This is a genomic window from Nostoc sp., from assembly GCF_036917515.1.
Classification (GTDB): domain Bacteria; phylum Cyanobacteriota; class Cyanobacteriia; order Cyanobacteriales; family Nostocaceae; genus Nostoc.
Map to the genome: position 1 here is coordinate 1 of NZ_JBALDE010000114.1, position 57,671 is coordinate 57,671.

Annotated in this window: 49 protein-coding genes, 3 tRNA genes and 3 pseudogenes; 23 read left to right on the top strand and 32 right to left on the bottom strand. The window is 40.2% G+C overall.

Going from position 1 to position 57,671, the window contains the following annotated elements; translation table 11 throughout:
* Window positions 1-26 precede the first annotated feature (26 nt).
* The 3 genes and pseudogenes from V7K89_RS35890 to V7K89_RS14515 form a co-directional block, all read right to left on the bottom strand.
* Window positions 27-157 (bottom strand): annotated as a pseudogene (locus V7K89_RS35890) (IS982 family transposase); the annotation flags it as partial.
* A gap of 314 nt (window positions 158-471) precedes the next feature.
* Window positions 472-1,101, bottom strand: a complete 630-nt coding sequence (locus V7K89_RS14510) for a chorismate lyase (RefSeq protein WP_335188175.1) — start codon at window positions 1,099-1,101, stop codon at window positions 472-474.
* A gap of 181 nt (window positions 1,102-1,282) precedes the next feature.
* Window positions 1,283-1,363 (bottom strand) — tRNA-Leu (locus V7K89_RS14515).
* Window positions 1,364-1,794: 431 nt separating this feature from the next.
* On the opposite strand from V7K89_RS14515, the gene accC reads away from it, so the two are divergent.
* Complete coding sequence (accC, locus tag V7K89_RS14520) at window positions 1,795-3,138, top strand: acetyl-CoA carboxylase biotin carboxylase subunit (protein WP_335188177.1); 1,344 nt, start codon at window positions 1,795-1,797, stop codon at window positions 3,136-3,138.
* A gap of 173 nt (window positions 3,139-3,311) precedes the next feature.
* Here accC and V7K89_RS14525 read toward each other — a convergent pair whose 3' ends face one another.
* Window positions 3,312-3,599, bottom strand: coding sequence for a YggT family protein (locus V7K89_RS14525; protein ID WP_335188179.1), 288 nt, complete (start codon window positions 3,597-3,599; stop codon window positions 3,312-3,314).
* Between the two features lie 305 nt (window positions 3,600-3,904).
* On the opposite strand from V7K89_RS14525, the gene psbX reads away from it, so the two are divergent.
* From psbX to V7K89_RS14545, 4 genes are all read left to right on the top strand, one after another.
* Window positions 3,905-4,024: a photosystem II reaction center X protein gene (gene psbX, locus V7K89_RS14530; protein WP_012412183.1), complete on the top strand. Its 120-nt coding sequence runs from the start codon at window positions 3,905-3,907 to the stop codon at window positions 4,022-4,024.
* 248 nt (window positions 4,025-4,272) lie between these two features.
* Window positions 4,273-5,190 carry a Ycf66 family protein gene (locus tag V7K89_RS14535; protein ID WP_335188181.1) on the top strand — a complete coding sequence of 306 codons (918 nt, stop codon included), beginning with the start codon at window positions 4,273-4,275 and terminating at the stop codon, window positions 5,188-5,190.
* Between the two features lie 47 nt (window positions 5,191-5,237).
* Entirely contained in the window at window positions 5,238-5,798 is a 561-nt protein-coding gene (locus V7K89_RS14540; RefSeq protein ID WP_335188183.1) for a TolB family protein, read from the top strand.
* A 68-nt stretch (window positions 5,799-5,866) separates the two neighbouring features.
* A complete protein-coding gene (locus V7K89_RS14545; protein ID WP_335188271.1) occupies window positions 5,867-6,391 on the top strand; it encodes a TolB family protein in 525 nt (174 codons plus the stop codon).
* Window positions 6,392-6,532: 141 nt separating this feature from the next.
* On the opposite strand, the gene V7K89_RS14550 is transcribed toward V7K89_RS14545, so the two are convergent.
* Window positions 6,533-7,540 carry a succinate dehydrogenase/fumarate reductase iron-sulfur subunit gene (locus V7K89_RS14550; protein WP_335188273.1) on the bottom strand — a complete coding sequence of 336 codons (1,008 nt, stop codon included), beginning with the start codon at window positions 7,538-7,540 and terminating at the stop codon, window positions 6,533-6,535.
* A 1,472-nt stretch (window positions 7,541-9,012) separates the two neighbouring features.
* Between V7K89_RS14550 and V7K89_RS14555 the strand changes: the two genes are divergently transcribed.
* Window positions 9,013-9,450: an AbrB family transcriptional regulator gene (locus V7K89_RS14555; protein WP_094350106.1), complete on the top strand. Its 438-nt coding sequence runs from the start codon at window positions 9,013-9,015 to the stop codon at window positions 9,448-9,450.
* Between the two features lie 148 nt (window positions 9,451-9,598).
* On the top strand, window positions 9,599-10,477 hold the full coding sequence (locus V7K89_RS14560; RefSeq protein WP_335188185.1) for a CPBP family intramembrane glutamic endopeptidase: 879 nt from the start codon (window positions 9,599-9,601) through the stop codon (window positions 10,475-10,477).
* A 112-nt stretch (window positions 10,478-10,589) separates the two neighbouring features.
* Here V7K89_RS14560 and V7K89_RS14565 read toward each other — a convergent pair whose 3' ends face one another.
* Complete coding sequence (locus V7K89_RS14565) at window positions 10,590-11,552, bottom strand: M48 family metallopeptidase (protein WP_335188187.1); 963 nt, start codon at window positions 11,550-11,552, stop codon at window positions 10,590-10,592.
* A 125-nt stretch (window positions 11,553-11,677) separates the two neighbouring features.
* On the opposite strand from V7K89_RS14565, the gene V7K89_RS14570 reads away from it, so the two are divergent.
* The 3 genes from V7K89_RS14570 (at window position 11,678) to V7K89_RS14580 (ending at window position 14,992) form a co-directional block, all read left to right on the top strand.
* On the top strand, window positions 11,678-13,225 hold the full coding sequence (locus V7K89_RS14570) for an ATP-dependent DNA helicase (protein ID WP_335188189.1): 1,548 nt from the start codon (window positions 11,678-11,680) through the stop codon (window positions 13,223-13,225).
* 173 nt (window positions 13,226-13,398) lie between these two features.
* Window positions 13,399-13,614, top strand: a complete 216-nt coding sequence (locus tag V7K89_RS14575; RefSeq protein WP_194040700.1) for a DUF2839 domain-containing protein — start codon at window positions 13,399-13,401, stop codon at window positions 13,612-13,614.
* Between the two features lie 1,033 nt (window positions 13,615-14,647).
* Complete coding sequence (locus V7K89_RS14580; RefSeq protein ID WP_334862670.1) at window positions 14,648-14,992, top strand: DUF1815 family protein; 345 nt, start codon at window positions 14,648-14,650, stop codon at window positions 14,990-14,992.
* A gap of 374 nt (window positions 14,993-15,366) precedes the next feature.
* Here the strand turns inward: V7K89_RS14580 and V7K89_RS14585 are convergent, their stop codons facing one another.
* On the bottom strand, window positions 15,367-17,436 hold the full coding sequence (locus tag V7K89_RS14585; RefSeq protein WP_335188191.1) for a CHAT domain-containing protein: 2,070 nt from the start codon (window positions 17,434-17,436) through the stop codon (window positions 15,367-15,369).
* A 116-nt stretch (window positions 17,437-17,552) separates the two neighbouring features.
* On the opposite strand from V7K89_RS14585, the gene V7K89_RS14590 reads away from it, so the two are divergent.
* Window positions 17,553-18,053 carry an acyl-CoA thioesterase gene (locus V7K89_RS14590; RefSeq protein ID WP_335188192.1) on the top strand — a complete coding sequence of 167 codons (501 nt, stop codon included), beginning with the start codon at window positions 17,553-17,555 and terminating at the stop codon, window positions 18,051-18,053.
* A gap of 225 nt (window positions 18,054-18,278) precedes the next feature.
* Here the strand turns inward: V7K89_RS14590 and V7K89_RS14595 are convergent, their stop codons facing one another.
* Both V7K89_RS14595 and V7K89_RS14600 read right to left on the bottom strand, forming a co-directional pair.
* Complete coding sequence (locus tag V7K89_RS14595) at window positions 18,279-18,476, bottom strand: hypothetical protein (protein ID WP_335188194.1); 198 nt, start codon at window positions 18,474-18,476, stop codon at window positions 18,279-18,281.
* A gap of 272 nt (window positions 18,477-18,748) precedes the next feature.
* Window positions 18,749-19,262: pseudogene (locus V7K89_RS14600) on the bottom strand (transposase).
* Window positions 19,263-20,210: 948 nt separating this feature from the next.
* Here V7K89_RS14600 and V7K89_RS14605 point away from each other — a divergent pair.
* The 4 genes from V7K89_RS14605 to V7K89_RS14620 all read left to right on the top strand — a co-directional run bounded on the left by V7K89_RS14605 (window position 20,211) and on the right by V7K89_RS14620 (window position 27,702).
* Window positions 20,211-23,015: a family 10 glycosylhydrolase gene (locus V7K89_RS14605; RefSeq protein WP_442941667.1), complete on the top strand. Its 2,805-nt coding sequence runs from the start codon at window positions 20,211-20,213 to the stop codon at window positions 23,013-23,015.
* A 1,410-nt stretch (window positions 23,016-24,425) separates the two neighbouring features.
* Window positions 24,426-25,622, top strand: a complete 1,197-nt coding sequence (locus tag V7K89_RS14610; RefSeq protein ID WP_335188195.1) for an EAL domain-containing response regulator — start codon at window positions 24,426-24,428, stop codon at window positions 25,620-25,622.
* Window positions 25,623-25,796: 174 nt separating this feature from the next.
* Window positions 25,797-27,140, top strand: coding sequence for a PQQ-dependent sugar dehydrogenase (locus V7K89_RS14615; protein WP_335188277.1), 1,344 nt, complete (start codon window positions 25,797-25,799; stop codon window positions 27,138-27,140).
* A gap of 175 nt (window positions 27,141-27,315) precedes the next feature.
* A complete protein-coding gene (locus V7K89_RS14620; protein WP_335188197.1) occupies window positions 27,316-27,702 on the top strand; it encodes a phosphomannose isomerase type II C-terminal cupin domain in 387 nt (128 codons plus the stop codon).
* Window positions 27,703-27,912: 210 nt separating this feature from the next.
* Here V7K89_RS14620 and V7K89_RS14625 read toward each other — a convergent pair whose 3' ends face one another.
* The 9 genes from V7K89_RS14625 to V7K89_RS14665 form a co-directional block, all read right to left on the bottom strand.
* A complete protein-coding gene (locus V7K89_RS14625; RefSeq protein ID WP_335188199.1) occupies window positions 27,913-28,671 on the bottom strand; it encodes a HEAT repeat domain-containing protein in 759 nt (252 codons plus the stop codon).
* A gap of 180 nt (window positions 28,672-28,851) precedes the next feature.
* Complete coding sequence (locus tag V7K89_RS14630) at window positions 28,852-29,361, bottom strand: GNAT family N-acetyltransferase (RefSeq protein WP_335188201.1); 510 nt, start codon at window positions 29,359-29,361, stop codon at window positions 28,852-28,854.
* Window positions 29,362-29,383: 22 nt separating this feature from the next.
* Window positions 29,384-29,572: a hypothetical protein gene (locus tag V7K89_RS14635; protein ID WP_335188203.1), complete on the bottom strand. Its 189-nt coding sequence runs from the start codon at window positions 29,570-29,572 to the stop codon at window positions 29,384-29,386.
* A gap of 205 nt (window positions 29,573-29,777) precedes the next feature.
* On the bottom strand, window positions 29,778-30,191 hold the full coding sequence (locus tag V7K89_RS14640) for an ABC transporter permease (RefSeq protein ID WP_335188205.1): 414 nt from the start codon (window positions 30,189-30,191) through the stop codon (window positions 29,778-29,780).
* Window positions 30,176-31,477 (bottom strand): AmpG family muropeptide MFS transporter, encoded by a 1,302-nt coding sequence (locus tag V7K89_RS14645; protein ID WP_335188207.1) that lies wholly within the window; start codon window positions 31,475-31,477, stop codon window positions 30,176-30,178. The genes V7K89_RS14640 and V7K89_RS14645 overlap by 16 nt, the downstream gene beginning before the upstream one ends.
* Before the next feature lie 143 nt (window positions 31,478-31,620).
* The gene (locus tag V7K89_RS14650; protein WP_335188209.1) at window positions 31,621-33,078 is read right to left on the bottom strand and encodes a DNA phosphorothioation-associated putative methyltransferase; all 1,458 of its coding nucleotides are present in this window, start codon (window positions 33,076-33,078) and stop codon (window positions 31,621-31,623) included.
* A 51-nt stretch (window positions 33,079-33,129) separates the two neighbouring features.
* Complete coding sequence (gene dndE / locus V7K89_RS14655) at window positions 33,130-33,516, bottom strand: DNA sulfur modification protein DndE (protein WP_335188211.1); 387 nt, start codon at window positions 33,514-33,516, stop codon at window positions 33,130-33,132.
* A gap of 45 nt (window positions 33,517-33,561) precedes the next feature.
* Window positions 33,562-35,547: a DNA sulfur modification protein DndD gene (dndD, locus tag V7K89_RS14660; protein WP_335188213.1), complete on the bottom strand. Its 1,986-nt coding sequence runs from the start codon at window positions 35,545-35,547 to the stop codon at window positions 33,562-33,564.
* A gap of 112 nt (window positions 35,548-35,659) precedes the next feature.
* Entirely contained in the window at window positions 35,660-35,914 is a 255-nt protein-coding gene (locus V7K89_RS14665) for a hypothetical protein (RefSeq protein WP_335188215.1), read from the bottom strand.
* 121 nt (window positions 35,915-36,035) lie between these two features.
* Between V7K89_RS14665 and V7K89_RS14670 the strand changes: the two genes are divergently transcribed.
* Window positions 36,036-36,281, top strand: a complete 246-nt coding sequence (locus V7K89_RS14670) for a helix-turn-helix domain-containing protein (protein ID WP_335188217.1) — start codon at window positions 36,036-36,038, stop codon at window positions 36,279-36,281.
* Here the strand turns inward: V7K89_RS14670 and dndC are convergent.
* Entirely contained in the window at window positions 36,278-37,912 is a 1,635-nt protein-coding gene (gene dndC, locus V7K89_RS14675; RefSeq protein WP_335188219.1) for a DNA phosphorothioation system sulfurtransferase DndC, read from the bottom strand. The genes V7K89_RS14670 and dndC overlap by 4 nt on opposite strands.
* A 172-nt stretch (window positions 37,913-38,084) precedes the next feature.
* Between dndC and V7K89_RS14680 the strand changes: the two genes are divergently transcribed.
* Window positions 38,085-39,683 carry a DGQHR domain-containing protein gene (locus V7K89_RS14680; protein ID WP_335188221.1) on the top strand — a complete coding sequence of 533 codons (1,599 nt, stop codon included), beginning with the start codon at window positions 38,085-38,087 and terminating at the stop codon, window positions 39,681-39,683.
* Window positions 39,684-39,755: 72 nt separating this feature from the next.
* Here the strand turns inward: V7K89_RS14680 and V7K89_RS14685 are convergent, their stop codons facing one another.
* The 9 genes from V7K89_RS14685 to argF form a co-directional block, all read right to left on the bottom strand.
* A complete protein-coding gene (locus V7K89_RS14685; protein ID WP_335188223.1) occupies window positions 39,756-40,700 on the bottom strand; it encodes an HNH endonuclease in 945 nt (314 codons plus the stop codon).
* A 17-nt stretch (window positions 40,701-40,717) separates the two neighbouring features.
* Window positions 40,718-42,451, bottom strand: a complete 1,734-nt coding sequence (locus V7K89_RS14690; RefSeq protein WP_335188225.1) for a hypothetical protein — start codon at window positions 42,449-42,451, stop codon at window positions 40,718-40,720.
* A gap of 12 nt (window positions 42,452-42,463) precedes the next feature.
* Entirely contained in the window at window positions 42,464-42,943 is a 480-nt protein-coding gene (locus V7K89_RS14695) for a DNA phosphorothioation-associated protein 4 (protein WP_335188227.1), read from the bottom strand.
* Between the two features lie 93 nt (window positions 42,944-43,036).
* Complete coding sequence (locus tag V7K89_RS14700; protein ID WP_335188229.1) at window positions 43,037-43,588, bottom strand: Uma2 family endonuclease; 552 nt, start codon at window positions 43,586-43,588, stop codon at window positions 43,037-43,039.
* Between the two features lie 184 nt (window positions 43,589-43,772).
* Entirely contained in the window at window positions 43,773-45,845 is a 2,073-nt protein-coding gene (locus tag V7K89_RS14705) for an AAA family ATPase (RefSeq protein WP_335188231.1), read from the bottom strand.
* Window positions 45,842-46,015 carry a hypothetical protein gene (locus V7K89_RS14710; protein WP_335188233.1) on the bottom strand — a complete coding sequence of 58 codons (174 nt, stop codon included), beginning with the start codon at window positions 46,013-46,015 and terminating at the stop codon, window positions 45,842-45,844. The genes V7K89_RS14705 and V7K89_RS14710 overlap by 4 nt, the downstream gene beginning before the upstream one ends.
* 318 nt (window positions 46,016-46,333) lie before the next feature.
* Entirely contained in the window at window positions 46,334-47,815 is a 1,482-nt protein-coding gene (locus V7K89_RS14715; protein ID WP_335188235.1) for a DNA phosphorothioation system restriction enzyme, read from the bottom strand.
* A gap of 71 nt (window positions 47,816-47,886) precedes the next feature.
* Window positions 47,887-48,492, bottom strand: coding sequence for a transcriptional repressor LexA (gene lexA / locus V7K89_RS14720; protein ID WP_335188237.1), 606 nt, complete (start codon window positions 48,490-48,492; stop codon window positions 47,887-47,889).
* A gap of 242 nt (window positions 48,493-48,734) precedes the next feature.
* Window positions 48,735-49,655 carry an ornithine carbamoyltransferase gene (gene argF, locus V7K89_RS14725; protein ID WP_335188239.1) on the bottom strand — a complete coding sequence of 307 codons (921 nt, stop codon included), beginning with the start codon at window positions 49,653-49,655 and terminating at the stop codon, window positions 48,735-48,737.
* Window positions 49,656-50,025: 370 nt separating this feature from the next.
* On the opposite strand from argF, the gene V7K89_RS14730 reads away from it, so the two are divergent.
* Window positions 50,026-50,097 (top strand) — tRNA-Thr (locus V7K89_RS14730).
* 224 nt (window positions 50,098-50,321) lie between these two features.
* Window positions 50,322-50,520 (top strand): annotated as a pseudogene (locus V7K89_RS14735) (IS701 family transposase); the annotation flags it as partial.
* Window positions 50,521-50,838: 318 nt separating this feature from the next.
* Here the strand turns inward: V7K89_RS14735 and V7K89_RS14740 are convergent.
* On the bottom strand, window positions 50,839-51,921 hold the full coding sequence (locus tag V7K89_RS14740) for a Gfo/Idh/MocA family oxidoreductase (RefSeq protein ID WP_335188241.1): 1,083 nt from the start codon (window positions 51,919-51,921) through the stop codon (window positions 50,839-50,841).
* 338 nt (window positions 51,922-52,259) lie between these two features.
* Between V7K89_RS14740 and queC the strand changes: the two genes are divergently transcribed.
* The gene (gene queC, locus V7K89_RS14745; protein ID WP_335188243.1) at window positions 52,260-52,934 is read left to right on the top strand and encodes a 7-cyano-7-deazaguanine synthase QueC; all 675 of its coding nucleotides are present in this window, start codon (window positions 52,260-52,262) and stop codon (window positions 52,932-52,934) included.
* 52 nt (window positions 52,935-52,986) lie between these two features.
* Here queC and V7K89_RS14750 read toward each other — a convergent pair whose 3' ends face one another.
* The gene (locus V7K89_RS14750) at window positions 52,987-54,441 is read right to left on the bottom strand and encodes a hemolysin family protein (RefSeq protein ID WP_335188245.1); all 1,455 of its coding nucleotides are present in this window, start codon (window positions 54,439-54,441) and stop codon (window positions 52,987-52,989) included.
* A 94-nt stretch (window positions 54,442-54,535) separates the two neighbouring features.
* On the bottom strand, window positions 54,536-55,237 hold the full coding sequence (locus tag V7K89_RS14755) for a hypothetical protein (protein WP_335188247.1): 702 nt from the start codon (window positions 55,235-55,237) through the stop codon (window positions 54,536-54,538).
* Between the two features lie 296 nt (window positions 55,238-55,533).
* Here V7K89_RS14755 and V7K89_RS14760 point away from each other — a divergent pair.
* Window positions 55,534-55,606 (top strand) — tRNA-Ile (locus tag V7K89_RS14760).
* Window positions 55,607-55,715: 109 nt separating this feature from the next.
* Here the strand turns inward: V7K89_RS14760 and V7K89_RS14765 are convergent.
* Window positions 55,716-56,147, bottom strand: a complete 432-nt coding sequence (locus tag V7K89_RS14765) for a hypothetical protein (protein ID WP_335188249.1) — start codon at window positions 56,145-56,147, stop codon at window positions 55,716-55,718.
* A gap of 106 nt (window positions 56,148-56,253) precedes the next feature.
* Between V7K89_RS14765 and pyrE the strand changes: the two genes are divergently transcribed.
* A complete protein-coding gene (gene pyrE / locus V7K89_RS14770) occupies window positions 56,254-56,877 on the top strand; it encodes an orotate phosphoribosyltransferase (protein WP_335188251.1) in 624 nt (207 codons plus the stop codon).
* A gap of 16 nt (window positions 56,878-56,893) precedes the next feature.
* On the top strand, window positions 56,894-57,223 hold the full coding sequence (locus tag V7K89_RS14775; protein ID WP_335188253.1) for a hypothetical protein: 330 nt from the start codon (window positions 56,894-56,896) through the stop codon (window positions 57,221-57,223).
* Window positions 57,224-57,671 lie beyond the last annotated feature (448 nt).

Here is a 57,671-nt window from a genome sequence, read left to right on the forward strand (position 1 = left end):
AAATAAAAATGCTTGAAACCTCGCTAATGGTTTTGGTGAAATGCGTTCGCAATTGTGATGATTTCGCTTAAGCACAACCTGGCGTTGCACGAACTGGCTTGATTCCTCCATGTTTTAATCGGGTTGTATGCCATTGACCTTCAAACGCTTTACACAAATCATCTACCTAACAGAATAATGCTTCTAAACTAAACATAGGGCAGGTGCTGGATTTTACGCTATTTTCAGCTTACTACCTGCCCCTTTCCTTATCCCCAACTCAGGTTATTTTACATAGATTCAAAGTCATTAGTACAAAATTTCCATACTCTGAGGCGCACAGTAAAAGATGAAAAACTTTTAAATAATAAATAAGTCGCCACAATAAAACCAAACTATGTCAAGAAAGATAAACTAGACTCAAACCTTTTTCCTTCCTGTCTCCTGCCTCCTGCCTTATCCCAACGATAAATTTTGACACCGACCTACTTACTATGCCTCAGCATTAACAGCATTCAACTGCATAGCCCCCAAATATTTGGTTAAATGAGGTGAAAAAACCTCATAAATTAATGTCAGTGGCTGCCCATGATGCCAAAACAAATAGTGGCGCCCCCAAAAAGGCCCAGTTTCACCAAAACCGGACTCTAGTGCCAATGAGTTACCGTAGTAAATTCCTCGAACATCCCGATACAATTCTGTGCGAAGACGAGCTAAACTTGCCCAAATTGGTAATGAACGGTTTTGTAAATATTCATCGACATGACTAGCTTCCCACCACGAAGTAGCATAAGCTAATCGTTGACCAGAAGCGGTACGCAGCCATACTTGTCGCCGTAATCGCGGTTCTGGGACAGCTTGAATTAACTCAGGAGCAGCATCCAAGTCGATGCCAATCAATGACATATCAATAACATCTACTTCTACAGTCTCACCTGTGAGCAATTCTAAGTGACGTGTTGGAGAGCCGTCACCCAAAAGCATTAGCTGCCATGCAGGTGCCAGCTGAGTGTGAGGTAAACTTTGTTGAATTATTTCCTCCCCTCCTTGCCAAATCGGAGTGAGGCGATGCCAAGCTGGTGGCAATGTTAGATTGTTTGTCGGCGTAAAAGTAATAGTCAATGCTTTTTACAAAACTTCACCTATTTCTATAAAAGCATAAAGAACTAGTACTTTGACAAGGCAACTTTGCTTAATATGTAGTAAGCACTGAAGTGCTTCCGAAGAAAACTTATATTTAAGGGTCAATAGTATAAGGTTTTTTGACCTATAACTATTGACCCTATGCTTAAACAAGCAAAAATGCGGATGGCGAGACTCGAACTCGCAAGGCAAAGCCACACGCACCTCAAGCGTGCGCGTATACCAATTCCGCCACATCCGCATGGTTTGTCTAAACATAGACTATAACATAAGAAAATAATTATAGTAATGGTGATATCTAAATTCAGTTGCTCAAAAATATAAATTTTCTCAAGGCGGTATCAGACTGACAGAAATTTAGCAGCTGTACAAGTGATATTGAAAAGGGTATAGCTACTGTGTTCGGCGAGGTCGATGGCGTAACCCCGCTATGGCGATGTCTACGACGTACGCCTACGCAAAAGCCCAGCTTGATAGTCTAGCCAAGACTTACAGCAGCAATGAATGTTGTTAGTGTAGTAAGACCTGTAGAGACAGCAAGCCTGCAATCTTGCGTTTGCTTAGTATCAGGGTGGCGAATCTCCTGTGATAATTTGAAATAATGCGGAAACGTTGTTTCAAGTTGGATCGGAGAAAATGTCAATCTACTGGTAATGATATCGAAACTAAAAAATGAAGTTTGACAAAATATTAATTGCCAATCGGGGAGAAATCGCCCTTCGCATTCTCCGCGCCTGTGAAGAAATGGGAATTGCCACAGTTGCGGTTCACTCCACCGTTGACCGTAATGCTCTGCACGTCCAACTTGCTGATGAAGCGGTTTGCATTGGCGAACCTGCTAGCGGTAAAAGTTATTTGAATATTCCCAATATTATTGCTGCTGCACTGACACGAAATGCTACTGCCATTCATCCAGGCTATGGTTTTTTGGCAGAAAATGCCCGGTTTGCGGAAATTTGTACCGACCATCATATTGCTTTTATCGGCCCAACTCCAGAAGCTATCAGACTGATGGGGGATAAATCCACTGCTAAAGAAACCATGCAAAAAGCTGGAGTACCGACGGTACCAGGTAGTGAGGGATTGGTAGAATCCGAGCAAGAAGGATTAGGATTCGCCAAGGATATCGGCTATCCAGTGATGATTAAAGCTACGGCGGGTGGCGGTGGACGGGGTATGCGCCTAGTTTGTTCGGAAGACGAATTTGTCAAACTTTTCCTCGCAGCTCAAGGCGAAGCAGGAGCAGCTTTTGGAAATTCTGGTGTTTACATAGAAAAATTTATTGAACGTCCCCGCCACATCGAATTTCAAATTTTGGCGGATAACTACGGTAATGTCATCCATTTGGGTGAACGGGATTGCTCTATTCAGCGCCGGAATCAAAAGCTGTTAGAAGAAGCTCCTAGTCCGGCTCTCGACCAAGACCTACGTGAGAAAATGGGACAAGCTGCTGTCAAAGCTGCTCAATTCATTAACTACAGTGGGGCTGGTACTATTGAGTTTCTCTTGGATAGATCCGGTAAATTCTACTTTATGGAAATGAACACTCGGATTCAAGTAGAACATCCTGTAACAGAAATGATTACTGGTATAGACTTAGTTGCCGAACAAATCCGCATTGCTCAAGGTGAAAGACTCAAGCTTACGCAAGAGCAAGTAGTATTACGAGGTCATGCGATCGAATGCCGAATCAACGCCGAAGATCCCGATCATGACTTTCGCCCTTCTCCTGGACGGATCAGTAGCTATCTGCCCCCCGGAGGACCTGGGGTTCGGATTGATTCCCACGTTTACACAGATTACCAAATCCCACCCTACTACGATTCCTTAATCGGCAAGTTAATCGTTTGGGCACCAGATCGATCCACTGCTATTAACCGGATGAAACGCGCACTGCGGGAATGCGCCATTACTGGACTACCAACCACCATCGGGTTTCATCAAAAAATTATGGAAACTCCACAGTTTTGGCAGGGTAATGTCTATACAAATTTTGTGCAGGAAATGAACGGTTAGGGGAGTGGGGAGTCAGGGAGCAGTTGCAGTAAGTTTTTCCCCTCTGCCTCTTATACCCAATGACGCCAGTTGCTTCTCCAGGGGAGACGCTACGCGTAGCTTGCTTCCCCGAAGGAGTACAAGTCGGGCATTGCCCACCCAACGCACTGGCTCCCCAATACCCCATTTTTAATTCACCGAGATAGCATAGTCAGCAATCCTTGTTGACCTAGCAGAATTTCTCGTAGCAGACTGAAGATACCAACCCAAATAATAGGTGTAATGTCTACCCCACCAATAGGTTGCAACAGCTTTCGCAAAGGTATTAAAAATGGCTCAGTGGGCCAAGCTATTAAATTGAAGGGCAACCGATTCAAATCCACTTGCGGATACCAAGTGAGAATGATACGAAATATAAATAAGAATGTCATTACCCCTAACACAGGGCCAAGAATCCAAGCAGTCAGGTTAACACCAGTCATCGGTTTCAGGTACTATCTATCTGTAAAGAAAGAAAAAACTTAGGCGTCGGCAAGCTTCGCTTTGCGTAGGCATAGCTCGTCGTAGACATAGCCAGGAAATTTTAAGCTTTGTAAAGCACTCTTATGATCATTTTAACCAAATGCTGTCATTTCCTTCTGAAATAGAAAAGCGAACTTGCTGATGCGGTTAACTCAACAAATGGTGAAAGCAGTTACCAAGTTTAGCAGTTCATAGTTAGAGGCTTCTCAAGAAAGTAATACACTATTAAAATTAGGATGAAGTGTGTAAAAAAAGGTTGAGAAGTATGACGCCTTCTTTAGCAAATTTTCTTTGGAGTCTGCTATGGGGTACAGCAATTGTTGTGATACCCGTTACAGTTGGTCTAATTTTCATTAGCCAAAAAGATAAAATACAGCGTTCATAATGCTTATGAGAGTTAAATTAACTCTCATAATCGATAGTCTGTCAGCTATATACATTTATTTTACCAAAAGCAGCATAAACTGTGGCTGGTGGCAGTTGTAGATGATAGACATAGATGTTTTTACTTTTCGGTGAATAGCTTCAGAGCTTCTTTGCCAGAGGCTTTGAAGCTTCAATATATTGTGACTAATTAGAGTAGTGATTTTAATTGTGACTCGCTAACATAGATTTGATATTGGGAAAACAGCAATGATAAATTTTGGGCTGAACTCAGCCAGTTTTCTGGCTCAGGTAAATTTTGGGGCAAACTCAGCCAGTATTCTAGGAATTTTCCTGGCTGTGGCTGGGGCAGCACTGTATTTTCTCCGCACTGTGCGCCCAGAATTGTCACGAGATCAAGATATCTTTTTTGCAGCAGTCGGCTTGCTTTGCGGCTTCATTCTTGTCTTTCAAGGATGGCGGCTAGACCCGATTTTACAATTTGGTCAACTGCTTTTAGTTGGCACAACTGTGTTTTTTGCAGTTGAAAGTATTCGTCTGCGGAGTATAGCTACCCAGCAAGCAAAGCGTAACACTCCGATTGTGGACGAAGATCGACCGGTTAGCGATCGCTATTCGTACAATAATCGCAGCAAATATCAGGCTGAGATGGAGGCAGACTTAGATCCATTGCCTTATGAAGACGAGGAAGAACGCCCAGTGCGTGCCCGGATTCGCGGTAGCAGGGATGAAATTTCAACTCGTGATGACTACTATCAGGAACAACCTCCCCGTCGTACAGAACGCCGCAACAATAGCAGTAGTGAAAGACAGGCTCCATCTGATAGAACGCGTCGGCGAACTTCTGGGCGTCCTGTAAATCGCCCTTCTGAAAGCTTTGAAGAAGAGAACTGGAGTTCTTCATCTAGGCAAGTTGATGATTGGGAAAATTCGGGTGGGGAAGTTAGAAAACCTTCTCGCCGTAGTAATAACGGGTCACAGCGTCCCGAAAGTCGTGAAGATGATGTTTCTCCCAGACCGAGAAGGCGTCGTCCACCCACTGACTCAACTTCTCGAAGACCGCGCGAAGATGATGATGCGATCCCAACTGATTATGTGCCATACAACCCAATTGAAAAACCAAATGAGGGGTCAGATAATTTGAGCGATTTTGATGACGATGTTTAAAACAGTTGGCGTGCAATTAGGTTTAAAGGCGACGGAAAACAGTTGAGGTGGAAAAATTTACGCCTACATTTTGGCTCCAAAGACCAATTCATTGGAGCCTGGTTTTTGGTTTAACAAGTTTGCTTGTATCTTGTGGTTCTAATGATATTTTCATAGGACCTACTTCTCTTAACAGTCGCTACACTGAAGAGCAACCTGCTTTGAGTGGAAATGGGCGCTTTTTAGCGTTTGTATCAAATCGGAATGGTAATCAGCAGCTACTAGTGTACGATTTGGAGAGGCAAGTGTTTATTGGCACACCGGGAATAAACCGACAGGAGACAATTGCCGAAAGTCCTAGTTTGAGCTACACCGGGCGTTATATTTCTTATATTACTAGCGATCAAGGTAGACCAGTGGTGGCGCTTTACGATCGCGCTACGCAACAGTCGCAAATTGTCACACCAATTTATCGCGGCTGGGTTAGAAAACCAAATATTAGTCCAGATGGACGTTATGTTGTCTTTGAAACCGCCACTCGTGGTCAGTGGGATATTGAAGTCCTAGACCGAGGGCCAAATATTGAGTTAGATATTCCCAACGGTGCAACTGTGGGTTCACCTCCGTAGAAGGCAGGGAGCAGGGGAGCAGGGAGATGAGGGAGAATAATTAATGTCCAATGCCCCATGCCCAATATATGAAACGTGTTTTTTTTATACCTGTATTTTTATGCTTAAATTTATTGACTGGGTGTTTTGGCTACCCTCGGATTTTGAGTTATCCCTTCGATCCGGGGGGTCGGAGTCTCAATAGTTTAGCTTCAGAATTAAACCCCCAAATTTCTGGGAGATACATTGTTTTTATTACTGACCGACGCGGTAGCCAAGATGTTTATATGTTTGATACGGTAACTCGTGATTTGGTTGATTTGCCAGGTTTAAACTCCTTTGATGCGATCGCAAATCATCCTAGCGTTTCACAAGATGGTCGTTATATTGTATTTGCAGCTAGCCGTCAGGGGCGATCGGCTATTTTTCTCTACGACAGAGAAACACGCCAATCACGGAATTTGACCAACAACCTGCAAGCGGAAGTCCGCAACCCTACAATTAGCGCTGATGGTAGCAGGATTGCTTTTGAGTCTAGTAACAATGGTCAGTGGGATGTTTTAGTATATGACCGTTTTGGACAGCCGTTGAATATACCTCAAGAACCACGTTGAAGATTGGGGATTAGGGAGTGAGGACTAGGGAGCACAGGACAAGGTGGATAAGGGGAAAGAAGGGGGACAAGGAGGAATTATTGAAACTCTCTCTTTTGTCTCTTCTCCATACCCAATGCCCAATGCCCAATGTCCAATGCCCTATTCCTTACTCCTTTCTACTTGTTGAACAGATTCAATGAGCGATCGCACTTGTTCCGTACCCTCAGAAGCTTCAAATGATAGGGGAAACTTACCGCAAAGGATCATCCGCAAACCAAGAGGTGCAAGACTGAGTAATCCTTTTAAATCCTGAAAATAATTACCGACTACTTGTAAACCAAATTGACGTTCATCAATCCAACCACCTTCTTTAACTAAATCCACCAATACTTTCCGGTGACGAATTGAACGACTATCACTGGCTTGTTTCTGGGTGAGAATTTCTTGTTTAACTTTGGTGATTTGTTCTAATGGTGCAACTTCCATTGGACAAACAGAATCACAGTACAAACAACGGGTGCAACCCCATACGCCTTTAGTACCTTCGTTATAGCTTGCTAAACGATTTTCGGTATCGCTATCGCGGGAGTCTGCTACCATTCGGTAAGCTTTGGCAAGGGCATGGGGACCAACAAAGTCTGGATTAACTTCACGAGCGTTGCATTCAGAGTAACAAGCTCCGCACATAATACAGTTACCGGTTTGATCGAGGCGCGATCGCTCTTGTGGTGTTTGTAAAAACTCTCTTTCTGGTACTTGTCGTGCTGCCGTACTCACATAAGGGGCAACTGCCTCTAAATTATTCCAAAAGCTGCTCATATCTACAACCAAATCTTTAATCACAGGCATATTGCCAAGAGGAGCGATCGTGATTTCACCAATAGCATTTACTTTACTTTGGGATGATGGTATTTGTTGTAATCTGGCAAGTTCGCTCCCAACATTTTCTTTACAAGCTAAAGCTGAACGCCCATTAATTCGCATAGCACAACTACCACAAATAGTATTGCGGCAATTTTTGCGAAACGCTAAAGTTCCATCTTGCTCCCACTTAATATGATTGAGGCAATCCAAGATTGTATTACCTGGTTCGGCCTCCACAAGGTAGGTTTGTACAACAGGGGAGGAATTTTGTTGCTGTCGAATGACCTTAAAAATAACTTCCATAACTACTAACCAAAATTTTAAAATTACTTCACTAGCTTCAACAATCATGAGTCAAAGCAGGTAGTTGCGAAAAGTGAGTTATACTTTTTTGCCCCTAATTCAAACCTTGGTGTTAATAGGCTGACGATTAAAGGGCGACTGATTCTAGTTTAAGATAACCATTAAAATTTTACTTGTAGTAGCGTTGTAGGCAAGATTTTTGTCAACTTCTGAGTTAAAACGCTAAAAATGTAATCGCAGCTTTACATTGAATTTAGCTGTTTGGGAATGTAAAGGAAAGAGGTTTGCTTAAAAAGTAACTTCAGTGATTCTTTGATCTAGCGATCGTATCCAAATGAAATGCATGTGAAGGTAGCAACATATCTTGATGTCAACTTGAGTCAAGCAGTCCTGACAGTAAAATTCTGCCTTCGCTACCACTTGACGGAATTTTTTGATTATATAGAAGTGTGAAAGCTCATGTTTAATATATAGTAGTGGCAATCAAGCACTAGGCAGATGTTAAGAGATTTGTTCTTCCCATAGACAGACGTGCAAAATCCTCTAGCAGCTTTTGACCTGAAGATAATAAACCAAAGAAAAATCCTCACCACTTTCAAAGAAAAGTGAGAGCACCGCGAAACCCGGAGGTGCGAGACTTTTCGCTTTTTGGCTTGCTCTCAATCAAGAAAATATAGGATTGAACTCATTGGTCAAAACTACTCGTATCAATTATATAAATTTTTATAAAAGCCAGATAGCAATACTCGCGCTTGCAATAATAAAGGGTTAAGAAAATTGCCACTGCTTTTTTCTTCTTTAAGTCCAGGAATTTAAATAAAAATTTACCAGCAACTTTAATTCAAAATTAAACAACTATTTTGCTATTATTAGTCCATGCTAGTATTTAATATAAAATTACGAAGTAGCAAAACCAGAATCAATAGCCGTATCAGCGCGGTTACTACTGCTTTGTTGATTCGTAATGTAGAGACAAGAAAATTCGCGTCTCTACTGGTAGGACAAAAGGGTGTATGCCCGTAGGACTCTATTGAAATACTATGCTGTCTTAAGCTTGAGAGGACGAGTGGAGAAAACTCTACTTGCTCATTGGCAAGAAAGGCAAGCACTGAAAGTGAAAAACCTGCAATTTTTTGGGTCTACGACTTATTTGCAGTAGAACCTAACTTCATTTGTAATGGTGGCTGAAAGTTACACCGCTACAGTAGCGCTAAAGAAGAAAAAAGTTTTTTTTCTGATGGCGAATAATGGTTAAAAGTGCCGTAACATCACCAAAATTAATGTCTGTGGCAACTATGACCTCTAGTTGGTTGTGGACAACCATATATAGAAGTGCTTTTGGCTCCTATCGGCAGGAATTCACCCGTTACACTAGGGTCTTCAGTAGCTCTATGCAAATGCTAAAAAATTAAATGCTGGCATGAGACTACATCGTTTATCAGTTTGGAGAGAGTAAGGAAAATTTGAGCATAATGACTGAAACTGCAACCGCGCCATTAACTGGAAAAGCACTACTTGCTAAAGTAAAAGAACTTTCCACATTACCACGCCGAGAAAGAGCTAAACAGTGCGGCTATTACACTGTTACTAAGAATAACCAAGTTCGTGTCAATCTCACCGATTTTTATGACGCTTTGCTATCTGCTAGGGGAATTCCTCTAAGTCCAGAAGCACCTAAAGATGGTCGTGGTCGTGAACCGACGTATCGGGTTAGTGTCCATCAAAATGGTCAGATTGTAATTGGTGCTACATATACCAAAGCAATGGGCTTGAAGGCTGGAGATGAGTTTGAAATTAGGCTGGGATACAAACATATTCACCTGATTCAACTAGGTGAAAGCGATAAAAAACTAACCTCACAAGATATAGATTCTGACGAATCAGACGAAGATTTGGAAGACGAAGAGTAAATTTGCTAATGGTAGGGATAAGTTTCAGGTGATGATAACTTGTCCTTACCCCGACAGCAAATTGGTAGCCAAGTAAAAAATACGATTAGACCCCTTGCAGAATTCACCAAATTTAGTAGAGTCTTGATTAATCAGCAAGAAATCTATAATGCAAAAAGTCTATCGTGTTTTTTTGTTTATTTTGATAACTTTCTTTGAGTCTTCGATCAACGTCTTACTGGCATTTATAGAAAATGCACCGTCACTAGTTATAGTAACGGCATTTTTTGTTTGCTGGATAGCTTGCTGGTTGCCAGTAGCAACAGTATCAGCAATATTGCTTAATTGGCAACCCTCTAAACCTTTACAGCCAGAGCAAAAAATGCCGTTATTGGTGTCACTTTACTTATTAGCTCCTCTGATCCTCTGGGGAGTTGTTTGGTTGACTAATAAATCTTTTTCAGATTACGGCTTTGTTGGCAATCTTTCAACTCTTGGTTTTTTAGCACTAGGTTTTAGTTTGGGAGTGGTGAGTCTAGCTATTGTATTTAGTGGGCAATTCGGATTGGGTTGGTATTCTTTTGAAAAGACGAATTTCAAGTTACTATTACCCATCTTGCTACCGATTTTCTTGATAGCGTTGTTAGTCGGTGGGATAGAAGAGTTAGTTTTTCGTGGTTTTCTGTTCACAGAATTAGCACAGGATTACCCCGTTTGGATAGCAGCAGCAATTTCTAGCTTGATTTTTGCTTTGTTACACCTGGTTTGGGAGCAACGCGAAACCGCACCCCAACTTCCTGGATTGTGGCTGATGGGAATGGTGTTGGTGTTAGCACGCTTTGCTACAAGTGGTAATTTGGGTTTAGCTTGGGGATTGCACGCCGGATGGGTATGGGCGATCGCTACCATAGATACAGCAGAACTAATTACTTATACAGGTAAAGTATCTGACTGGTTTACAGGTAAGAACAAAAAACCTCTAGCTGGCTTGGCGGGAATTATTTGTGTATTGGCAACTGGAGTAATTATCTGGTTCTTCTCTAAATAATGTGTAAGCCCTGGTAAAATTTGGTTGCTGTAATTCCTTACAACCAAAGAAGTATCAGAAAAATATAGTGCATTAGGCAAATCTAGGGCACTATATATAACTTCATTTAAAACTACTCAGACCTTTTCATTCTGTCGATTTCTCGTTGTAATTCTTCAATTTGACGGCGTAAAATTTCTGTTTCATTTTCGGAAGATTCTGCTGCAACATTTACCGATCCGGAAGCAGGCGATCGCTGATAATTTCCTCGGTGAATTTGCTGGTATTCTTCAGATACTGCCCACGATCGTAAGTAATGTAAGCGTTCAACAGGGAAAGGATGACTCAACATCATACCCTGAGCGCCATTGTAGAGCAAGAATTTATATATCTGATTCAGTCCATCCTCATCCAATGCCTGATAATTTTCTGACTGCTTGATAAACTCTTGTAAACTACATTCATTGGCATATTTGTTACTACCGCCAGAAAGTTTCATCATCGTTGACATCACAGGATTCAAGTCATCCATCACTAGTAGTGCAGCGCGATCTGACGATAACTCAGCTTTCCGCCGCCACTCAAAAAAGGCGTAAATCAAGCCTTGTGTGACAATATTACCGATGCCAAAGGTCAATTCTCCTAAGGCAGAAGCAGCACTCATCGCCCACATCGCCATTTGAATTAAAATAGTATGACCACATTTAATATGCCCCAATTCATGGGCTAGCACCGCCCGAATCTCGGTTTCGTCTAGTAAGTCTAGTATCCCTGTATTTATGACTATGTAAGGATTCTCTTGCCCCAGCGCATAGCTATTTGCTTGGGGATTTTGTGAGACAAACAGTGTTGGTTCTGGGTAAATGTCCAAATCTCGGACGCATTCCCGAAACATCTGGTAAATAGTGGAATATTGACGCGGCCCGACTTGGATGGCGTTACCCATTAGATAGACTAATTGAGGGCGTTCGTAGATAAATTCCACAAATTTACGAGCGATTAAATCAAATCCTGGTAAATTTCGTAAAGCTTGCTCGGCTTGACGATCTAGTGGATGCCTGAAGGCTTCGCTGGAAATTCCTGTGTAAGTTGGCATAATTTAGGATATTGGGTGATTGGTCATTGGTCATTGGTTTTGGATCAATGACAAATGACAAATGACAAGATAATAGAAATGGGGCAATTGGAAGTAAAAATCACTTTGTATGGAATTGAAAGCGTGTGATTGAGGCAGAAGTTCATTTGTCACTACATAACTTTTTGCGATCGCAAGCGGGGTTCCCTTCCTGGCCCCATCATTTGACGATGGCACGGTTGGTAGCACGCGCCTTGCGCCTGGGACGTAGTGCCCTAATTCAAGTCGGGGCAGTTTGTGGCTATCAAGGGCGGTATCGTACTAGTTTCGTAGCATCAGCCCTGATGTGGCATGGCCCTGTAATTATTGTTGCTCAAGAAACAGTGCAGCAACTTCTGCTGCGGGTGGAAATTCCCCGTCTACAGCAGTGGCTACCAGCCAATAAATCGATTAGGACAGGTGATGCTTGGCCTGATGCCCAGTTCCAAGGGCTACTGTTGACCTCCCCAGAAGCTTGGTTAAGAGGACAATTGGCTGGTGACTCACGCTTTCCCCGAGGCATTCCCACAATTATTGATGGGGTAGATGATCTTGAAGATTGGGTGCGTCATCAACTTACTCAAGATATTCAACCCGATGATTGGGATCAACTGATGCTGGCTTGTCCAAACCAAGCTGAGGCAATTCGTGAAGCACGGATACAATTAACACACGAACTTTTTCAACATCCTGCTAATCCATATCAGTGTTATCTAATTTCCCAGCCAGAAATAGAAATTTTGAGTCGTCTGTATTTGGCTTTAGATCGAGCCAACCTTCCAGATAATTGGAAAAAATTCTGGCAACAATTTCAAACCCTTGATGAAAATCTTTCTCCGCCTGCTCTCTTCTGGGCGACTATTGCCCATCGACAAGGTTTATTTTCTTTGCACTACGTCCCAATGGAATTAGGGGAAATACTCTCACCTATTTGGCAGCGACAACCAGTAGTTTTAATTGGCAGCGCTATCGAACCGGAAACTGAGGCTCCCCTTTTTCGCCAGCGCCTAGGTTTAGACGATTTAACTTGCTTGAAATTCTCCTCGGAAAGTCAAGCAGAAGCAATTCAACTGTATGTACCTTACAAGTTGCCCCTACCCAATACGCCAGAATTTCAACCGGCATTTATTCATAAAGTCCGCACACTGGTTTGTCTAAGTGCGACAGCACCAGGGTTGACAGTTGTCTTGGTGGGAGATGTACCACTCAAGTCTCAAGTGGCGACAATTCTAGCCTCAGAGTTTGGTTCGCGGGTGCAAGTAGAAAAAACTTGTTTAGATGAAAATGGTATTTTGATTAGCGGTTGGGAATTCTGGCGAGAACATCAACGAGTCTTGCCAGCACCCCATCTGTTAATCATTGCTACTTTGCCCCTACCATCTTTAGAAAATCCCCTAGTAGCTGGTAGAGTAGCTCTTTATAAGCGATCGCATCAAGATTGGTTCCGTTTATACTTGTTGCCAGCAGCTTTAAATGAATTACAACGGGCGATCGCTCCAGTACGAGAAAGTCAAGGGATTGTGGCTTTGCTTGATAGTCGTGTTGTTAACCGCAGCTACGGCGCTCAAATTCTCGCAGCTTTAAGTCCTCTGGCACGCATTAACTATCTCGATCCCAGCCTGTTTTCCAATACCGATGAGGAAAATTCTGCTTAAAATTCAGTTACCAGTCCCCAATGCCCAATTTAAATTTTGTCAACCAAAACGCGATCGCCTAGAAGCAAGCACTATTATCAGCTTATAGAAGGTGATACGATTCATCGCCTCTGTGTAGGCATGATTACTGGCAAAATAAATTTAGAACCTAAGTAGAATTTGAGTTGCTGATTATGGGTGAAGCAAAACGTCGTAAAACCACATTAGGGGAAACATACGGTAAAGAGACTCGGATCTTGTCTTGGGTTCCGATCACAAAAACTCAAGGCGAACAATTTGTCACTTGGACTACTCGTGGTGCTTGGATAGGCATTGGTCTTATGGTTGTAGGATGGGCAACAATCCGTTTTATCGGTCCTGCTTTCGGTTGGTGGCAAGTAGTCTATTAATTCCTAATTTATAATTGAATTAGTTGGATATCTAGACTCCAACTAATTCAAGACCACTAAAAAAAACAATGACGCGCGAGTGTTTCGTTAAATAATTACGAATTACATTAGCGCAACGGTGGCGGGTTTGCGTACCTCTATGAGAAAGTAAGCTAGGCACAGCTTGTCATGGAGAGTGTTATGACGAATTACGAATAAGTTAACTCAGTTATTAATAAAAAATAGTTACTAACTTTGAATAAATAATCGAAATATATTATATATGCATTAAATTTGGCAAAACCAAACTAAGATAAGAATCCTTCTAAATTACCGTGCTTTGGTTAGTACAACTTTTTGAAAATAATCCCAAAATATTTGGAAATATTGCCTAAATGGCAACATTGTTCTGCTAAGTTTCGGTATTGTCAGTGTTAAGTTTTCCCATTGTGGATTTTACACTCATACTTGTCTAATAACTACGTAAAACTTGTATAAACTACTGCTTTTATTCTCTGATGACTACTTAATCTGTAATTTGCACTGTCATCAGCTTAACTTTATATACATGGGAGGAACGAATTTGGTATAACTAATCATCTGTCTATACCAAAATTTACGTTAGAAAGAAAACAGATTAAACATCTAAGTAAGAGACAGGATAACGATGCAAAACTACGTTATGGACTCTACTAACAGTGTATTTGGCTGTAAATAGCCAAGAAAAACCAAATATGTAGCTTTTCTGGAGTTGACTAGTGCCAGATTTAAGTTACTCTTAAAGCGGATCGCTTACTGTAAGAATCTACCCTGACAGAAGTGTATAAAGATATAGTTAAATTTAGCAATTCTGTCCGAAATTTTGAATTTGCAAACTGAATAGTTTGATACGGCCTTCAAAACCCCGATCCACTACCCTAAACAAGGTAGTCAATTAACGACTCAATATCATTTGTCTGGTAATTGTAATGAATAGTTTACAATACCAATGGGTGAGAAAATCTAAAGAAAATATAAAAGAAACTCAAATTACTGTGGTGTCTGGAGGACAAAAGTGTTTCTGAGACTAGCACATCAACATCGACAATTCGTCCAAGACTTGGTAATGAACCTGCAAGCCTTGGCGATTGTATTAGAGCGACGTGGGTATCCTGCATCTTGCTATACCTGTGGCGACCAAATGAATAGTGCATCGTTTATGGTTAGCTTGGGTGATAACCATCTGATTCGATTTTTAGTGTCCGATTACGGCATTACTTGGACGGAAATGCGGGATGACCGCGAATTAATGAAGCTAGAAGGTGCAGAGGCAATTAGCCAACTAGATGAATTGGCCAATCTTGTCAAGCAATCTATGCAAAGTGATACAGGCTCTAAAACTCTTGCCAAGAAGTATTAAGGTTTCAGAGGTCGATAGCAAATTAGAAATTGATTATCGGTAACTGTTAATCGGTAATAGTAGCTTAGTTAGCGACCGCTCTTACCTATTTCTCCATTACCATTAAGTGATTGGCTATGGTTGGCCCATCGCATATTTTTTGTATCTGCCAAAATCTCACGAGCCAGATTTTCAGCCTCTAGCTAAAGGTGTTAAAACTTACCAAAGTCAGAGGTTGGGTAATTGAGCGTTCCTCTTTTGCCATAATCTGATCAAAACGCAAATTCAGAATACAGAATTCAGGAGTAAAACGCAGTTTATACCTGGGTAACAGACGAATCGTTGTGTACCTCACTTTCCTTAAAATCTGCTGTATCATGTCAGATGCGATACACCTAAAGTCCATTGCCAATTAAAATAAAGGGTGCCCAATAGTACGGGTGACTAAAGTCATTGACTGATGCTACGGGTGCATTATGACTTATTTCCTTCCAGTTTCCAGTAATTAATGAGACTTGAGCTTGGCGTAAAGCTTCAGTTTTAGTCAGCTTCTCGGTAGAAAGAATATCATAAAAAGCACTCATGAGTGCTTGTGTACCACCATCATCTACAGACCACAAAGAGGCGATCGCAGCTCTAGCACCGGTTTGTTGCATCTGATAGCCGAAGCCCAAAATTTCCTCACCGTTACCTAACTTGCCTCCCAAGCCGGTTTCACAGGCGCTCAACACTACCAAATCTACATTCGGGAGTGACCAAGTGGCGACATTTCTAAAATTAATGCGATCGCCATTCCCAAATAAAATAAATGAATCTTCTGGTTTACCGACCACAAAGGCTGCATGAGTTGCTAAATGGACAATTGTATAATCATCCATTTGGGGTACAGCGACTCTAGCCGTAAAGGCATCATCTAAAAGCTTCGTAGTTTCAGGAACCGCAGCTGCTAGACTTTCCACTTCCCGCGTTGCAAAGGGTAAGCCAGCGAAAGCAACCTGTCGATTACCAACTTTGATTTGATAATTACCTTTAGTAAAAGCACCAGCTAAAACCCGCAAAGTCGATTGTTTTGGGGTGTTTAAGTTAGTCAAACTGGCGGATGTAATGTGATTCACATTGAAGCGCTGCACTAGCCATTGTTTGCCATCATATAAAGCAGTTAAAGGAATGTAGCGTAACCGATCGTCTGGAGCGTAAATCAGAGTTTGCGTACCTGATAGCTTCAAGTCTTTCTCTATCGGTTTAATTAGCCAGTCATACAATTGGCGTGCAGGTGCTTTGATATTTCGACTAGGATTGATTAAAGCTTGGCGGAAAGCATCAATTGTTTGATAAAGGTTTTCACGTTTAACAGCAACGGTGCGATGAATTGGTGGGGATTCAGGAGTTACTAATATCAATTCCAAACTATCTTTTAAAATCAGTGGGTAAAGTAGTGCCGATTTTTGCGACAATCGCGCCAAGTTATCTCGAAGTTCGTTGAGACTTTCCAAATCCAAATTTTGTCGCCTAGCTGTACGGCTAATTTGCTCTACCTGTGCTTTCACTGAAGGACTATTGATAAATTTGTTAAATCCATCTAAAAGTTGCTGTTGATTTAAGACTAGTTGTTCGATGCGTTGTTTCTGTTCGAGCGATCGCTGTTGGGGGGAAATTTTACGTAGTATTGTCAGTTCTTTACCCAGCACAACAGCATTATCCACACTTTGATCCAGCTTTTGTTTAATTGGTTTTTCTGTTGCCGCTATATTAATACCTTTGACAGTACGTTGATTACCTGGCACAGTCTGGAGATATTCCTCTAGTTCTTCAACTTTGAGTAAATCCATTGTTCTTTGTGCTTCAGCAACACGTTCCTGTTTCAGCAATCGTTCACCCAAAATGCGATATGTCTGGCTAACAGTTATGTTGTAAGCATCTGGTTGCGGCGCACTCAGTGCTGATGGATTCAAGCGAGCTTTCTCACGATTAATCAAACAATGCTTGTAGAAAAAAATTGCTAACTCTGGCTTGTTTTGGATATCGAATAAGTAACCTATGTTACTGTAGGTTTTGCCAAGTCGAACCAGATCCCCAAGTTCTTTGTTAATCAATAAAGCTTGCTGATAGGATTGAAATGCTTCAGAATACTTTTTTTGACTTTGGTAGATTCTGCCAATATTGTTGAATGTTACCGCTTCCCAAGAGCGCTCTCCAAAGTCTCTACTGATGGCTAATGCTTTCTGTAATTTCTGCAACGCTTCTTTCGATTGACCTTGCCGAGATTCTTCGATAGCTTCTTTGTTAAGCCTTGCAATTTCTGAGAGTTGATTATTCTTGGGTAAAGCTTGAGCTTTTTCTCCAGATTCGTACCTCAACCTTGCATTTGTGTTTACCTGGTTATTGTTTGGATACACCATCCCAAAACCTAGTAAGCTAAGTATAGATAAAGTAATAACACTCACATGCCGGAGATTAAGCTGCATAACAAAACACTCCCTATGCTCGGAAGGTAAATATTAAATCAATAAGTCCGACAACGCAATTAATTTTTATGCTATTCAATAATTTGGAAAATTTATAGGTACTGAAAAATTTAAAGATGTCAGAAGAAAAACCTGGTCAACCAAAACTACCACTAACCAGCGCTCTTGACAATCCATCCAGTCACGAGTTTGGGAATTGGTTTGAATATTCTGTCAGAGTGCAACCCCACCACACTGACTACGCCGGTCTTGTCTGGCACGGTTCCTATCTAGCTTGGATGGAAGAAGCGCGGATTGAATGCTTACGATCTATAGGGATTGAATTTGCTGATTTAGTCGCTATAGGCTGTGATTTACCGGTCGTAGAACTGTCGGTGCGCTATCACCGTTCAATTCAATTGGGTATGGCAGTGGTGGTAAAAACGCGCATGGCTGAAGTAACTGGTGTCCGCATCAATTGGGATTATGTCATTGTCTCAACTGATGGACAACAATTGTACGTCACTGCCAAGGTGACTTTAGTCGCTTTAGATCGCAAAAGAGGGAAGATTATGCGTCAGTTGCCGGCGAGTGTTAAGGATGCATTGGCTAAAATTTCAGTATTAAATAATAATTGAATAACAAAGGTTCTAAACACCACATAAACTTTGACGCCAGTTATGTCAAAGTTAAAAATTTTGTCATTTCATATTTATCACAAAAGAATTCAGGAGCCAGGAGTTAGAATTCAGAATTGGAGTCCGATTCCGCCGAATCCTTCAGTTTCTTTTTCTGACTCCTGAATTTAGGTTTCTGAATTCTTCAAGCTTCACCTTTTCTTAGCAAAAGTGAAGTATATATTGTTACTTGCCAGTTTGGATCTGCGACAGATTTTGAGCAAACTGCGTTACGTAATGCCAAATATCTTGTGGAGTAATGCCAAAACTAATATTTAATAAAACAAGGATTACCGCAAGAGTTAATGCAGTGCTTACGGTTGCTTTCAGCAACTTCCATAATATTATGAAGACTATCCAAGTTACAATCAACGTAATAATCATATTTATTAATTCCTTAATAATTGCCCTTGTCTGAAAGTGGGTTGACTCAGAAAGGGTAAGTTTTTTTGGTAATAATCACTGGTATAAAAGATGCTAAACCCAGTTTTTAATATCTACTAAAATGACGCTTTTTGTGATAATTAGCCTGGAGATATTTTACCTAAAAACGAGAGAATCATTTATGTGATATACTAGTTTTATTTGCAAAGTTTTTGTAAAGCTTTTTATTTTTTTGTAGATAAATTATAGATATATAGCAGTCGAACCATAGGTTAAAACGTTAAACGAATAGCTGTATCAACTCTTTCCCGAAAATCTTCGATAGTACCTTCTGATTTTCTAACGCGATTTTTTATGGTAAACCAAATAATGCTCAATATCGTTAAAGTCAGGAGAGTAAGGCGGCAAATACTGAATTTCACAGCCAACTAATTCAATTAATTCTTGAATTTTCTCAGATTTTTGGAAAGTGGCATTATCTAAAATAACGGTTTATCCTGATTTGAGTTGAGATAAAAGTTTTTCTTGAAGCCATTTCTACTTGAGTTTTGCTGCCATTTATCTGAGCGAATCGTTGAAACTCTTCTCAATCATTAGTTTTTAGTTTATATCTTTGCTGATATCCAATTTTTGCCTGATAATCTCCTGTTTCTTTTCTCTTCTTTAACCAGATGTCTATTGTATTACGACTAATTCGAAAGATGCGACTCACTTGAGTTTTTCTCATTTACAATCAATCTCATTAATTACTTCAGTTCTTAAATCGTAACTATAAGAAACTGCTATTTTGTTAGGTAATTTATTTCTATTATATCTTAATTTATACTTCGATTGCTATATATCAAAAATTGATAAACTTTAATTAAATGTAGAAATCTTGTTTACTTTTATATCAATACAGTTCAGTTATAGATAGTTGGTTTTTCAAAACGCGATTTATCACGTTTATACATCAGTTTTTTGTTGCTAAATATGAAATATATTGATTTTTACATTTAATTAATAAATTTTGGTAGTTGTAATTACAACTGTTGAAATTCTTGTCTTCTCCCTATCTAAAATTTTTTAGACAAACTCATGAGAAATTATTGTTAGTTTAATTCTGGCGATCATCAAAAGTACTAATTAGACCTATTGCAAAAATACAAAATTTGCCCACCCTGCGGGCTCTTGCTACATCCCCTAAGACCTTCTCTCAAATGATCGCGGGAGCCAAGCCAATTTCAAAGTCTCTCTCCTGAGCTTGGGAGAGGGATTTAGGGTGAGGGCTTTAAGATGCACTACTATTACTTTTTTAATTCACAAAACCCTGAAAAACAGATAATTATAACAACAGTGGCATTTTTTATTTCAGGTTTAAGTGAAAACTCTCTGCAATTACGCAAAAGCCTATGGGGATTGGTGAATGCAAAATTTTTTAAAAAACTAGTTACTCATGGAATTAAATTCACAATGTAATAGCTAACAATTTCTATAGAATCGCCTGGGAAGTTGAGTATCCATCTTGGCATTTTTTACTAGTTTTGATAGGCTAGATTGATGAAAGCCATTCACTAAGTACTTTTACGAAAAGTTTATAGGAATTCTGTTTAATTTTTGAAAAGCTAAACGTTAGCTTTACTTAATTCAGATGAGAATATCATTAATTTTACTAGTAAATAAGCTATAATCCTATATTGTGTACTAATGAATTCTGACTAATAACTAAATTAATAATGAAGTGAGGAGTCACTGGTGAAGTATCAAGAAAACCAAAAATATTTAAGTTTAAAAATAAAAAAAGCTAGAAGATTATTTATTTTAAGTTGTGAAATTGTAGTTTTCAATTGTTTGAGTATTTTGCCAGTAATGGCGGCGACTGAAGAACCCGTATTGAGTGTAGTGTATGGCCAAGAAAATGCAAATCAATGGAGAGGGATAAGCGATCGCTTACAGACAATAGGGATGAAATATTGTGTAATTTCCCTAAGTGATGTCAAGAGTGGGGCAGATTGGGGCGATCGCCGGGTCTTATTTTTACCAAACGTCGAGACATTAACACCAACTCAAGCGATCGCTCTAGAAGACTGGATGAGTAGGGGAGGGCGTTTGATTGCTAGTGGGCCTGTAGGTAGTTTGTCATCGCCAGGAGTACGGCAGTTATTGCGATCGCTCTTGGGAGGTTATTGGGGATTCAGCCTTAGCGACACAGAACAGATTCAAGCTGCAAAAACCAGGATTCCAGAATGGACAAATCAAACTGGACTCTTTGGTAAAGTGCGCGGCGGCGTTGTGATTCCTAACGATATGGGCACTGAATCTCCTGTTGTTTGGAATTCCAAAGATAATCCGGCTGCAGTAGTGACGACTGAGCGTTCTACCTTTTTAGGCTGGCGCTGGGGAACAGATACAGCCTCAGCAGCCGAGTTAGATAATGCCTGGTTAAAAACTACTATCAATCACTATTTGACAGCACTAGCGCCATCAAATCGCAGCAAAAAAATAGCAGGAGGTTCCCAAAGCTGCTCTACGACTGTGGCAGCTGCACCCTTAGTGCAGGGGAGCAGAGAGGCAGGGGGGCAAAGGGGTAGTTCATCTTCCTTATCTCCCTCATTCACTCCTCCTAAAACTGTGACTGCTCCCATACCTAGACCGTTGCCTATGGTCAAACCCCCAAGTTCTCAGGAGGCTATTGACCAATTAGAACAAGCAGTGCGTTTGGATGTTGCACCCAACTCCAATGAGCCGATTGATAAGAATCAAGCGATCGCTCTCCAGCAAGAGCTAGAAAATCTGATTGGTCGGGTGGAAAGCGCTCATTTAGCGGTGTTAGCCGATGCGGCTAATGTTGGTGAAGTTATATCTGAGGAAAAGCAGTCTTCTAGGCATTTGCACACTTACACTCCTCAATCTCTCAAAGAGCAGCCAACACAATTGGCCTCAACCAAACTGGGGGCGCTAGCCATGAGTAATGAGCAAGCTTTGGCACAAGCAAGGCTAATTGCCAAAAATTTACCCCAATTGATTGCTCAAAAAAACTATGCTCTAGCTCGTCAGCAATGGCTGGCTGCTAAAACGAGTTTGTGGCAGCAGTTTCCTATTGATCGCAGACTGGCTCAACCAGAAATTCGGGCAATTTGGTTAGATCGGGGGACAATTGTTCGTGCTGGTAGTAAAGCGGGACTAGCCCAGATTTTTGATCGCCTCGCCCAAGCCGGGATTAATACCGTCTTTTTTGAAACTGTTAACGCTGGCTATACAATTTATCCGAGCCAAGTCGCAAAAGAGCAAAACCCATTAATTCGTGGGTGGAACCCATTGGAAGAAGCTGTGAAACTAGCCCATGAGCGTGACATGGAATTACACGCTTGGGTGTGGACTTTTGCTGCTGGCAATCAACGTCATAATGAAATTCTCAACCTTAATTCTAATTATCCAGGGCCAGTACTAGCGGCTCATCCAGATTGGGCAAACTACGATAACCTTGGCAACATGATTCCCGTTGGTCAGACTAAGCCATTCTTCGATCCAGCCAACCCTGAAGTGCGGCAATACTTGCTCAAGCTGTATGAGGAAATTGTCACTAAATACAACGTGGATGGTTTACAGCTAGACTACATTCGCTACCCTTTCCAAGACCCATCTGCGGGTCGAACTTATGGCTATGGCAAAGCTGCAAGAGCGCAATTTCAGAAACTTACTGGTGTAGATCCAGTGAATATTTCTCCTAGCCAAGCAGACTTGTGGCAAAAATGGACAACATTTCGCACCGAGCAAGTTGATAGCTTTGTTGCCCAAGTATCACAGCAGTTGCGACAAAAGCAACCGAATTTGATTTTGTCGGTTGCAGTATTTCCTTTGCCGGAAATAGAGCGGATTCAGAAAATTCAACAAAATTGGGAAACTTGGGCAAGGCGGGGAGATGTAGATTTAATTGTTCCCATGACTTATGCTCTGGATACTTCTCGGTTTCAACGACTGGCGCAACCTTGGATTGCCTCAAAACAATTAGGAGCTACCTTGTTAGTGCCGGGAATTCGCTTACTTTCTTTGCCAACGATTGGGGCATTCGATCAACTCCAGTTGGTAAGGGACTTGCCAGTTAGTGGTTATGCACTCTTTGCTGCCGAGAATTTTAGCAACGATCTCCAAAAACTCTTTAGTCGCACCCAAGGTAGAATTCAATCCACAACTAGTGAACCGATTCCTCAACGCCAGCCTTTTCAAACTGCTGCTATCCGTTACACCGCGCTACAGCGGGAATGGAAATTTGTTTTCCAAAATGACCAACTCCAGAGGTCTGCTAAGAAAATTTCAGATTTTAACAATCAGGCAGAAGTTTTACGCAGTGCTTTAAATCAGCTTGCGGCTTCCCCTTCTGCTAATAAGTTACTTGTAGCAAAAGCCTCTCTAACTCGGTTCCAGTCTCAATTTCGAGTATTGATGAGCCAAGAAATTAAGTCGAATTCCTATCAAGTCAAAGTTTGGGAAAATCGCCTCGTAACTATAGAAAGGCTATTACGTTATGGCGAACGGCGAGTGCAGTTGCGTCCTTTGTAAAGAGATAGAGGGGCGAGAAGCAGGGGGACAAAGGAAAATTAATTATTAAAGAATTTTTTTCCTTGTCCCCCTTGTTTCTTCACAATACCCAACTAGCTGGATATAAGCTAGTTTGTAATTCTTAACACACTGTTTGTAGTGTTTGTATCCCAAATATTACTACTTGTTTAGCGTCAAAATATTGGAAAATACTTAGATAACTATTATTTGATGATAGCTATCGTTAAAATCTATGCAAGCGTTACCTTAGCTCATTTAGCTACAAGGCTTAGAGTTAATAATTGACTGTTTGTCACTGATGGTTATGTCAAAAACATTACTATTAAATTAGATGCTATGTATATAACTAGCTGCGCTTACGCACTAATGTAGCATGGGGTAAAAGTATTTTGTTTTTTTCATCTTTGCAGGTAGTAAGGTACTTCACTAAGCATGATACAGTAATGCTTGTAGCTTCTGGAAATAGCTGTGAAAACAGCCAATATTTTTGAAGTTATGTATACCTTATTTATGACATCGAACGTGTCAGAATTTTGGAAAAAGCCTCAGTGCTATCACGTTTATATCAGCAGGAATTATAACTACTACTATTTATAGATAACCAAGATAATATTGTCGGTAATATTACTCCTGAAAGTATCAATCAAGCACTAGCACAAGAAACAGAGAAAACTAGATGTAATCTAGTATTGGTTCCTTTGAGGTACAATATCATATTCTCGCAGAGAGACAGTTACTCAAGTCCCAATGGTTACTAGTACGCGTTATAGTACGTAAAGCTACGACAGGCAAATACACTCACTTCATTGAAGTTTATGAAGAAGATTTGGACTTCTACCGTAAGTCTAATAGGGTCATGCAGACCAATACGCCCAAATATCACATAATCATGGTTGATTATTGGTCAATTAGAAGTGGAAAAATTAGAGTATAAACCAACATCCTTCAATTTGCTTGAACATAGCCGATGATCGCCAGAACAAATACAGAGGAATCTGGGCTATCGACGCTTGATTTTTTCACCAGTCAATATAATAAATTTGTAACCTACTGCATCGATGAAAAATTTCTGGCACACATTTTGTTTGACTAACTTTTTTTCAAATTCGATTAAATTTTTTCAGATAATAGCATTTTCAAGTTTAATTTACTTAGTCAAGATAGACGATCCTTATTTAAAATTCCAGATGGGCAAATTTTTCTTTTCAAAGAAGATATAAAAGATATTCTTGAATTATTTTATCGTATTATAAATGGTGTTATTATACTAAACACGTAATGAAAAATGACAATTTAAAACAAGTGTATATATCTACAAAGTTAAAATATTTATGACAAATACCGTTATATTTGTCATAAATATTACTGAATTGTGCCGTTAAATAATAGAATATAAATATGAGGTAATTTATGCCAAAAATATTAATAATAGAAGATGAGGAAGCAGTCCGGGAAAATATTTTAGATTTGCTAGAAGCTGAGGATTTTCAAACTATTGCTGCGGCTAATGGCAGAATCGGGGTAAATTTGGCTATCTCCGAAGTTCCTGATTTAATTCTTTGTGATATGATGATGCCAGAAATTGACGGTTATGGCGTGCTAACAGCATTACGCCAAGATCCATCAACGGCAACAATTCCCTTCATCTTTCTCACTGCCAAATCTGCCAAATCTGACTTTCGTCAAGGTATGGATATGGGTGCAGATGATTATATAACTAAGCCATTCACTCGATCTGAGTTATTAAGTGCCATCATGAACAGGTTGGAAAAATACGCGACTTTAAAAAGGTATTTATCTCCTCAGACTGTAATTAATAACTTGTCTCCAAAAATGCAGTTGTTAGAAATTAGCTTACACCGAGCTATAAAACAACATAATTTTCAAGAATTTGAAATTTATTATCAACCAATAGTCGATATTGCATCTGGAAAAATAGTAAGTGCTGAAAGTTTATTGCGTTGGCAAAGTCTAGAATTAGGAATGATTTATCCAACAGAATTTATACCGTTGGCAGAGTCTACAGGTTTAATTGTTCCGATTGGGAAATGGGTATTAAAAAAGGTATGTCAACAAATTCAAAGCTGGCGCAATGCCGGAATTCGTTCCTTGATTGTTGCTGTAAATCTATCAGTAATTGAATTTAATCAACCAGATTTTATTCATAATGTAGTCAATTTTATATCTGTCAATAATTTGGAACCAGATGACCTAGAGCTAGAACTTACTGAAAGTATGATTATGCAAGATGTAAATAGTGCGATCGCTACTATGAGCAAATTGCAATCCTTGGGTGTAAAAATTGCGATCGATGATTTTGGTACGGGTTATTCTTCTTTGATTTACCTGAAAAACTTACCAATTAATACATTAAAAATAGACCGTTATTTTATCCATAATGTTGCTAATGATCCGCAGAAGTCAGCCATAACCAAGGCATTAATACAAATGGCTCATAATCTCAATCTAGATGTAGTTGCTGAAGGTGTAGAGACGGAAGTAGAACTGGATTTTCTACGCCAACACAACTGTAATTCTATGCAAGGTTATCTATTTAGTCGTCCCTTAACAGCAGCAGAATTTGAATATTTTTTGTTCACTAATTAAATGCTTGTATGTGTAAATATTGGGCATTGGGCATTGAGAATAGAATTTAGTTACTAATGCTTTATTTTTGAATTGTTAATAGGTTGACTAATTAAGAAAAATCAAACTTTTGACAGGTGACAATTATTAAGTCTCAAGTCTAGAGTAAGAAAGTTGTGTATCATGTCTACAACCATGAAATTCCCTGCGCGTTTCTTGCTGCTAGTTTTTTTAATGACCTTGGCAGTAGCCTGTAACCAGACTCGCGCTAACTCAGATAATCCTACACCTCAAAAATCTGTACCTTCTGCCCAACTGACACAGAATCCTACAGAGCCAAAAAATATTGTCCGTACTGAAGCAATTTCACCTACACCCATCCGAATCAATCTGAAGAATTTACCAGCACCCTTCGCAACAGAAAGTGCCTCCAAGCAGCCTGAAGTTGTGCCTATTCCCCAAAATCCAGTGCTGCGTGTACCACCAGGCTTCACAGTAAATGTCTTTGCTGAGGGTTTAGATGCCCCACGCTGGCTAGCTTTAACCCCCAATGGTAATGTCTTGGTAACTGAAACCGGGCAGAATCGCATTCGTCTGTTGCGTGACAGCAATGCTGATGGTGTGGCCGACGTTCGAGAAACCTTTGCTAGTAAGGAAAACGGACTCAATAGACCCTTTGGGATGGCTTTTGCAGGTAATTCCTTTTTTCTGGGGAATACAAATGCTGTGGTGCGTTTTCCCTATACTCAAGGTCAAAATAAGATTACAGGTAAGGGAGAAAAAATTGCCGACTTGCCTTCTCAAGGTTATAACAATCATTGGACGCGCAATGTCGTTGTCTCACCCGATCGCAATAAATTATATATTTCAGTTGGCTCGGGAACCAATGTAGATGAAGAACCCTTACCACGGGCTTCGATACAAATGATGAATTTAGATGGTTCCCAACAACAAACTTTCGCTTCCGGCTTGCGTAATCCTGTTGGTTTAGACTTTCATCCTGTCACAAAAGAACTTTACGCCACTGTCAACGAACGGGATGGAATTGGTGATGATTTGGTGCCAGACTATCTGACACGCGTTAAACAGGGGGCATTTTATGGCTGGCCTTATGCTTATCTAACACCAAACAACCTCGATCCGCGCCAAAAGACAGATGACAAAACTAAACGTCCCGATTTAGCAGCCCGGACTCAAACGCCTGATGTGCTGTTCCAGGCGCACTCAGCAGCATTGGGCTTGCAGTTTTATGATGGTAAAACGTTTCCAAAAAAATACCAGAATGGTGCTTTTGCTGCTTTTCGTGGTTCTTGGAATCGCGATCGCGGCACCGGTTATAAAATTGTATTTGTTCCCTTTGATGCTAAAGGGCGATCGCAAGGCTACTACGAAGACTTTCTCACCGGATTTTTGCTAAATCCTTCTGTACCAACCACTTGGGGACGACCTGTAGGTTTACTCGTGTTACCAGATGGCAGTCTACTACTGACAGAAGAAGCCAATAATCGGATTTATCGAATTCAATATACGGGAGAGTGAACAATTTAAAATTAATAAATTCGGGGATAGAATCTGTTAGCTGCGATCAAATTAGAGCAGTTGTCATTATTTATAGAAAGTTAAGATGTTCTGACTACATTTTTGTACCCAGGTTTATCTCGTTTAGGGTAAATTACTGATAAATACTAATACTTATCTGGTTGAAAAATTGATTATGACTCCCAATGAAAATAATACTCAGTCAAATATCAACGAATTGTCTGCACATTCAGGTACACGATATTGGGGTGAGGTGGAGGTAATCGAAGAGGGAGAAACTTATAGAATTAGTCGTGTTGAAATCAAGCCCAGGCACGGCATTAAACCACAAATTCATTATCACCGCAATGAACATTGGGTTGTAGTTTCCGGTGTGGCAAAGGTGACTTGTGGCGATGCAGAAATATTACTCAATCGAAACGAATCAACTTATGTCCCCTCAGCAACTCTACATAAAGTAGAAAATCCTGGACATATCCCGCTAATTATTCTAGAAATTCAAAATGGTGAATATTTGGGTGAGGATGATACTGAGCGCCCTTATGACTTAAATTTAGTCTAGTTTCCGGTGCGAAACTAAATTTCCAAAAAATTAAGAATACGGATTTAAGATGTTTCCAGGAACTAAAACCTTGGTTTTTAAGCTTTATAGAATGAGCCTTCTGAGTTTTGCACTCCTGACTAGTCTAATCTGTAGCTGAAGTCTCTAAGGGCTGGGGGGACGGAGGAGTAGGAGAAGAATAATGCCCAATGCCCGATGCCCAATGTTTAATCAAAACCACCCTTCTTGTTCCAGGGTTTCAATTAGTTGCAAGCCACGTGGGTCGCCTACTCCTAACAGTGAGGCTTTGGCGTCTTCCCGGACTCCCAAATCTTCGTCTTCGGCAAAGGCTTGAATTAGGGCATCGATCGCTGTGGCATAAACTACATTTGAAGGTAGTTCACGGCACAGTTGACCAATTGCCCAAGCACTGTTACTCCGCACTGCTGCTACGGGATCTTGGACTAAAGCTTCGATTAATGGTGGTATTGCCCCTATAACTGCTTCATAACCCACCTCTGCCATCTGTGCTAAGGCGCTAGCAGCCCACAAACGCACTGCGGAAATGTCGGTTCTTAAAGCGTCTGCCAAAGGTGCTAAAGAACGGCGATCGCGACAGTTTCCTAAAGCCCAAACAACACCTTTACGCACATAGCCATTCCAATCGCTGTTTAGTTGAGTAATTAACGGACTCACTGCCTCTGAACTGGGATTGCGTCCGATGCCATAAGCTGCACTTACCCGCACTAAGGGACAGGTATCAGTTAACAGGCGAATCAGATGGGGGGTAGCACGTGCATCTTCAATATCACAAAAAGCACGTGCCGCTAACATTCTTTGCTGGGGCTGGGGATTTTCCAGCAAGGCTAGCATCACTTCTGGATCTGGCTTTGCCACAACGGATTCGGCAGTTAGCGGCTCTATTTTATCTAAGGGGCTTTCTAGCTCCTCCTCAATATCGAGTAAGCTTAGATCATCTTCGTCATACATAATTTGATTTCAATCCCGAAAAGGGATTAACACATAATCCCCTGCGCTAATAAGTTAAGGCTTTATATATATTAGTTGGGTTCTTATACATTTTCCTTTCTTCCTCGTTGAGTTTGATCCAAACGAGAACCTTTATAACTCAGACGCTACAGTATAGTTATGTTATCGCTATGCTTGAGTTTATTTTTCTGCACTCAGGAATTTTACCATCCAGAGGGATTGGGTTTGATAACCTAAATGATTATAAAGATTCAATGCAGGTTTGTTGGATTGAAACACTTGCAGGCCAATTTGGCGATCGCCTCTTTGAATAGCCCAATTTTCCACATATCGCATCAACGCTGTACCAATACCCCGTCGCCGATGTTCTGGTACAACGTAGAGGATAAAGATATGAGCATGACGGTGCCCATGTACTTGATCGATAGCATTACCTACCCAGAGGCAAGCGATGGGGGGCAGAGGGGCAGAGGAGAAAGATTCTTTATTACTCCCCTGTTTCTCCTCCTCTTCTACCCACCACAAAGGCGTATCGCTAGAAAAGTATTGCTTAACTGTTTGCTCTAAATGGGAAAAATCTTCATTGGCAAATAGATCCTGGTAAGTTCGCTGCATGAATTTAAGCAGTAGCGATCGCTCCAAAAGGGAGCCACGGCGAATAATATATCCAGGTAGTAGTTGTTCAGACACTTGAATACGTTTATTGACTTAGCTAGCTTGCGTTATCTGCTGCTGGAGGTAAATCAGTTGTAGTAGGTTGAGAAGTTACCTCTACCTCTTCAATTGGTGCGGGTGCTGCCATATCGGACGGTAAAAAGATCCGAGCGCTGACTGCAACTAGGGCAAAAACAAACACTAGTACTACAAGCAGTGGAGCGATATATTGACGAAAAATAGCCATATTTTAATTGCAAGAAGCTAGGAATATTTTATGAGAACCTAGCTGAAGATTTGTAAAGTATTCTTGATTTATTTTAGCAATTTTCTGTGCATGGGCATTGGGCATGAAGAAGAGACAAGGTAGATAAGGAAGAGGGGGGAGACAAGGTAGAGATTTGTTTAATAATTCCCCTTTGTCCCCCTTGTCCCCTACTCCCTTACTCCAGCTAGCGATCGCTCTCCAAGTCATCAAGTACTCTCTCGCAATACCAATTCTCTGGCATCCCAGGATAAGTCTCTTTTGCCTGTGCAATTAACCGTTCGGCAGCAGCAGTGTCACCAGATAATTTAGCAATTAGCCTATTTTTGAGATAGCTATCAGATAAACCCTCCTCAACCTGGGTTGGTATCCCTTGATTAATGGTTGATGGAGTTGATGGGCGGGACTGCTCTCTTCGCAATTGCCAAAATAAAACGTAATAAAGCGTACCAAAAATTAAAATTAGACTGAGTGTTCCGAAAAAAGTTAGGAGGTTAAATGCTAGAAATCCTAAAACTAACTGTGAGAGAACATACCCAAGTAATAAACCAGTGAGTAAGAGAATAAATGTGCCGACAGCAATAACTACTTGATTCCCCATATATCCTCGTCTTCATTCTCTAATCCTGGTCTGGATAATACTACCACTGGCTTTGGATTCCAAGGTGCAAAGAATGGCAATAATAATAATCCCGGTAAAGCAGCTATTGCTGTCAGTAGAAAGAATGTAGACCAGCCGGTGGTTTGTGCCCATGTACCTGCTGGAGCCGTAAGAATATCTCTACTAAAAGCCTGCAAACTGGAAAGTAAGGCGTACTGTGTAGCTGAAAAGCTTTGGTTACAAAGACTCATCAAAAATGCTACAAAAGCAGCTGTTTCTAAACCGGCACAGAATTGTTCTATATTGACGGCAGCTAACATTAGATAAAAGTTTTTACCTATTACTGCTAACGCAAAGAAAGCCAAGTTGCCGACAGCTTGCATGATGGCGAATATCCAAAGCGATCGATTAACACCAATTTTGGTCATGACTGCTCCTGCTGCCAAAGTGCCAACAATAGTGGCGAAAATTCCCAATGCACCAGGAAATGCGATATCGGTTTGAGTGAAATGTAAGCCTTTATCTAACAAAAATGGGGTGGATACATTCTTCAGTAAAGAATCCCCCAACTTGTAGATTACAATGAATATTAGGATTAAAAGTCCTTGTAGCCAGCCACGACGCTGAAAAAATTCAATAAAGGGTAATTTGACTGCGGCATATAAAGTTTGAGGCGGGCGATCGCGTAGGACTGGTTCTGGTGAAAAAATAGAAGTTACCAGTCCTACGAGCATCAGCAGCGACATCAACAAGTAAACAGCTTGCCAAGGCATTCTGTCTGCCAAAAATAAGGTGACATAACCGGTTATTAGAATGGCAACGCGATAACCCAATAAATAAATAGATGCTCCAGCACCTCTTTCTTCTACTTCCACTACATCAGTGCGATAAGCATCAACTAAAATGTCTTGGCTGGCGCTCAAAAAAGCAACGGTAACAGCAGCAATTATTAAAGGTTGTAACCCTTGGGATGGGTGTTGTACAGCCATTGCAGCTATACTTAATAGTAATGCTACTTGTGTAATTACCAGCCAACCTCGACGCCGCCCCAAAAAAGGTGGTACAAATCTATCTAATAAAGGCGACCAGAGAAATTTTAAAGAATAGGGCAGCTTGACTAAACTAAAAGCGGCGATCGCTGCCAAGCTGATTCCTTCTTTGGTCAACCATGCTTGTAATGTTTGACTAGTTAAATATAACGGCAACCCTGATGAAAAGCCAAGAAATAACAAAGCTCCCATCTTCCGGCTGCCAAAAATTTGTAGCAGCGAATTATTTACTTGCACAATCTTGAAGATTCCTTTTTATTTAATTGAATTGGAGTTATCTTGCCATAAGTACTGTCTAATTTCCTGTAAGCACACAAACTTGCTAAGATTTACTTTATTTAAGATACATATCAGCAATACTCTAACAGTGTGATTATTCCTTAATTTTCCTTAATTGAATAAACCTGATGTGCCCTGATTTTTACCCCGTGGGCAGCGAGGCATTTTTCCCAACCTTCACGAGTGCCGATGTCGCTTTTGTCCTTGAGCAGCTGTAATTCCTGTTCTTGTTGGGTGAGTTTAGCAAATTCTTCGTAACGAGGATAGGTGCTGGTAACAAATGTTTCCTTACGGTGTAAAATCGGCGGATTTGCCCTATTTTCGTAGTCTCGATGAGTTATAAAGAGCGTTTTTAAATCAATACCGATACTGGCTTTTAACGCCGGGTGCGGATCGGTGTCGAATTCCGGGTAAGACAGATAGGATATTTGCGGCTTATCAGTGTGATATTTGATTAATGTGGCTTCATCGACACGCCCAATGGTACGGCTAGCGCAACCTTCACAAATTCGGAGTATGGGGTCAAGTGCAGCAAGTGCCGAAACATGGACATACAGCGCACTGCGCGTATGTTTACCAATTTTGCTTTTTTCACACGCAGTTTGAATCACCCCAGGTTTACCTAAGCTGAAAAGCTTTTGATCGGCTACTTGACAAGCTTCTTCATAGCTACTAAAAAAGGCTTTAATATCGTGCCGCATTTCTGGGGGTAACTTTTGCCATGCAGGGCGTCGATCAAAGTGAGTGAGGGCGAGATAAACTTGGATATCTAGAGAACGACGGTAAGCGATCGCATCCCATTCTTCTTCATCAGTGGCTTGCAAAACTACCCCAAAGGCGCGGCGAAAATTACCAAATTCGCTCAGTAATTCCTGTTCATTTTCCAATTCGCCTTTCACAGGTAGTCTACCGCGTTTGGTAAAAAAAGCCATGAGTGGTTGCAGCTGTTCTTGATAGTCCTCAAACCGCTTAATGGGGATGCGGACTCGAGGTGTAGAAGTGGTAGAAAAGAAGCGGATAGCTTTGAAACTTTCTTTTTCGGCTTCATCTCGAAAAACAAAGTAGACACCTAAAGCGATCGGTACTGCATCGACATTTAGCACCTCATCAATATAAGTTTTGAGTTCTTCTTGTTGGTAATATTTCTGAAAAGTATTGCGGCGCGTCACAATGCCATCATTGTAAGCAAGTTGAGTTTTGCTGGGAGCGTTAATTAGTATTTGAGCCGCGACAATTAAAACTTTGCTGGTGAGTTCCCAAGCTTGGCAAAGGCTTTGACGGCGTTCTTCTGAGTCTTCAATGACGTTGAGGACGTAACCCAAATTTACCACATCGGCGGAGGTGCGTGGGACATCGGGATAGTAGTAAGGGTCCCAGCCTGCACTGGTGTAGCCTAAGTTTTTTACTTGCTCGACATCACCACCATAGCCGCAACCGTAATCAAAAAAAGTGGTGTCTGGATTCAGGATTGCCCATTCTATTGCCAATCGCACGGGGCGAGATATGTCAGTGCGAGCGATCGCAGCTCTATGACGCTCGATTTCTAGCGCTTCAGGCATAATATTATTTGTCAGTTAACAGTGAACAGTTAACAGTCAACTAATATCCTTTCAATTTTTAATCGCCAGTTCAATTAAATCTTCAATTTTCTTGATATTTGGATCGCCTGCTAAGTAGCCAATACCGCGATGTAGATGTAAGCGGAATTGGGTGGCGAGGGTTTCTTTATCAGTGGGATAGCCGTCATTGTGACAGCGTTGCTTGAGGGCGAGGAGGAGTATATCGGACATTTCGCCGCCAAAGACGCGCCAAGTCATTTCGACGTTGCTATCTTGGGGAATTGGGACGGGGGACGGTGGAGTTGATTCTGCCAGGGAACGACAAAATGCCCAACGGCATAGAATATTCCATTGGTCGATTTTGGTGCTACGTTTAAGTTTGGTAAGTTGGTCTTTAGCTGTTTGGGAGAGACGAATACGTTCTATTGGTGATTCCATAATCTTTCTAAAAATTGAGCTACCATAATTTTTTAATAATATCTACTACCAAAAATATCCTGATTGTATGGTTGTTTGGCGGCTCGTAGAGTCATATTTGAGAAGATATTCACGGGCGATCGCTTCGTTTTCTCGCAGCGTTTCTACTTCCTTTTTGCCAATTTCAGTATCGGTAGATAACAAAATTACTTGATGGCTGGCGGATGGAAAGTAACGTTCAACTAAGTTGCTGCGGTGAGAAGAGTCTAGTCTACCTAGCGGCGTATCGATTGCTACTGGTAGGCGGTGGCCGGAGACTTTGGCTAAACCCCAGAGGAAGGCGATCGCTAGTAGTTGTTTTTCGCCAGCAGAGAGACGATGTTTAGGGACTGGTTTACCATTGAAATCATACAAGTAAAGTCCAAAAGTATTGCTATCAATGGCAATACGATGCACTAAATCTGATTTGTGGAGGAGATAAAGGAAGCGATTTTTAACTTCTTCCTCTAATTTATTGAGCTTTCTGAGGGTTAGTTTTTCCCGGAAAACCTTGAGTGTTTCTTGAACTTTCGCCACAGAGGTAATAATATGATCTTTATTTTTACGTTCAATATTTTCTACAGTATATTCTTGTAATTCTTTTTTGGTCTTGTCAAGTGTAGTTGCTAACTCAGCTAACTTTTGACGAGTTATCTCATAATTTACTTTAGCTTCAGAAACTTTATTTTGTGCTTCTTCCACAGCTTCGCGCAGTTTTTTATATGCTTCTGGTTCTGCTGCTGTTTGCACTTGTCTTGCTAAATTGATAATTTCTTCTTCTAAATTTTTGAGAATATTTAATTTTTCTTTGGCAGTATTTAAAGCATTTTGCAAATAATATCTTATATTATCTAGTTGACTCAAATTTTCCTCATCAGCTAATAACCAAGGTAATTCTGATTGGTAATTGGCTGTATATAAACTATCAATATCTTTAGCTAAAAAAGAGTTGATTTTCTCAACTTTATCAGAAGCGATCGCTAATTCACTTAGCCAGTTGAGTAAGCGTTTGTCTCGTTCAAGTAAAACATCTCTAGCTAACTGTACCTGTTGATAGCGAAATTCATTTGCTCCCTGTGCTTGTACTTGATTCAGTAAATTATAAATTAGCTCTAAAGGTAGCACATCAGCAGCTAATTCACACATTGACTGCCGAATATTTTCTGCTGCGGCAGTTTTCTCTTTTTGTTGTTGTTCTAATTGATTGCGTTCAGCAGCGATTTTACCCCCTTGTAAAATGAATTTATCTAAGACTTCTCGCTGTATAGTTTCTAATTTTTCAAGTTGATTTTTTAAATCGGCTAATTTTTCTTCTATAACTAGGTAATCTTCTTGCTGCTGCGTTAACCTTTTTTCAATTTCTTCTATATTAGCTAAATCTTTAGTGTCAGCCATTTCTTTACGTTTGCGGTTGACTAAAATATCCAAATCAACTGCTAAACGATCAGATAATTCTAGCCCTAAAAGTCCGCGAATAGCTTCAATTACAATTAGTGGTGGTGATTCCTGTTCTGCAAGGTTTCTTACTTGTTCACCATCAAAGAGAAATAAATTAGAAATTCCTAATGGTAACAGATTTTCTATATAGTCATCCCAAGTATTCACCAAAGAATCAACAGGCCAAGTATCATCATCGCCTAAAATTCCCAAAGAATCTTTACCATCTTTAGGATTTTTTTCCCAAGTTCTGACAATCCGATATTTTACTGGTTTATCATCTTCTATGTGTTCAAAAACTAATTCAATCCGGGTTTTTTCGGCAGGATTAGCTTTACTATTAACACATTGGTTCAAAAAATCGCTATAACTCAAATTTCCACGGGTAGAACATTGAGCGCGATGTCCATAAAGAGCTAGGCGAATAGCATCCATCAGCGTAGTTTTTCCCCCGCCATTCATCCCACCTAAAAGGATAATTGGGCGCGGATTTTCATCTTTTCTTGGGTCAAGATTGATTACTTGTCTTCCAGAGTAAGGGCCAAAGTTTTGTAGTACAAGTTCAAGAAATATCATTGATATTTAAGAATAAAATATATGGCCAATGGAATTCACCCAACATTGTCCCGTTATTTTTATAGGGTGTGCATTGCCCACCCTACCATATTTTTTACTAGTCGAATTACAGTCACGTTGTCATAATGTGCCTAGTTAAGATACTCATCACTTCTCCAGGGTTGGGACTAGGTAATAAAGGACTCCATTCATTAACTTGAGCAAAACCCAGCTTGTAAAGGGTGAAAATTGTGTTATTAACACCTGTTTTAGAACCATAAATTACTACTTTTACAGACTCTCTCCTTGGTGTTGTTTCTTGAGATTCGTTGGCACAAACAAGCGGCGAGGTGGTTGAAAAGGTCTCTGCCAAAAAGCTTTTAGTCATTGAAATTTACCTGATTGTTGGTGAGATACTCTGTTACTATTAGGTAACATAACTATCTTACACTTTTAGTTACCAATAGGTAACATTTACTTGGTTATCTGCCTTTGACACAATCAAAGGCATGGGAAAAGCAGGAAAAGCGCTGAAACAGGTGTTGGAAATCTACGGTATTAGCCAAAACAAGTTAGCAGTAACGATAGGAACAGGACGGCCAAATGTTCACCGATGGGTAAACGAGATTAGAGATCCTGTTGCTGAAACAGTGCTAGAAATTCGGGATGCACTGAAGAAAATTAATCCAGCCGCAGCAGAAGAGTTTATCAGGCTGTACTTGGGAGATGCTGACAAAGATGAACAGCAAACTTAAAGCTTCGTCTCTCTATTTTGAAATTTTATATTTGCCCAAGTCTTAGCCTCATCAGCAGATTGTGTAGTATTGGTTACGTCAGCTTGTGCATTTGTGACGACAAAATCTGCTAAAGTTAGCTGCTTGACCTTTTCAATATCACCTTGTTCAACTGCTGTTTTCAAATCCCGTTTCAAATGAGCATTTTTCACCGCTTCATCTTTAGAACGCGAACTAGTAGTAAAGCATTTTTCTAATGTGTCATAGATTCCCACGCGCCGCGACATTTTACGAAATTGGCGTTCTGTGTCTAACAATTTCGCCATGAGTTCCAAGTGCATCGCGTCACCTTCACAGATTTCTTCTAATACAGCCCATTCATCGCTACCTAATAAGCTAAGGTCAGCACCAGGACGGGGGTCTTGAAATTCTTCGCCAGTTACTTCTTGATAAATGCGGGGTAAGCTATCATCAAATTCATGTTTGTCTTCTAGCCAAATGCGGCGAATTTCGCTCATTTCTTCGAGAGTAATTAGGGTGATGTCGCGCATATTTTCTGGCGCTGTGCGACGGGTTTTTGTTTGCGCTTCTAATAATCGTCTGAGCCAATGTTCCCGCCAATATTTGGTATAAGGGCCAGGTATTGGTACAACAGTTGTTTCCCCATCTTTATTGCGTTCAAATAATTGGACATCTCCCCAAATCCTTCTAAAATCTCTTTTATCCCAATCTTCTTTAATGTCTAATTCATTGCGAATATCCAATAGAGGCTGCATCCATTCTTTCTCTTCATCATTTTGGATCATCGCTTCCATTGATTTATCCTGACTCACCAGCGTGCAAACCCAGCAGCCAAATCGAGAATCACCACAACTAGGAGTAGAAGTATCAACAACTAAAGGACATTCATTATCTGCTGTTGCACCTCGATACAGAGTGAATAAGTCTTTGTTGTTTCCTCCCCAAGGGTTATGCCATTGCATTAAGTAAAGCCATACTTCATCATTACGCCAGTCTTCGATAGGAGTATAAACGAGGGAGTTAATCAAACTCGATCTAGGACTAAGGCGATCGCGCACCCGTCCTTCTTCGTGCTTCTCCATGACAGTCGCACGTTTGGTACTTTCTGCCTTACGCATACCTAAAACAAGAATTACTTCACCATTATCTCGAACCATGTTACGGATAAAGGTATTCGCAGGCTGTATTTTCAGCCGTTCGGTACACCACCGAAATCGCATACGCGGCGCAGGATAGCCTTTGCCAATTAAGTTTACCCAAAAAGTATCTTTAACTGCGGGATAAAGCAGATGGGTTTCAATTGGCATCCCTTTTTCTTTTGCAGCAGATGCGAGCTGCTGCATGGATGTACGAACCCAAGCAGAAACAATTGGATTTTCTACCTGAGTATCTGTTGTAATAACATGGATTGTTTTAGTTCTTTTTTCTGGAGGAAGAGCAGCGATCGCACTCCAAACGAGTTGCAATACTGCACTCGAATCTTTTCCCCAAGATATGCCTAAAACCCAAGGTACTTGGTCTAAACAATACAATTCTTGAATTTCGGTGGTGAGAGCTTGGATATAGTCCACTAACTCTGCTACAGTACGTGCTTGCTGACCTTTATTTTCTGGTTGTTGTGCTGTAGTCATTTCTCCCTACCTCTGGAAATACTGGCGTAGTATTCGGGCAAATAGCATTCCCGGCTACACAGACAAAACTTACTTCTATGGATTGAATAAAAGTTTTTAAAAACTTTACTACTAATATCCATTTTTTTGGATAATTAAACCACATAATATTATTCTGTTTTTAAAATTTAACATGAAAGATAGTGTATCTGACCCCACTGCTGACATCGCTAGAGAGTACCTTGAACGAGAAAACAAGGAAAAGCAGGTATTAGCTTTACTTCTGGAGAAGTTTTTAGGGAGAAAAGATCAGATTCTCGTTCAAAAAACCGAGATGGGTGGTACTGAGGCTTATGTTAGCTCTGTTACCTTGGAATGGTTTGCAGGTCGGGTTCACTTCGCCTCTGGCTTACCTTTGTTTCAAAAAAAGTATAATCCAGAGACAGATAATGTCGAGATTGACGCGGATAGTATTGATGAAATTCAGCAGCGTCCCCTTGATTGGTCACGTCAAGCGCCGCTAGTGCAGTATTTAGCAGCTCGACACAACCATAAGTTTCCGCCGGTGCTGGTAGTAATAAATCAACCGTGGGTGGATAATCCCAAAGCTGTTGAGTGGGATAATGAAGAACGCGCTACAAAGTCTACTACTGATTTCATCCCCCTAGATAAAGACGGTAAAGTAGGTCTGCTAAATATTTCTGAGGATGATGTCACTATTTATGCGTTAGATGGTCAACACCGATTAATGGGTGTACAAGGGTTGATGGAGTTAATCAAAACTCGTAAGCTCCAGCGATATAAAAAAGATAAAGGTGCTGATGACAGTTTTATTACAGTCAATGATTTGATAGAAAAGTACCAAGTAGACCTTGCTTACTTGCAAAATTTACCCAAGGAAAAAATTGGTATTGAGTTCATCTGTGCGGTAGCGGCTGGAGAAACTCGCACCCAAGCGAGGCGGAGGGTAAGATCGATTTTTGTTCATGTCAATCTGATGGCTGCACCCTTGACTAAAGGTCAGCTAACACAGTTGAATGAAGATGATGGTTTTGCGATCGTCGCTAGAAAAATTGCAGTTACACATCCACTATTAGAACAACGACAAGAGCGTAATCCCCGTGTCAATTGGAATAGTGCAACAGTAGCTTCCAATTCTACAGTTTTAACGACTTTGCAAGCTCTGCAAGATATGTCTGAGCGATATTTGGCTCAAAAGTTCCCCCACTGGAAACCTTTAGAAAAAGGTCTGATTCCCATGCGTCCAGAAGATGAAGAAATTGAGCAGGGAATTGAGGAATTTAGAACGCTATTTGATTCTTTGGCTAGTCTTTCTAGTTATAAAATTTTAGAACACGAGGATACACCAGCTTTACGGCGCTTCAGCTTTGAGAAAGATGGAGGTGAAGGAAATATGCTTTTCCGTCCAGTTGCTCAAGTTGCATTAGCGCAAGCTTTGGGAATTTTGGTTTTTAAAAAAGGCTTTTCTCTAGCAGATATTTTTAAGAAACTGCGGAAGTTTGACCAGCAAGGCGGCTTTAGTGGTATGGAATATCCCCAATCTCTCTGGTATGGGGTTTTGTATGACCCAAATAAAAAGCGGGTGCAAGTTGCTGGACGAGATTTAGCAGCGAAGTTATTAATTTACATTTTGGGTGGAGTTCAAGATCACATGGAATCTGCCGAACTTCGTAAGGCTTTGGCAGATGCTAGAACTGTCGAAGATAAAACAATAGGTTTTGATGGCGAATTTGTTGATCCAAAGGGGGTAGGGCTTCCGCCTATTCTTTAAATCTGAAGTTAATGAATACTAAAAACCTACAAAGTTTTCCAAAACAAGCTTTAAAAATAGAAATACTAGTTATTAACGAACTTGCTTTGCAATTGTACTACTTACAAAACGATTTGAGCCTAAAGGATCATGATCGGGACATATAACACGTAGATTAGTTGGATTTATTGCACCTTCAGGATGTCTAGGAAATACGGTTAATTGCCCATTTTCTATAGTCTGATGACAGCCACCTTCATATTCACAGGATCTACGTATAGACAATAGTCGAACAATCCAAAAGGGGTGGGGAATACTCTGTTTTCCTAATTTTGGATGAATTAATGTACGTGGTTTAAGAGAGACATCATACAAAGATACTCGATTACTTTTATGAGAATTACACCATCCACAAGCTAACCGGAGATTATCCTCTTCGTCACCGCCTTTTGAGAAGGGAACAGCGTGATCGACTTCAACACAAATATGACGTTCTTTCAAACCATGTAAGGTCATATAGTCAACGAACAGAGGAAGAGGAGCTTCATTATAGTTTGTATAACCTAAGAACTTATTTTCAGCCCACTTAGTAAATTTATATCCACAAATCCAACAACGTTGTTCAGGGCCGTAGATATCCCATAATAATTTCTTATCATCTAGGCTAGGAAAAATACGTTTTCTAGTCTTTCTACGCTGGATTTCTTTATCAACCAATCTTGCAATATATGTTGAAATTTTATTTCTTTCTTCTTCAGTAATCCCAGAGAAAATAACAGGTACTCTTCTTTGAACGGTTGTAAATATATGAGCATATCCCTGGTTAGAATTAGCAAATAAATCTGGATCACAGATTGATTCGATAAACCACTGCGTCCAGAGTATATGGATATCAGCTCTCAACAAAGTCCCTCGACCACTCATTACAAAATCAGGAACTCTTTGATTGGCTATATTGCTTAAGCATTTAATATCCCAAAACTCTTCCAGTTTATCTGCTGTAGTATTTAGAAAAGAGCTAATTTCTGCAAATTCCATAGTTATATATAAAAAGTCTAAGTACCAAGTGGATCGCGATATTGATTTGATCTTGGTAATCTTTGCGGGTCTTTTCTATACTCTACCCAAAGCTTTGACCATCTTTTTTTGATACCAGGAACATCTTTTTTAACCCCTTTTAGGTTCCAGTCACGGTTAAAATAGTTAGGATCAACGCCTTTCAACCATTGCTCCACAAGAGAGTGGATATCATTTGCACTATCGATGCCAATCTCTCGATCACCAAGAAACTGGAAGAAATCTGCCGCAAGGATAGTCAAAGATGTTTGATTAAAAATATTAGAGCGGGTTGGAGAACCCCAGTAATGGTAAGCTTCATCGTTATTTTGTACTGCTAATTTATCACGTACTGAAGTCCAAAACAAAATAAATACATCTCTCCAACACCCATCAAGTTTATGCCAATAATCAAAAGCACTTTCACATCCTTCAATTTCCCAATTTTCAACAATTTTTGAATCAGGTAAGAACTCACGTCTCCATTTATCAGCATAATCAACACTTTCGTGGAAAAGTTTACCTCCTTTTAAATCACGGAAAATTTTTACTATAGATGAAAGGACATTCCATTTCAGCAGGTCTTTCCTATTATTATTAATTCCTCTATCAACCAAATCATAAAATGGACTTCTTGGATATCTGGTAATAAATGTTACTGCTCTTGACTCTTCAAGCTTAATACCAGCAGCTTCAAGTCTATCTGATACTCTAGTCAATTCTTCGTTAGAAAGACTAGTCGATATAATAGTTCCCAATAGAGAATTTTTTATGGGTGTTGCCTTTTGATTAACTACTACAAATTGAAAAACTTGCTCTGCTGGATCATTATTCATCAGGAGTGAAACTGGAAGTTTACGTGCTACATCAGCTTCTATTCTTCTTTGAGCGTCTTCTGGTTCTAATTGTTTATCTATAATCAATTTTTCTAGTGCATCTTTGTATATATCTTGGTTAACTATTTCTTTGGCTGAGTCAATTGCTGCTCGAAGTCTGTGTTGTCCATCAACAACTACTATAGGACGAAGAAAGGCAATCATTGCATCTTTGGAATAGTCTAAAAACTTGTCATTATCAAAAGTATCTTTTATTTCTTCTAGTACATAGATATAAGCTGCAATCTCTTGCCAAAAATCTAAAATATGAGACTCATCATTTAATGAAAGTCCTAAATTGCTATCATCATCTGTTTCCTCAAGAGTCTCTTCTTCATTTTCATCAAATGTATCTTGATTATTACGAGCAATTTGTGTAATTTTTGCACGTTGTTTCAGTTCTCTTGTCATTTTTTCGGGAACTAGTTGATTGGCAAGATCAGGCACTCTCACTTCTAAATCTGCTTTTACTCTTTTAAGTAATTTCAGTAAACTCAATTTCTCTAATAACTCAGCGTTGATGGTTAAAAATCCTTGCTGAATACTCTCACTATCATTACTATGTATTTCACTAGCTTCAAATTTAATAAGCGATTCATTAGGTTGACGCAACGCACACAGTAAAGGATTCTGAATTATATTTTTTTCATTACGATAAAATTCACTTATTTCTTTAATACGTTTACTGTTTTCTTCTCTTTGGAAACCAGTAGTTTCCTTAGATTGTGCCCCAACTTTCTTTTTCTGCGGTACTCCTGCCCAAAGATCAATCTCTATTGCAGAAGCGGCAAAAAGTACCAACCAATCACCAGAATTTGTTTGTTTTATACGAACAGCTTTATATTTAAAACTATGCATATTTTTTCCTAATTATATAAAACGGCTTAAGTCAAAATTTGTTTCTTCTTGTAGCGTTTCATTGAATCTTTCAGCCATCAAAATTAGAAGCAGCCTTTCTGAATAGTCTACTGCACCTCTTAACTCATTTTGTAATATTTCAAGTCCACCATTAGCATATTCTTCAAACATACGAAGGCGTTGATTTTCATATTTTTCGTTTTCATAAGATAAAATATTAAGTTCTTTAGCTTCAACAATTGCTAGTAGCTTGATTACCAAATCATATCCCTTAATTAAGAAATGTTCTTGTCCAATTGGCGACGGTTCTCTTTTAGAAATTTCCCCCAAAGCCACCCGCTTTTTATGCTTGACACCTAAAGCCGCTGCAAACACAATCACATCAGCATAGGTTTGAAACGGCCCTGTTCCACCATCTGAAGACGTTAATGTTAAGTCCTTGACTAACTCAGCTTTATCTTTAGCTACCCTGATTCTGCCAGTTTCCACCATTGTTTTAATATCTAACGTGTAGCTATCTTAACCGAAAATTAAAAGCGCTCACACTTGTTAACGCATTATTTTATACTAGAATGCAAGCGATCGCTAAATAAACAAATTATCCACTAACATAGTCCATCCTGGTATTGCGGGTTCAGCTTCAGCCACCTCATTACGACCATAGACTTGCGGTTTTTCAGGATTACTAGCACGATATACTCTAATAACTTCCTCTTTGAGTACATCTACATCCCAAACTACCAACGTACCAGCAGCAAAATAATCACGGCGTTTAATAGCCATATCTTTCTCAGCCTTATCACCGTAATCATTCTCACTTCGCACCTCAGCAGCAAACATAGGCGCACCATTAAGAAACTTCCCGCCTGTAGGTTTACCAGTATAAAACGCAGCATCAGGACTTAGAGAACGGCGGTTAGGGAGATTGACAATAAAACCTACATTATCAGGCAAAGCATAACCACTTTTTGTCAGACGTTCATAATCCCGTAAACTTGCATAAATTTCACCACCTGCACGTCCTGGTAAAAATCCAGTTGGAGACATCAGCATCAATTTCCCATTGACAATCTCTGCTTTACAATTGTCAGGTAAGTGGTACAAATCTTCAATAGTTGCTTCAGTTTTAATACTCATAAAACATCCTCTATTTAATTAGGGATAATCTCAATTTTATATCTTCTCTTCGCTCTGCTTCTTCTGCGCCTCTGCAATTCGTTTCTCTTACAGTTATTTTTAGATCAATAAACCATGCGGTAGGGACACAGCATTTCTATACCTTTAAGACAGATATGGTTCAAATGTATGAAAACTGCTGTAATTACTTATCCCGTTCAACCGCGATAATTTCAGTATATTCATACTCGTTTGGACTTTGTTTCACTAAAGGATATCTTTCTCCACCCAACTCAATATAATCTTGTTCACAATCCGGCTTAGATGAATAATATGCAAGCACATATTCTCTACCGATTCTATTTGTCATTTCTGCTTCTACTTCACCTCGCCACTGAGTCTTAGTAACTAAAACTATCAACTGATTCGCTAATTGGGGAATTGTTTTAGCAATGTGTCGCCGCGAATTCTCATCTAAACTACCAAACGGCGAATCCATTACAATTGGGAAAGTACTACTATCGGGAATCATCATCATTTTGCGTTTCTCACTCCATTCCCTTACTTTGTCAATGATGCTGGCAATAAAGGATAAACTGAGAATTTGATTCTCGCCCGTGGATGCTGCAACTGGTGCTTCTATTCCTGTAGTATTTTCTATTAACGTCAGTTCATATTTTTCACTAATTTTAGGAATGTATGGAGTTACAGAAATCTCTGTGAATATTTCTTGTACTCGCTTTTCTAGTTGCAGGCGAAATTGTTGCTCTTGACGATTTCTAACTTCTGTCAACCGTTCGATTGCATCTTGAGTGGCGTTAATTCGTCGCTGTACTAAAGTTTGCTTATCTTCATTCAGCTTTTGTTTAGCGATTTGTTTGTTTAAACCTTCAATTTCAGTTTTGAGTTGAGCAATTTGCTGCTGATTTGCACCCTGTTCTCGATTTAATTCATCAATTTTACTTTCAATTTCATCTAAGCGTTTTTGTAAGCTGCTAATTTCTTCATTAGCATCTTTTCGCAACCGTTCTTGAATATTGTCTAAATCGCCTTCAATTTGAGATATGCTTTGCCTTAACTGATTAATCCTAGTTTGTTCTCTATCAACTTCTTTCCAAAATCCTATCGCTTGTTTATCAATTTCATCTACTTGTGCACTCATCCGAATTACAGTTTCTTCCACCGCTGAAGAACCTACTTTGTTTAACCATGTACTTACATGAGTATGATAATGATTACCCTCGTGTAATTCTGTACCACAAATACAACGTTGAGAGTTGAGTAAATCATTCACAAATTCTCTTGAAATTCCTGATGTCAATTCGCCGCGTTGCTTCAAATCATTAATAATTTCTCGAAACTGCACTGTAGTTTCTAAAAGTAAAACTGTGTAACCTCGTGCAGAAATAACTTTTTTCAGTGCTTCTTTCGTCTTTTTATATTCTTCTTGATTTACCGTCTTCTGTAATTCTAAATCCTGCCATCTTTCTTGCAACTCCTTAGCAGCGCTCAGTTCTCGTAACCGATTACTTGTTTCTTTTTTAAAAGTTTGTTGATGTTCTAACTCTTCTTTAATTTCAGTTTGCCGTTTGGTAATGCGTTCACGCTCTCGTTCTATCTTTTCTTGCTGTCGTAATAGTTGTTTAATTTCAGAATCACCAATAGCTTGTAACTCATTTTCTAGAGTTTTTTTAGCATCTCCCAAATGTCTGATAGAACGGTTGATGACTTCCACACCCAAGAAAATTTTTGTAGCTTCAGCAATTTCAGCTTTTTTATCAGAACGAACTATTTCTTCAATTCGCTCGCCGTCAAAGAAAAAATATTGATGTAAAGTAGCGGGTAAAATTTGATTAATTATATCGTCTGGTTGCTGAATTGGAATATTCCATTTACCATCATCTGCACCAACCCACATGGTTAATTGAGTTTTGCCAGCGTCAAAATCACCTTCATTTTTATAACCCCGACAGGCGCGTTTAACTCGATAGCGTTTACCTTCATGTTCCCAGCCAATCTCTACCCAACATTCTACAGCTTGACCTTTTTGAGCTTCTGCGATCGCACGCTTATTTACTAACTGTTCTATCGATGCAAATGCTGCACTAAATTTCTCATATAATACCCAAGTAAAGGCATTCAGTAAACTAGTTTTTCCAGAGCCATTATTCCCATGAATAATCGTTGTGTTGTGAACATCTCCACCAGCTAAAAGCATCTCTGGTGTCGTACCATAAAAGGAGCGAAAGTTGCATAGCTTGATTGAAGTCAGCTTCATCGCACCTCTTCCTTAATAATGTCCAAAATATTATCATTTATATGGCTGTTAATCTTTTTATCTAGTCTACCTTTTTCCAGTTTCCATACCCGCTCAATAATTCGCCGTACCTCTAGGGGAGCACTGGTTATTGGTTCTTGCACATCATCGATATTGGCATCTTGTGACATCTTCAGTTTGGAAATATAGTTTTTCTATATTTTAATCTTTAGTAGTGCATTTACCTCCGTAAAGCCACTGTTAGCGTGTCTGGATAGCAAAACTATTTTTTCAAATTTATAATTTTCTTTGAAAAAGACTTTATTCTTGAATTGTCTTCTGATATTATTAATATTAATAGCTTAGATTATAATGGAATGTAAGTAAAATTTTTAAAATCACTTACATTCCATTATAAAGTTTATAATTTTATTATTTCATACTTAATATTTCTTTTTTCAAAACTCGAAAAATTTTACAAAAAAATACAACTATTATATAGTTCATCATCAAATATCTAATAAACCATATCGCTTTTGTAAATCAAGTAACTTCATTCTTGCTTCCCCTGCATTATCAGCTAAATCAGCAAACTCCACAAAGCGACGCAATTCCTTTTTCAACAAATTACGCTCAACTTCTATAGTTTCTCTATCTAAATCTGGTGGTAAAACAATCATGTCAAATATTGTTGCGCGTTCCTTAGCCGGATGAGGACGTAAAACTCGCCCCCGTCGCTGAATAAATTGGCGAGGATTACCAGAACTTGATAGAATCACCGCAGTTTGAATTGCTGGAATATCAACACCTTCATCTAAACAACGAATTGCCACCAAACCTTGCAACTCTCCACTTTCAAATTGATGCCGTAATATTTCCCTTTCTTGTAAAGTTGTTTGTGCTGTATAGGTGCTTACCTTATACCCTAAATCCACTCCGAGAATCTTAGCAACAGCCTTAAGTTGGCGTAGCGATGAACGTTGTCCCGCCTCTTGAGAACCATCACCACAATAAAAAAGTGTGTGAGTAGTTTCGCGGCGAGTACTCATTAAATCTTGCAAAGCGGTTAATTTCTTTTCTGCCGCACCAATTAACCTTGCTCTTTGCATCAATAATGGCTTTAAATCTTCATTGTTTTCAAAGTTTCCTGCTTGTCCATTGTCTCGCTCTCTATATAGTAATGATCGCCCAATTTTTTTAGTTAGCTTTAAATAAGCAATACTTTCTGCCTCAGTTAATTCCACTAACACCGGATAATAGAGATAATGTACCAAAGCACCTTGAGCGATCGCATCCTTCAAAGTAAACTCTGGCTGAAGAACTGGGCCGAAATAATCAAATAAAGATTGCGTACCAAAATCATCAAAATATCTCTCTGGTGTGGCAGATAAAGCCAGTCTCAACCCCACACTGCGCGGCAAACTTTCTTCTAATTTTGGTGCGCCTAAATTATGCGCCTCATCACCAATAATTAAAGTTTTGGCAGGAAAATATTTGAGTTGAGATATAAACCCATCTCCAATTAAAGTCGAGTTGGTAGTAATCACAGTCACAAACTGTTGAGAACCAGAACGCAGATTATAAATTTGGGTAGAAAGTTGACTTTGCCAAGTACGTAAATTCTCAAAAGCTAAAATCGGTTGCAAATTAAATTTTTCACATTCTCGCGCCCATTGGGTAACGAGATGACGATAAGGACACACTACCAACAGAACTTGTAAATTAATCTGTTGGTAGAGTTCACAAGCGATCGCTAATGCAGTAATAGTTTTACCACTACCAGTAGCCATTTTCAGCGTCCCTCTGCCATTGTTGGTAAACCAGCTAGTGATCGCTTGGCGCTGATATTGCCGCAATTGCAGAGACAGAGGCATTCTTGGGCATCCTGGTAATGGTTGCGGAGTGTAATAACTGCCCTTACTTTCCCTTGCAAACGGTAATTTCAACCGGAAAGTGGGCAGTTGCTGCACTGGATTTTTCGTCAGGTACATATTTATTTAGTCATTAGTCATTAGTCGTTGGTCATCCGTACTTATCTTTCCCATTCCCTATTCCCTATTACTCAGTTGTAACCACGCCAAACACCAATGAGTGAACCTTGCACCTGCACTTGCTGAGCCATGACTTCAATGGGATTATACTTAGAATTTGCTGGTTTGAGGGTAACACGATCGCCTTGGCGAAAAAAACGTTTTAATGTTGTACCAAATCCATCTACTCTGGCGGCGACGATAGTACCATTTTTCAAATGATTTGGTTCTGCTACTGGACGCAGAAATACCACATCGCCATCAGCAATTAAATCTTCAATCATGCTATCGCCAGCTACCCGCAAAGCGTAAGTTTGGGGAGGTAAATCGAAATTAGAAAAGTCTAAATGATCTACAGCATCAGTAAACGGTTCTATTAAACCACCAGCAGCGATCGTGCCCAAAATTGGTACACCTTGTTTAACAGGACGCAAAATCCGAATCGTTCGCGCTTGGCCTTCTGTCCATTCTATATATCCTTTAGTCCGTAAATGTTCTAAACGACTTTGAATTGGTGCTGGTGACTTCAGGTTCATTGCTTGCATCATTTGCCGAATAGAAGGCGAATGCTGGTACGATCTGATGTATTCTGCCAACCATTCGTAAAGTTCTTGTTGAGCTTCCGTTAGACGTTCCATAAATTTGCGGTAAGTAATTATAAATGTCTCTAGAACATTAGTACTACAAAAAACTCCCTATAACAAGAGAAAAGTAAAAATTATGAAAGGCAAAAGCAAGAATATTGTCTTTTCTTTTACCCATTTCTTTTGAATTTTTTACAAATATAAGTAGTCAAGAGTCAACTCTATACTCGCCATTCTGACTCTTAACTCCTGTACAGACAAGGGTTAATCGCGTCTCTCCTAACTCTTAACTCCTTTCATTCTGCCCCTAAAATACTTGCAAGTAAAGCCTTTTGAGCGTGGAGGCGATTTTCTGCCTGTTCCCAAACTCGTGATTGGGAACCTTCTATAACTGCCTCGGTAATTTCTTCACCGCGATGGGCTGGTAAGCAGTGTAAAACAATTGCCTCTGGATCGGCAAGACTTAATAGCTGCTCTGAAATTTGATAAGGCTGGAAAATTGGCATCCTGTTGTCTGCTTCTGCCTCTTGCCCCATACTCGCCCAAACATCAGTGTAAAGTACCGCAGATTCCTTAGCAGCTAATTCTGGATCGTGAGTGACAAGGACTTCAGTTTTGTGATTAGCGATCGCTCTTGCTTGCTCTATAATCCTAGAATCTGGCTCATATCCACTAGGAGTAGCAATTCTAACATTCATCCCCACCAAAGCACAGCCCAACATCAGAGAATTAGCAACATTATTTCCATCACCCACGTAGGTTAAAGTTAACCCAGCAAGAGTGTTAAAGCTTTCTTGAATCGTCAATAAATCAGCTAATACCTGACAAGGGTGTTCTGCATCGGTAAGCGCATTAATTACCGGAATCTTGGCATAGTGAGCAAAAGTTTCCAAATCCTGCTGGGCAAAAGTGCGAATTGCCAAAATATCCAGATATCGATCTAATACCCGCGCTGTATCCTGCAAAGGTTCCCCACGACTAACTTGAGTGACATTAGGGTTGAGATCAATTACCTGTCCACCAAGTTGGTACATCGCCACAGTAAAACTTACCCGTGTACGAGTTGAAGCTTTGGAGAACAACAACCCCAAAACTTTATTACACTGCAACTTCAACTGTTGTGATTTAAGTTGAGTTGCCAATTGCAGGAGTTCTTGAAGTTCCGTAGAACTGATGTCCGTTAAACTTAATAAGTCTCTTCCGAGCAATGCTGCCATGCTTGTAATCTGTAAAAAATAATTATATATTTCTGTTCCTTTATTCAGCTGTGCCAAGAAAATATAGTTTTAGAACTGATTAGGTATTTTTGGGTTCAGCCCAGGATTTGAGTTAGCTTTTAATATGAATATTAATTTATCAACTTTCTTAGTGATTCTGAATCACTGATTTTTTCTGGATCTTCACAATGGCAACGTCAGACAAAACTATCTATGCGTACACAAGCAGCGATATTGCTGAAATTTCTGGTCTTTTAGCCTAATTTCTGATGAGGCAGCTATTTTTTATTTATAGCTAGACAAATAAATAAATTAATGGTAGTATGATAAATTGAATTATGGTTGCTAATTAAGAGTAATCGTCAAACGTGCCAGCATAGCACAGTGGTAGTGCATCCGACTTGTAATCGGAAGGTCGCGAGTTCAAATCCCGCTGCTGGCTTTATATACACTTACAAATTATATGTAATTTGCAAATTAATGTCGTTTTTGGCAAATTAATTTTGTGGAGGCATTTTTTGGACTCAATTTAATTATGCTAACTTTTCGCAAATTAGTGTCGCCGAATTGTTTGGAATTAAGTATCAAAATAATATTATAGGACTTACGCATTAACAGAATAGTAAAATAATGTATTGAAATACAAGAGTCGTCTAGTTATTAGGTATCGGACAAAGAGAAATCAGCAAACCATCGACAGCACAATGCAATCTGGAACATTACACTCTATTTCTGCTATTAGAACCAAAACATGGACGATGTTGTAGATTAGCAAAGATATTGGCAAAAGTGTCACATGACAGTGTGAACAGGTTTTTGTTGTAGAGAGAGATACGAACCGAAAGATTTATTTGATACAGTCAAATAAATCATTAACCTAGTACAGCACGGCGTAAATAGAGATACCATTCACAATCAGGGAAAAGCTTACAACACAAGCTTTTTGACTTTTGACTTCCGCCTTGCGGTACTACTGGTTTGTCTCATTAGATTTTGTTTTCTAATTTTTTAGATCCTCCTTAGCCTGCTTTTTAAAAGGGGACTAGGAAGGATCTAAAGATTTGATGGCAAATTTAAAAACATACTCTAGATTTTCTGCTGAAGTTGGGGCTGTGGGGTAGCACGGAGAGAGAAGGGAGAAAATTTCACCTTGTCCCCCTCATCCCCCTCGGCTCCTCTTCTTCTAGACTGTGGGGGTCAAAGATTGTACCCTTGGTTCCGATTGCCAGTCTAAAGGATTCCAAACTCGATCTTCCAGCGCCATCTGCTCAATTAAACTTGCAAGTCTCAGAGCTTTGAGAGCTTGTTCACCACCTACTGAAGGTTGATTGCCACCGTGTACACAGTTGACAAAATGTTCTAATTCTGCACTTAGTGGTTGAATATTGCTGGTGTAAACTTTTTCAATTACACCATCTTGTTTATAAAGTACTTGTCGGTGGTCGGTGAGAGAATTGGCAGCCATTTGTCGGTGAATCAAAATTTCATTCTTGAGAAAATCTGCCTCAGTAAATGAATTTTTGCAATGGGCAACAATTTGGCGAATTTTGCGGTGGGTGACTTTACTGGCAGTCAGAGTAGCAACAATACCATTGGCAAAGCCCAAGGTGGCGGTTACGTAATCTAAATAACCAGAGTCTAAGGAGCGAGTACCGCTAGCAGTCAATTTCGTTACTGGGGAAGCAGCTAATTCCAAAAGTAGGTCGATGTCATGGATCATTAAATCCAGCACAACTGAAACATCGTTTGCTCGATCTGAGTAAGGACTCATTCTGTGGGCTTCTAGCGCCAGTAATTCCTCTGTTTTTAGAACTTGGCTCAGTTCTTTAAAAGCTGGGTTAAAACGCTCAATATGACCTACTTGCAGGATACACCCAGACTCAGCTGCGGCATTTACTAAAGACTCTGCCTCAGAAATACTGGCTGCGATTGGTTTTTCAATCAAAACATGAATTCCCGCTAACAGACAGTTGATGCCCACGGCATAGTGCAGACGGGTGGGAACAGCTACACAAACTGCTTCCACAAGGGGTAGCAGATCGCAGTAATCTTCAAAAAAACGCACCTTGTACTTGCTGGCAGTTTCTAATCCTCGCTCGACATTAATATCTGCCACTCCGACTAGTTCAACATCTTTCATTGAACTCAGCACGCGAGCGTGGTGTTGTCCCATGTTACCCACTCCAATCACGCCTATGCGGATTGGTCGTGGCTGGTTGCGCTGTGTATATAGATTCGGTTCTGCCACTGACATGCTATTTTGCACTATTATTCTCTCCTCAACCACCAAATTTAGAGACGCTACGGCCGTTGGCGTTTATACTCGAAAGCCGGTTACGATCCGTCTAAAACCATCCAGATGGTAACATAGAGCCTATGTTTATGAAGAATTTCAAAGTTTGTGATCGGTTCCCGTAATCCAAATATCTTTTGTATAGATATTTCGAGTTTGCTTTGGATTTTACACTTTCTACAAAAATATATGTATTTTTATTAACTTTAAAAATTTCAGTAAGATTTAAGTATAAATTCTCCTTTGCATTGCTTTTTGGCATCTTGTTAAGGTTTGATGCAGTGATTTGAAATCCAAAATTTGCAACCGAGATGAAAGCTGTAATTCTGTTATCTGGGGGATTGGACTCTTCCACAATTTTGTACAAAGCTCAAGCTGATGGCTGTGAATGTCATGCTATTTCCTTTGATTATCAGCAGCGACATCGACGAGAGTTACAATCAGCACTCAGTGTCGCTCAAAAAGCTGTGATCACAAAACATCAGGTAGTTAACTTTGACTTACGACGATGGGGCGGTTCGGCCCTTACTGATAATGCCATTGATTTACCCCAGGAACGATCGCTGGATGAAATGTCTCAAAATATTCCTGTAACATACGTTCCAGCTCGTAATACCATCTTTTTAAGCTTTGCTCTTAGTTACGCCGAAGCGATCGCCGCAGAGCGTGTCTATATCGGCGTTAATGCCCTGGATTACTCAGGATATCCTGATTGTCGCCCCGACTATATCCAAGCAATGCAAGAAGTTTTTCGCTTGGGAACTAAACAAGGGCGTGAGGGACGACCAATTAATATTGTTGCACCCCTAATCAACCTGAAAAAAACCGAAATCATCCAACTGGGGAACCAATTGGGAGTTCCTTGGGAACTAACTTGGTCTTGCTATACTGGTGGAGATGTCGCCTGCGGTGTGTGTGATTCTTGTCGCTTACGGCTAGCAGCTTTTGCCGAATTAGGACTTGTCGATCCACTGGCGTATGCATAGTAGAGGCATTGGCAAAACAGGGCATTGAGAAGAGACAATGTGGAGACTTTGTTCAATAATTCCCTCTTGTCCCCCTTGTCCCCCTTGTCTCCTCATCTCCTTTACTCCCCTGCTCCTCTGCTCTCCCCTCTTCCCCTAACCGTCGCAGTTGAATTTGATGTAGGCGTGGGCCAACAATCGATACCACGGTGAATTCAAGATTTTGATAACAAAAGGTTTCGCCTTTGGCAGGAATTTTCTGTAACTCATACAGCAAAAAGCCCCCTAGTGTTTGGTATTCTCTGGTCAGGGGCAAATTGAGATGCAAAACTTCGTTGAGGTCTTCAATGTTGATTTGTGCTTGCACCAAAAATTTTTGCTCATCTAACATCTGAATTAGTAAGTCTTCACTGCTTTCAAGTTCGCTGGGATCGCCAATAATTTCGGCAATCACATCTTTAATTGTCACTAGTCCCACAGTAGAGCCAAATTCATTGACTACCATAACCATAGCGGGTTTCTCTTGCTGCATCATGGGCAAAAGTTCACTCAAGGGCGTGTGTTCTGGAACAAACCGAGCGGGACGCATCCAAGGTTGGATCTGTGTCTCTAAACTGAGCTTTCCTACAGCCAGAGGTTGTGCTAAATCTTTAAAATAAACAATACCGCGAACATCGTCCAAAGATTCACCAATCACAGGATAGCGAGAGTAACCAGTAGAAGCCATTTCCCTGAGTAATGTCTGGAAGGTAGCATCTTTTGGTAGTGTGATAATACTGGTGCGGGGGATCATCACATCTTGGGCCATGACATCCCCAAACTCAAAGACATTATTGAGCAGTTCTCGCTCTGCACGCTGTAAACCAGTAGATCCCCATTCTGTAGAGATAATCAGTTGCAATTCTTCGGGAGTCACAGGCGGTCGCCAGCCTTGACCTGTGTATTGGATACCAAAAATCCGCAAAAAGCAACGAGTTGATTGGTTAAGAATCCAGATGAAGGGGCCAAAAAAACGCACGATCGCTTTTACGGGAGGCCCCAAAAACCTCGCTAGCTGTTCTGAGTACAGCATGGCTAAGGATTTGGGACATAGTTCTCCGATCACAATTTGCAAATAGGCAATCAAGAAAAAGGCGATAGGAATTGATAGGGAATGGGCGAGGAAGGCAGTCATCCCACCTGGTAAAGGCCAGGATCTTAACCAAGCATTCACCAGCACAACAATCGTACTTTCACCAATCCATCCCAGTGCCAAACTAGAGAGGGTAATGCCTAGCTGGGTGGTAGATAGCAGTCGGTCAATACTGCGTTGTAACATTTCTACAGCGATCGCTGGAATATCTCCAGCCTTAACTAGCTGGTGAATACGCGATCGCCGTACGCTCACCATCGAAAACTCCGCCGTCACAAAAAAGGCATTTATGGCAATCAGTAGTAACACTGACAACAACCGCAGCACCACGTCTATCAAACTTAAATTAGGAAAACCACTCACCGTCAAAGCTCGTGTAAAACTCACGCCCTCCATTTAGGGGGATTAGGGAATGGGTATCGGGGATTGAGTATTGGGAAGAATTCAGTCCCCAGTCCCCAGTCCCCAGTCCCCAGTCCCCAGTCCTTTCCTACCTTTCTACAGGAATATTCGATGCCTCTAGCTTCAATTGTTGAGCGGGATAATCAGTCAGAGCAAGTGATATTTTCTTGACATCATCAAGTAAAGCTGTAGGAATGCTCACTGTACCTGAAAATACTGGCCCATTTACAGGTAATTCTGTTGGTAAACCCTCTGTACTTGCACTCAGGGTTCGTCCTTTGTCATCGGTAACATCTAAAAAACTATACAAGAAGCGCACAGAATCTTTACCTTTGTTCTGCATTTTCACTTTCAGTAGCAAATCACCACCAGAGTAGCGGGCAGATTGCACAGTCATTGTTACACCCTGACTTTGGGCAGTAACCGGAAAACCTGGCAGGGGTTTTTCTTCAACTACTTCTGGGGATTTTTCCTCTGGCTTTTGCTTGCTGCTATTGGTTTCTTCATCATCTTCCTCTGGCTTTTCCGATTTAGCAGCTTTGGTCTTACCCTCAATTCGTGCTTTGACGATTTTCAGAATCTCTTCCTCTTTTAATAGCACTAACCCTCCCTGTTGGGAATTATTTGCCTTATTGCTGGCGAATTTGGTTGTCGGACGCCCATCTGGTGTAGTTACGCCTTTAAGTGCTGAACTTCCCAGTTCAAAGCCCAAAAAAGCGCTCACGGAACCTGCTCCCATCATCAGAATTAACAAAATCAAAGTAAGAAGTACAGTAGAATTTATTTTCATCGCTGACAAGCTATCACAATAGAATGCTGGTCTATTTAAGAATAGTGAAGCTTTTGACCTCAATCCTTAAAGGAACTTAATCAATATTAGTTTGCACTATATTTACGATCAAATTATGTAGTATAAAAATCTGGTAAATTATTGTCCAGTGTTTATGGGTGGAAAATCTGTGATATAATTACGGAATTGGCTAAACTCAGTGCAGAAGCTATTTTTATTACTCTAAAATTAGCAAATAAAGTTGACCTAAGAGTTGAAGTAATTTACTCGTAGCAACCCACAAACCAACAAAACAAGCGCCTTTGGCCGATTGGGGAGGCAACGAACTCATAATTCGTCTTCAGGCTGGTTCGATTCCAGCAGGGCGCACTGAATCATCAAAAAGTAGTAATACAAGGGCATTGGGATTAGGGGAGAGGTGACAGGTGATAGGAAATAATCTGTACCCTATTCCCTTGTGACTCCCCACTCCCAAATCTTACCGAGATGGTAAAGTTTCAAACCGGAATTCAGTTCCGACTTTAAGTTTGTTGCTATAGCGAGGAGACATCATTAGCGATGTGTCATAAGGATTTGGTAAATCAGGAGTACGAATATAAGGATCGTTGCCAACTTGCTGAATCAGGGCATCATGATATAAAGTATTAACCAACTCGGCATCGCGGGCAATTTCATTTTCTGGGAAGGAACCACCGAAACTAGAACCAAATCCGAGAAATGAGTCTAGTTGACGCTTGAGGCTGCCATTTTCGTAGAAATTGCGATCGTGACTAAAATAGGCTCGTTCAAATACATCACTCGTAGTTTCAGAATTGGGTGTTGCCGTTTGAGCAAATGCAATAGAGGGAAAAGCAATACCAGCAGTAAGCAGTACCAATAAACCGCCAAAGATTTTAAATTTTATACGCACGTTTCTGACTCCTCAACTTTTGCTTTGGGCGAATCTTAATTTATGCTGAAGTTCAGAACTCTGATGAGTTCAACCTTTGGTGTAGCACAACTTTTAATGTTTTGTAATGACGTATCCTACTGAAACTCTTACCAACTCAGATATTTGGGCAACCACTTCTGATTTGACCACTTTGCGCTATAAGTTACTAGATTTATTTTGCCAACTTGCTTATCAAGAGGGTGATTTTCTCCTCTCTTCTGGGCTGCGTAGTTCTTATTACGTCAATAAAACGCAGGTAACACTTCATCCTCAAGGTGCTTTGGCAGTTGGACGGTTACTATTTCCTTTATTACCTGTAGATACACAGGCTGTAGGTGGTTTAACAATGGGGGCTGACCCAATTGTGACAGCAGTGAGTGTAGTTTCTGTTTATGAAAACCGCCCAATACCAGCGCTGATTATTCGCAAGGAAGCCAAGGGTTATGGTACAAGAGCTTATATAGAAGGCCCCAGTTTACCAGAGGGCGCAAAAGTAGTAGTTTTGGAAGATGTAGTAACAACTGGGCAATCTGCTCTAAAAGCAGTTGAGCGTCTTAAATATGCAGGTTATACCGTAAATCAAGTAATTTCACTGGTAGACAGAGATCAAGGGGGAGGTGAGTTGTACCAGTCAGCAGGGTTGAAGTTTGAAACTTTGTTTTCGATTCGGGAAGTTCAAGAACGCTACCGACAACTTGCGAATTCATAAATAAAAGGAGATAAATATGCAAGCAACTATATCTACAAAACTAACACAAGAAAAAGTTGAGAAAGCTGTGAACGCAATTCTTGAAGTACTAGGAAAACCAGAAAACGATTTACACCACAAAGTGTTAACAGCTTTTCAGAATGGCGATCATCAAACTGTAAAGAGACTGGCATCTACCAACCTGACTGATTATTATTGCAAAGCTTTGGGATACCTGGGAGGAGCGCTGAAGCTTACTCCAAACACAGATACTATTTTGGCAGAATCGGCTCGTAATGCAGCTGAATTTGTGAAAGAAAAAGCATTGCAACACCTTGGTATTAAGATCGCTGATGCTTTGAATTAACCAATGCAATGAGCTTGTGCGATCGCTCTAAAATAAATCAAAAAATCCTTCTGAAAAACTTTTCAAGAGGGTTTGTGTAAGTACCTATTGTGGTCGTCGCAACAAGACAAAAAACTACAAGCAAATTCTAGTCAGGAAGATCCTTGTCTTTCAACAAAAGCCAGCAGGAGGATTTGAACTCGTGACCTTCCGATTACAAGTTGGTTGAGGACGGGATAGAGGCAGGAGAGGCAGGAGAGACAGAAAGGTGGGGAATGGGGCAAGAACTCGCTTTGTTGCTCATATCCTCTAGCCCTTTCAAGGTGAGCATATGTACTATCAGAGTTTTGACGGCATTTCAGGCATCGACTGCAATTGAACAAAGAAATGCTGCATTCAACCCCAAATTTTTGGACTGTAAATTTAAGTGATCGCATCCTCGAAATTAGGAAAATTGGTTGAAATTGAA

Bases quoted from the DNA above. Each gene is read 5' to 3' on its own strand.
- V7K89_RS14710 (WP_335188233.1), bottom strand. From the start codon at position 46,015: ATGTCACAAGATGCCAATATCGATGATGTGCAAGAACCAATAACCAGT.
- lexA (WP_335188237.1), bottom strand. From the start codon at position 48,492: ATGGAACGTCTAACGGAAGCTCAACAAGAACTTTACGAATGGTTGGCA.
- V7K89_RS14625 (WP_335188199.1), bottom strand. From the start codon at position 28,671: ATGTATGACGAAGATGATCTAAGCTTACTCGATATTGAGGAGGAGCTA.
- argF (WP_335188239.1), bottom strand. From the start codon at position 49,655: ATGGCAGCATTGCTCGGAAGAGACTTATTAAGTTTAACGGACATCAGT.
- V7K89_RS14680 (WP_335188221.1), top strand. From the start codon at position 38,085: ATGAAAGATAGTGTATCTGACCCCACTGCTGACATCGCTAGAGAGTAC.
- V7K89_RS14685 (WP_335188223.1), bottom strand. From the start codon at position 40,700: ATGGAATTTGCAGAAATTAGCTCTTTTCTAAATACTACAGCAGATAAA.
- V7K89_RS14640 (WP_335188205.1), bottom strand. From the start codon at position 30,191: ATGGGGAATCAAGTAGTTATTGCTGTCGGCACATTTATTCTCTTACTC.
- V7K89_RS14585 (WP_335188191.1), bottom strand. From the start codon at position 17,436: ATGCAGCTTAATCTCCGGCATGTGAGTGTTATTACTTTATCTATACTT.
- V7K89_RS14670 (WP_335188217.1), top strand. From the start codon at position 36,036: ATGGGAAAAGCAGGAAAAGCGCTGAAACAGGTGTTGGAAATCTACGGT.
- V7K89_RS14575 (WP_194040700.1), top strand. From the start codon at position 13,399: ATGGGTGAAGCAAAACGTCGTAAAACCACATTAGGGGAAACATACGGT.
- V7K89_RS14525 (WP_335188179.1), bottom strand. From the start codon at position 3,599: ATGACTGGTGTTAACCTGACTGCTTGGATTCTTGGCCCTGTGTTAGGG.
- dndD (WP_335188213.1), bottom strand. From the start codon at position 35,547: ATGATATTTCTTGAACTTGTACTACAAAACTTTGGCCCTTACTCTGGA.
- pyrE (WP_335188251.1), top strand. From the start codon at position 56,254: ATGACGTATCCTACTGAAACTCTTACCAACTCAGATATTTGGGCAACC.
- V7K89_RS14610 (WP_335188195.1), top strand. From the start codon at position 24,426: ATGCCAAAAATATTAATAATAGAAGATGAGGAAGCAGTCCGGGAAAAT.
- V7K89_RS14615 (WP_335188277.1), top strand. From the start codon at position 25,797: ATGAAATTCCCTGCGCGTTTCTTGCTGCTAGTTTTTTTAATGACCTTG.
- psbX (WP_012412183.1), top strand. From the start codon at position 3,905: ATGACGCCTTCTTTAGCAAATTTTCTTTGGAGTCTGCTATGGGGTACA.
- V7K89_RS14590 (WP_335188192.1), top strand. From the start codon at position 17,553: ATGTCAGAAGAAAAACCTGGTCAACCAAAACTACCACTAACCAGCGCT.
- V7K89_RS14550 (WP_335188273.1), bottom strand. From the start codon at position 7,540: ATGGAAGTTATTTTTAAGGTCATTCGACAGCAACAAAATTCCTCCCCT.
- V7K89_RS14700 (WP_335188229.1), bottom strand. From the start codon at position 43,588: ATGAGTATTAAAACTGAAGCAACTATTGAAGATTTGTACCACTTACCT.
- V7K89_RS14560 (WP_335188185.1), top strand. From the start codon at position 9,599: ATGCAAAAAGTCTATCGTGTTTTTTTGTTTATTTTGATAACTTTCTTT.
- dndE (WP_335188211.1), bottom strand. From the start codon at position 33,516: ATGGAATCACCAATAGAACGTATTCGTCTCTCCCAAACAGCTAAAGAC.
- V7K89_RS14535 (WP_335188181.1), top strand. From the start codon at position 4,273: ATGATAAATTTTGGGCTGAACTCAGCCAGTTTTCTGGCTCAGGTAAAT.
- dndC (WP_335188219.1), bottom strand. From the start codon at position 37,912: ATGACTACAGCACAACAACCAGAAAATAAAGGTCAGCAAGCACGTACT.
- queC (WP_335188243.1), top strand. From the start codon at position 52,260: ATGAAAGCTGTAATTCTGTTATCTGGGGGATTGGACTCTTCCACAATT.
- V7K89_RS14705 (WP_335188231.1), bottom strand. From the start codon at position 45,845: ATGAAGCTGACTTCAATCAAGCTATGCAACTTTCGCTCCTTTTATGGT.
- V7K89_RS14545 (WP_335188271.1), top strand. From the start codon at position 5,867: ATGAAACGTGTTTTTTTTATACCTGTATTTTTATGCTTAAATTTATTG.
- V7K89_RS14690 (WP_335188225.1), bottom strand. From the start codon at position 42,451: ATGCATAGTTTTAAATATAAAGCTGTTCGTATAAAACAAACAAATTCT.
- V7K89_RS14595 (WP_335188194.1), bottom strand. From the start codon at position 18,476: ATGATTATTACGTTGATTGTAACTTGGATAGTCTTCATAATATTATGG.
- V7K89_RS14715 (WP_335188235.1), bottom strand. From the start codon at position 47,815: ATGTACCTGACGAAAAATCCAGTGCAGCAACTGCCCACTTTCCGGTTG.
- V7K89_RS14695 (WP_335188227.1), bottom strand. From the start codon at position 42,943: ATGGTGGAAACTGGCAGAATCAGGGTAGCTAAAGATAAAGCTGAGTTA.
- V7K89_RS14750 (WP_335188245.1), bottom strand. From the start codon at position 54,441: ATGGAGGGCGTGAGTTTTACACGAGCTTTGACGGTGAGTGGTTTTCCT.
- V7K89_RS14650 (WP_335188209.1), bottom strand. From the start codon at position 33,078: ATGCCTGAAGCGCTAGAAATCGAGCGTCATAGAGCTGCGATCGCTCGC.
- V7K89_RS14755 (WP_335188247.1), bottom strand. From the start codon at position 55,237: ATGAAAATAAATTCTACTGTACTTCTTACTTTGATTTTGTTAATTCTG.
- V7K89_RS14565 (WP_335188187.1), bottom strand. From the start codon at position 11,552: ATGCCAACTTACACAGGAATTTCCAGCGAAGCCTTCAGGCATCCACTA.
- V7K89_RS14665 (WP_335188215.1), bottom strand. From the start codon at position 35,914: ATGACTAAAAGCTTTTTGGCAGAGACCTTTTCAACCACCTCGCCGCTT.
- accC (WP_335188177.1), top strand. From the start codon at position 1,795: ATGAAGTTTGACAAAATATTAATTGCCAATCGGGGAGAAATCGCCCTT.
- V7K89_RS14775 (WP_335188253.1), top strand. From the start codon at position 56,894: ATGCAAGCAACTATATCTACAAAACTAACACAAGAAAAAGTTGAGAAA.
- V7K89_RS14620 (WP_335188197.1), top strand. From the start codon at position 27,316: ATGACTCCCAATGAAAATAATACTCAGTCAAATATCAACGAATTGTCT.
- V7K89_RS14635 (WP_335188203.1), bottom strand. From the start codon at position 29,572: ATGGCTATTTTTCGTCAATATATCGCTCCACTGCTTGTAGTACTAGTG.
- V7K89_RS14555 (WP_094350106.1), top strand. From the start codon at position 9,013: ATGACTGAAACTGCAACCGCGCCATTAACTGGAAAAGCACTACTTGCT.